Consider the following 57,671-nt stretch of genomic DNA (forward strand, 5'->3'; position numbering starts at 1 on the left):
CTGAACTTCAAGGGGGCACGAGGGCGCAAAGAAAAATCCCCTGACAGGCAGGGGATTTATCCAGTTAAGGCGCGGCGTTGGCCGTTAGGCCGCTGCCTTTTTTTTGAGATTGACGCAGACCTTGCGGTCCACTTCACGAATTTTTTTCAGAATCTGCTTGGCGATGCGCTTGAATTCGCTGAGATCCTTGGGCTCGTACTCGAACTTCGCCTTGGTCAGCCCTGCCAGATCAATGGATTCGTTGAACAGGTAGGGCATGTAGAGCGGGTCCTGCTTGATGAAGAGGGCCAGCTTGTCCATGGCTTCGTGGATTTTCTGCTGGTTTCCTTTCACGTCTTTGAAGAGCTTGCCCAGATATTTTTCGGCATTGCGCATGGACGTGGTCCACATGGGCGAGCGTGGTTCCAGAAGGATGGGGGCGACATTGCCGCGACAGGCCAACAGGTCGGTCATGAATCTGTCCACGCTGCCGGGAGCCGACGCCAGGATACCCTGGTTGTATGCGGTCTTGATATCCACGGGCTTGGTGCCTTCAATGGGGACACCGCCGCCGTAGAGGTTGTATACCGGGAAGGCCGCGTCCTTGAGATCCTGTTCCAGTTCGCGTTTGGCGGTCATGTATTGGACCGTGGTCAGAATTTCCTCACCGTCCATGTTCCTGGTGGTCTGGTGGAAGGAGCGGCGCTTCATGCTGGTGGAGTGGTGATGGTGGCCGCCCGCATGGGACTGGCCGTTCAGCCATGCGTAATCCTGACCGGCCAGCAGCAGATGATTTACACCGCAGCGGCGCAGGAAGCGCGACAGGGTGACGGAGACGTTACCGCCCGCATCAATGACCATATCCCGTTCCTTGAACACGAAGGTACCGATACCGCCGATGGTCCATAGTGGCAGAGTGGGGCCGGGGTATCGCTTGAGCACCATGGGGTCTATTTTGGTGGAATAGATGAGCGGGACATCCTTGATGAAATCGGGGTCGAGCTGATCAAAAATCTTGAGCATGGACCCGTCATAGTCGATAGCCGCGCACAGGTGCGGCTTGAGACCGACTTTCTGGAGCGAGGGCACTGTCTGGAGGGCGCATGTATAAAGGACATGCCCCTGATTTTCCTTGAGCTTGGGGGCCATCTCTTCAAGGCTTGGCCCGGCGCCGAGGATAACCGCGCCCACGCCGCGGCCTTTGCCCTCCATGGGCAACAGACTGCCGTCACTCATGGCGTGTTTGAAATTGTTGATCTCGTTGGAGACCATGACATCCTGACGGAAGCGCAGGGTGGACAGCTCCAGAGAGAAGTTTTCAAGCTTGTTCCTGATGTGCGTGGCCCACTGTGCATACTCCGGTCCCAACTGGCGGCTGGGGATATCGCTCTTCAGGTGGATCTGTCCGTAGATGAACTGGAGGTCGAGGTTGCGGATGACCTCGGCAACAAACCGTTCGTCCGGGACCAGAATGTGAAATTTCTTGGCTTCGAACCAGGGGCGGTAGTCGGTCTGTCCCAGACAGGCGAGGACCATCTCGGGCCGGGGTTCCATGAGCATGACCTTGTGCGTGTCCGGGGTGTTGGACAGCAGGTGATTGACGCCGTAGCCGAGGTTTGCGCCGACAATGAAGGTGGCCGAGGTCTTGGCTTTTTCTTCGTGCAGCCAGTTGGCATACAGCCCCTCGGGCGGCAGGGATTCAAGCATGCCCTTGCCGGTCTCCATGCGCCAGTCAAGGATGCCGAAGTTGTTGACGAAGAGGTTCTCCATCAGTTTTTCTTCTTGGAAATCACGTTCGGAGAGCCACTGAAAAATTGGGTTTCCAGTGCGTTGCAGGTACTCGATGTTGTCTTTCAAAAACGGGTATGGGGTCATGGTGGTCCTCGTAGTGCTCAAAAAATGGACGGTCCTGCGAAAGAATTGCATGTTGTATGCCAGTTGCGCACAAATCTGTTTTGCCATACGGTGCGATCACAATCAAATAACTCTCATTCCTGCTATCATGGTGAAATAATGAATAAAGATTTGCTCGCGCTTATCGGCAACACGCCGCTGGTGGAGATCAGGCACATGAATCCGAACCCGAACGTCACGATTCTGGCGAAGATCGAGTGCCAGAATCCCGGCGGTTCCATCAAGGATCGTGTGGCCGCCGCCATGATTCAGGCTGCCGAAGACTCGGGCGAACTGACCAAAGACAAAATCATTATTGAGGCCACATCCGGCAATACCGGCGTGGGACTGGCCATGGTCGCCGCCATCAAGGGCTACCGCATCAAGCTGCTCATGCCGGAGACGGCATCCGAAGAGCGCAAGATGATCATGGCCGCATACGGTGCCGAGCTGGAGCTGACCCCCGGCCATTTGTCCACGGACGGAGCCATCGAGCAGGCCTACCGCTATGCCCGCGAAGAGCCGGGCACATATGTCCTCATGGATCAGTTTAACAATCCTGCTTCCATCGACGCCCATTATAATGGAACCGGCCTCGAAATCTGGAATCAGACCAATGGCTCCGTGACCCACTGCGTCATGACGCTGGGCACCTCGGGCACGGCCATGGGCATTGCCAAGCGGCTGCATGAAATGGGCGATGTGCATGTGGCGGCCGTGGAGCCATACGCGGGTCACAAGATTCAGGGTCTCAAGAATATGCTTGAATCCTATCCTCCCGGTATTTATGACAAGAATAATCTCGATGAGATTCTGCATATCGATGACGACGCCGCTTTCGAGAATTGCCGCAGGCTGGCCCGTGAAGAGGGTATCTTTGCCGGGATGAGTTCCGGCGCGGCCATTGGTGGAGCACTGCAACTGGCCGAGCGGCTGGATTCCGGCCTGATTGTTACCGTGTTCCCGGATTCGGGCGAGCGGTATCTGTCCACCCATTTGTACCGGCCGCAGCCAGGGTCGGGCATGACTATTTTTGACATGGCCTCCAATCAGGACAAAATGCTCAGCACCGGGGCCGGATTCGGGCTCTACTGCATGGGGCCGAACCTGGATAATCTGGACGGTCTTGATTCATGGCGGCGCGTGGTGCTGCTCGATGTCCTGACCCGTCATCTGGCGTCACGCGGCACCGCTCTCGATGCTGCCGTGGGGCTGACCGACATGGACGACCGCACTTTGGCTGCAGCCCGCGAGGGCAATGTCAGCCGCGAGGCCTTTGCGGAAGAAATGCGTGACAACGTGCTGCAACGCGCCAGGGAGATGGGCATTGCGGACACGATTGCGTTTCCACTTTCCTCGGCCAGCAACGAGGGCTCGCTGGAGCTGTGCCGTAAGCTTATGGGCAAAGGGCTGGCCTATGAAAAACTCCGGAGCGTCTATTTCGACGTGTTCCGCGACAAGCGATACGGCGAGATCGGTACCGTGGACATGGACAAGGTCTCCGGTGGCCGTACCGTGGACCTCAACGCCTATGTCAAAGACAACCCGCTTGATTTCACTCTGTTGAAACGGGCCACGCTCCTTGATCTGAAACGGGGCGAGGTGCTGGAAACCCAGTGGGGCAACGTGCGCCCGAGCTGGTTTCTGCAACATGCGGCCACGGCGCTCGATGCCCTGCCGCGCATTGATGTGATGATCGGTTCGGACAAGCACCGCTTCCCGCATTTGGAAAATCTCCGCGCCATCTGGAGCACGGCCGGCCGCGAACTTCAGGTCTGGATGGTGGCCCAACAGGCCACGGACACGGAAGAGGGCAACCTGACCACCGTGGCCGAAAGCCTCGGCGGCTACCGCGCCGCGCGTCTCTGGCTCCTGTCCGTTGCCAGCCGCAAACCGTTGTGCGCCTCTGCCGAAACCCTGTCCATGTGGGCCAGAAACTGGCGCAAGGTACAGGAAGGCGCGGCCACTCTGACTCTCGCTCTGGACGCCAAGGGCGATATCATTTCTCCTGACGTGGAGCAGGCTGTCTTCGACCTCAAGGCAGGCTTCAAAACCGCCATGGACGACGGCCTCAAATTCCACCATTTCTGGCCGGTCCTCTTCAGATTTACCAAACAAGTCAACGGCTGGGCCGCAGACGGCTCCCTCACCGGAGCCGCCGCCAAATCCTGCCATGAAGAACTGACGGCCATAGACACGGTCCTCGGTATCCTCGACCCAACCCAGATGCCCATCCCCCTGAGCGACCTCCCAGACGAAGTCCAAGGCATGGTCGCCGACCGCCAAAAGGCTCGGGAAGCAAAAGACTTCGCCATGTCGGACGAGCTGCGGGACCAAATAGCCGAAGCCGGATTCAGAGTAGAAGACACCGGTGGAGTACCAAGAGTATTTAATGCGTAGATTGAATTGAGATATTGAAAGCAAAAGGCCGCCCGTGAGGGCGGCCTTTCTGTTTAGTAGAGGAGGATTTTATTCATAGAAGCTTGGAATAACTCGAAGCCGATCAGCATAATTATAAATATCGTTGAGACTTTGAAGAGGGACTCTTTCTTCATTTTTATTTTTGTCGGTAATAATCCCAAGGTAGTATTGAGATGTATTGAAATGAAGACGACATAAGGGTTTCCGGTTGTTGTCGTCCAAAAGGATACCACAGTAGCTAAGTGTATCCCTCATAATAACTCGTTCAGGGTCGACAATTTTTCTCATTATTGCTTTTATAATAAAATAACCATCACGTTCGTCATCCGTCGTTTTAATTTTGGGTTTATTGTCTGCGCTAATATCTACTGTTTTTTCTATCTCATCAGTTGGTTCTTCAATCATTGCATTTTTTAAACGGTCGTTAATTGCATCATTGATATAGAGCTTCATCGCTTTTCTGACGAGTTCTGCAAACTTCTCTTTAACTGCTGGCATAAGTTTCCCAGAGTATACTTGGGAAGCAAAATGTCGAATAAATTCATCTGATGGAATTTGGCTTTCTTTGACAAGAATCTTTTTGATTGCACGTGTATATTTGAGTTCACTAGCAGCAGAGAGTGTTTGTTCTATGTTGAAATGAGGTTTACTTATTTTTTTAAGTTCAGGGACTAGGCTTTCTTCAAGTGATTTAAAATTAAAAACCATGAATGGTTTTTCATCCATGAGATTTGCCCGGTCTAAATCAGTGAAGAACTGATATTGAATACCATCTGTAAGTATTCCGATTCTGGCAGATGGTGTCACTTGAAAATATCTTTGTAATTGGGCGGCATTGCATTGAGTTAAGTTTGAATTACACGTTTTACACTCTATCAACATAATAGGATTGCCGTCTTTCATTACGGCGAAATCTACCTTTTCGCCCTTTTTAGCTCCTATATCTGCGGTATATTCAGGGAAAACTTCTTGAGGGTTGAAAGGATCATATCCCAAAGTCTGCAAGAAAGGGAGCACAAGCGCATTTTTTGTCATTTCTTCGTTTTTCAAAATGCCAGAATTTTGTTGAACACGGTCTGCTAGTGCTTGAATTTTTTCAGTGAAGTCCACGGTACATCTCCTTTGTTAATCAATTAGATATATTAAATATTCTATCGATGCAATCCCATCGTGTTTGTTTTAGGTTAAAAAAAGGGAGCCGCCCTTGCGGACAGCTCCCGATCACAGTCGGCTACTTATCAAGCGCCTATTCAAATATCTTCAGATATTCGCCGTAGCCTTCCTTTTCCAGGTCCTCCTTGGGGATGAACCGCAGGGAGGCGGAGTTGATGCAATACCGCAAACCAGTGGGTTGGGGACCATCGTTAAACACATGGCCAAGGTGCGAGTCTGCGTTCTTGCTGCGGACCTCTGTGCGGGTGCTGAACAGACTGCTGTCTTCCTTTTCCACGATATTCCCCGGCGTCAGTGGCCGTACGAAACTCGGCCAGCCTGTGCCGGACTTGAACTTGTCCTTGGAGGAAAAAAGCGGCTCGCCAGACACGATATCCACATAGATTCCTTCACGCTTGTTGTCCCAGAACTCGTTGTTGAACGGCGGCTCGGTGCCTTCCTCCTGGGTTACATCATACTGCATGGGCGTGAGCAGCGCCTTGAGTTCCTCGTCCGTAGGCTTCACGAAATGACCGCCGGGGGTCAGGTCTGCCGAACCCTTGGAGAGAATCTTGAAGGCACCGATTTCAGCGTCGTCACCCCAGGTCTTGTCCACATACTTGTCGCGGCCCGAGAAGTAGCGGTAGGTCTTGTAGCGCACGGGATTGTGCTTGTAGTAATCCTGATGATACGTCTCTGCCGGATAAAACGTCGTGAACTTGATGATCGGCGTGACCACCGGGTTTTCAAGGCGACCGGATGCATCCAACGCCTGCTTGGAGGCTTCGGCGATCTCTAACTGAGCTTCATTATGGTAGAAGATGGCCGAGGTATACTGGAACCCGCGATCGCCAAAGGAACCACCGGCGTCCGTTGGGTCGAAATGCTTCCAATAATGATCCAGCACCTGTGCATAGGTGACCTTGGTCGGATCAAAGTGGACCTGAACAGCCTCGCGATAGCCCGTACTACCGCTGGATACCTGCTCGTAGGTCGGGTCCGGTTCTTCACCACCGGCATAGCCGGACACAACTTCGATCACGCCGGGGAGCTTCTCCAGATCAGACTCCACGCACCAGAAACAGCCGCCAGCCAATGTGGCGATTTCAACGTTACTGTTTTCAGCCATGGCCTTTCCTCCGAGCATGTTGGTCGTTGAAATGAACAGTCCGCCTATGAGAAGCAGTACTCCAATTGTAAGTGACAAGGTGAACGAGCGGGTCATAGTGACCACCTCCGTTAATGAAAATGATTTTCTTTTTCATCATAGAATAAAATAGGTACCAAACGCATTGGTGTCAATGGGCGTAATCAGAATGTGTAAAAAGCAGTTTTTGGAAGCAGTTGGGTAGACACAGCCCGATATTTTTGCAAAAAAAGAGTGGATTTTTGAAAATTTTTAATGCAGATGGCAGCTTCGGTCCTGCAGACGGGATAAAAATCTGCTATCTAATCCTGACCGAGTATACATTTCGTACACACTAAGAAGGAGTTATCATGCCCAACCAGAATTTCACACTTTTCAGCGGTGGCGCTCAGGGCGCAGAAAACCAGTTCGGCAAACTGGCCGAGTACTACGGAATGTCCGAGGTGAACTATACGTTTGATGGTCATAAAATCGAACGCACTCGCGGCGTCCGTGTACTGACAGACGAAGAACTGACCCAGAAAGATGTCAGCCTGACATATGTCGCCAAGCTCCTGGGCCGCAAATTTACCAACGCTGAAAAGATGCGCAAGGTCTTGCAGACCATCATGTGGCAGGTTGAATCCAGCCATCAGATTTTTGTTGTCGGTACCATTCAGGAAGATGGAACCGTCAAGGGCGGTACCGGTTGGGGCGCAGAGTTCGCCAAGATCTGCAACAAGGAACTCTACGTTTTCGGTCAGGTGAAAAACGGCTGGTTCAAATGGGAAAAGGGCGAATGGATCACCGTGGAAGCTCCGGTCATCACCAATGCGCATTTCACCGGCACCGGCACCCGCTTCCTTGAAGACAACGGCAAGAAGGCGCTCGAAGAGTTGTTTTCCCGTTCCTTCAAATAGGGGCGGCTTCACGCATTAAAAAAGGGCGACCTCAAAGAGGCCGCCCTTTTTTAATGCGTGAAGCACACGGCTTGTGATAGCGGCGCATCTGCACATTTTTCCGGCACCGTCCGATCCTCACGTCGTCGGGGAGCGAGAGCCGCTGTTGGGTGCCTTTGGCACCCAAGTCGCTCCAATTATTGGAGAGTATGAAAAGGTAGCCAGTGCATATAGTCTTTGAGCCTGTTGCCTCTTCGGCAAACCACACTCTCGCCGACAGGCGCGACAAAAAGTTTTGGAGAGTCCAGAGAACCTTTTTCAAAAGGTTCTCTGGTCCCGCTGAAGGCGACTCCCGATAGGGCCGCCGGAGGCACAAAAAAAAGCGACCTGATGTTTCAGGTCGCTTTTGGATTAGCCTTCCAGCTTGTTTTTCATTCTCTTTTTTGACTGCGAGTATTTTTTCACGTCGATGTTGTACTTCTTCACCTTGTAGTTGACGATTCGGTACGAGACGCGTAGATCGCGGGCGCTTTGCAGCATGTTGCCGCCGGTCTTCTTGAGCGAGTCAATGAGCAGCTCCTGCTCGAACTTGGCAACGGCCTCGCCAAAGGAGAGGTTGGTGCCGGTGGCGGAGCTTTCCGCCGACTGGAGTGTGGGCGGCAGGTGGTAGGTGCGGATAACCTTTTCTTCGCAGAGCAGGACCGCGCGCTCCAGGCAGTTTTTGAGTTCACGCACGTTTCCGGGCCAGTGATACATGCTCAGCAGCTCGATGGCGGGCGTGGATATGCGTTTGACTTCCTTGCCGTATTCATCGGTGAAATCACTCAGGAAATGTTCTGCCAGGGGCAGGATGTCCTCACGGCGTTCCTTGAGTGGCGGGATGAAGATGGGGAAGACGTTGATTCGATAGTAGAGATCCTCGCGGAACAACCCTTTTTCGAGCAGCTCTTCGAGCGGCTGATGGGTGGCGCAGATGAGGCGCACGTCAACCGTGATGGTCTGCTCGGAGCCGACTCGCTGGATTTCCTTTTCCTGAATGGCCCGCAGCACCTTGGCCTGGGCATCCATGGACAGCTCGCCGATTTCATCCAGGAACAGGGTGCCCTGGTCGGCCACCTCGAACAGTCCGCGTTTGGTCTGAAAGGCGCCGGTAAAGGCTCCCTTCTGGTGACCGAACAGTTCGGACTCGATGAGTTCGGACGGCAGGGCCGCGCAGTTGAGCTTGATGAGCGGTTTGTCGGCTCTGGGGCTGGAGGAATGAATAGCCTCGGCCAGTAGCTCCTTGCCTGTGCCGGATTCGCCGCGCAACAGGGCGGTTGCCCGGCTGGGCGCCACCTGACCGGACTGCCTGAGCACCAGACGCATGGCCTTGGATGCGGCCACAAAGTCCTTGGGGGTGGGCGTTTCGGTTCCACCGGACATCAGGCCCTGTGAAAGCAGGTGGTTCTGGGTGGCCATTTCCTCCTGCAACTGGGCAACGTGGCCTGCGATGATGCCCGCGACCACTTCCAGGAACTGGCGGTGGGCGGCCATGTCGTCGGCAGGGATGAGCGGAACGTCAACAGAGAGCGCGCCAATGACTTCAATATCGTCAGTGCGCAGGTTGATGACGGGCACGCATATGAATCCAAGCTTCTTGAGTTCGTCTTCGGACCGACCGAACGCCTTGTTCAGGAACTCGGGATCATCGGAGAGTCGCGTAATGGTGATGGATTCACCGGAGTCGAACACGCGGCCGATGATACCCCGGCCAGGTGAGTAGGTGACATCATCTGTCTGGGCAGGAGAATAGGTGAGCGAGAGTTTGAGGTTCTCGGTCTTGGGGTCCATGATGACCATGAACGCCCGGACATATCCCATGTCCCTGGCCAGCAGTTTCAGCAGTTCATTCAAAGACTCCTCAAAGGGGGTGTCCTGAGTCAGTGTGTCCTGAACCAGCTTGAGCGTGTTCAGGTAACTGAGGTCAGAGGTGTCTTGTGTTGTGGTAGACATATAGCTTTCTCTAGGTGTTAAGGGCGTTAACACCAAGCTCCAGGGCTTTGAGGTTTACGGCCTGAATCTTTGCGGGAAGGTTTACCTTGATGGCTTCTTCCAATGCTTCAGGGCCAAAGGGCAGTTCGCCAGCGGCACAAAGCGCGCCGAGAATGGCGATGTTACCGGCCTGTACGGCACCGGCTTCGAGGCCGATGGCCTGACTGGCCATGAAATAGACCTTGTCGGTACATCCGGCCACGGCAGCCTTGATATCTTCGATGGTCGGGCACTCTTCCTTGCCCATGGCCACGGAGAGCGGGGGCATGAACTCGGTTGAGGAGATGATCAAACCGCCCTTTTTCAAATACGGCAATGCGCGCATGGTCTCCATTGGCTCGAAACCGACCAGAATGTCAGCTTCGCCATGGCCGAGTTTGGGGGACTTGCAGCCGATAAGCACGGTGGATTCCACCACGCCGCCACGCTGGGCCATGCCATGAATCTCACCGGAAGTGACATCAAGCCCCTGAGCGAGCACGGTCTTGGCAAGCAGGGTCGTGGCGGTCAGGGTTCCCTGTCCACCGACACCTGTCAGGAATATACGGATTTTCGGGTTGGCACTCATGATTAGCTGCCTCTCTTCTTGGCTTTGATGTGCCCGCATACCTGCAGGCAGAGCATGCAGCCGTTACACAGGATGGGGTTGACTGCTGCCTTGCCGCCTTCCTTGTACATGGCGGGACAGGCGAGACGGTCCAGACATTCAAACCGGCCGTCGCAGGTTTCGGAAACGTAGGCGACCTGCGGGGCGACTTTCTTGTACACCCTGCGGGTGTAGAGCGGGCAGGGCTCCTTGGCAATGAGGACGCGCACGCCGCTCATGTCCTTGAGTTCTTCAAAGGCGGCCAGGGTCTTCTTCTGGTTGAAGGGATTGACCGTGCGTATTTCGGTGACGCCGAGCCCTCGGACAGCGGTTTCGATGTCCAGCGGGTGGTCATTCTCTCCGATGACAGTTTTGTCCACGCCCGGGTTCGGCTGGTGGCCGGTCATGGCAGTGGTGCGATTGTCGAGGACAACCAGCAGAATGTTATGCGAGTTGAAGACCGCGTTGGCCACACCGGACAGGCCGGAGTGGAAAAAGGTGGAGTCACCGATGAAGGCGACCACGGTCTGGCCGGATGCCTGGGCGACGCCGCCACCGGCAGAGATGGACGACCCCATGCAGATGAGGAAATCCGCTGCCTGAAGCGGGGGCAGAATGCCGAGCGTGTAGCAACCGATGTCGGACGAGTAGACCGCATCGTCGCCAAAGACTTTCTTGGCGGCAAAGTATGTTCCGCGATGGGGGCAGCCCGCGCACAGGTTCGGCGGACGCATGGGCAGGGTCGGCAGAGTGCAGTCGCACTCCACAACCGGCGGCTCGCCCAGCGTTGCGCGGATGGCGTTTTCCACCAAGGTGACGGAAAACTCGCCGTGTTGCGGCAGGGTGCCCTTGCCGAGAATCTCGATGGAGAGTTCGTTCTTTTGGGCCAGGACGCGCAGATCGTTTTCGACCACGGGTTCCAGTTCCTCGACCACCAGCACCTTGGAAACGGACTTGAGGAAATCAAGACATTTGTTTTCAGGCAGAGGGTAGGGGAAACCGAGCTCCAGCACGGTGACCTTGTCGGTCAGGCCGGAATTTTCCAGTGCGTCGTTCACATAGGCGCGGGAGATGCCCGAGCAGACTATGCCGAGATCGCCGGAACCGGAGAGCGTGTTGTATTCGGATTTCTCGGCTTCAGCCTTCAGCGCTTCCATGCGCTCCATCAGAGCCAGATGCATGGGGCGGGCGAATGCCGGGATGGGCACGAATTTCGAGGGATTGCGTTTGAACCCTTCGGCCTTGCCCGGATCGGATGCTGGGCCGAATTCCACCGGTCCACGCAGATGGTTGACGCGGGTGGTGGTGCGAAGCAGGAGCGGCGCGCCGTGTTTTTTGGACAGCCGCAGACCGTCCCGGGCCATGTCCTTGGCTTCCTGTGCCGTGGCAGGCTCCAGGATAGGCATTCCGGCGAGACGTGCGTAAATACGGTTGTCCTGCTCGTTCTGGCTGGAGTGACAGCCGGGATCATCGGCGGAGAGCAGAACCAGACCACCGGGAGCGCCCACATAACAGAGGGTCATCAACGGATCGGCGGCCACGTTCACACCAACGTGTTTCATGGTGCACATGGACATGGCCCCGGCCAGGGTGGCGCCGGAAGCGACTTCCAGGGCGACCTTCTCGTTGACGGAATACTCGAAGTAGTATTTGCCTTCGGGAGAAATGCGATAAAACGTGTCGGGCACCTCGGATGAGGGTGTTCCCGGATAGCAGGATACAACCTGAATGCCTGCCTCAATTGCACCGCGCACAATGGCTTCGTTGCCGAGAAGTAGGTGAGTGTCGCCGGACTTTTCAGTCAGAAGCGGATTCGCCATAGTAGAACTCCATAAATAATGATTGGCGGTTACTTGGATTCCAGCTGGGAGATCTTGTAGTCGACAAAGGGCTTGTCGTTGGTGTTCTTCTCGGCCAGTACTTTATATGCAGCCAGAGCCTGGGCATTGTCGCCTGCGGCTTCAGCGGCCAGCGCGAGCTGGCGATTGATCGGGATGGTGTATGCTTCGGAGGCACCATCGGCCAATGCCTTGAATTCGGCCATGGCGTCAGCAGCCTTGCCGTCAAGGAGCAGGGACTTGCCTTTGCCCATGCGCGCGATGAAATTCATGTCGCTGGATTCGTTGGCGAGCATTTCCCAGTAGGTGACAGCCTTGTCGTAGGCACCATCAGTCATGTTGGCCTGTGCCAGCTCTAGGACAACAGCGGGTTTCATTGATCCGGGGACAGAGGTCAGGAGCGTCTCCAGCTTGGCTGTGCGTTCCGGCCCGGGGTTGTCCACGAGTATGGCGCCGAGTTCTGCCTGTGCCGAGCTGATGACACTGTTGTTGTAGCCGGTGTATACGGCATAGATGGCAGCGAAACCGATAATGATGCAGACCGCAATAATGAGTTGTTTACTGTATTTGAATGCGGCTTCGATGATAGGGTGCAGGCTCGCAGGAGCGTGTGACTCGATATCTGTGAGTACATCCTGGTTGGGAGTTTGATTTTCAGCCATTGTTTTTTTGTGCCTCCATGAAGGTATTTCGGTGGTGCGAAGGCCGGGAAGCAAGGCCCGCCAACGCAAATGGGGTGATAAGCAAAATTGTAAAAAAGGTCAAAGCCTATTTTGTAAAACGGCTGCAGAATAGGGTAAAAAGGGTCATTTTTCAGGGGCTCTCCATAGAGTGTGACAAAAAACGTAAATCGAATCAAATGCGCTCACGTAAAGTGTATAAGGAGCCCGGACACAAGTATTTGACTTTATCCCCTGGTGAGGGTTAGCAAAATGGTTCCCTGCGAAACAAAATTTTATTCGGTCCCGGTGCCGATGTTTTTATAAGGAGTCGAAATGGACATTCGTGAACAAATGGTGGAGATGGGGCAACGCGCCAAGGCTGCTGGACGTGGGCTGGCAAAGGCCTCCGGCAAGGCCAAACAGGACGCATTGCTTCTTCTGTCCGATCTGCTGGAATCCGAAGCAGACACCATTGCCAAAGCCAACCAGTTGGATTTGGATGCCGCGGCCGAACGCGGTCTGGACAAAGCGCGCGTACAGCGGTTGACCATCAGCGAGAAGGTCCTTGGATCAATGATTCAGGGCTGTCGGGAAGTGGCGGCCATGGCTGACCCCGTTGGAGAGATCGAATCCATGATCAAACGCCCCAACGGCATGCTGGTCGGGCGTATGCGTGTGCCTCTCGGCGTGGTGGCCATGATTTATGAATCCCGTCCGAATGCCACGGTTGACGCCGGTATCCTTTGTCTCAAGGCAGGGAACGCGGTCATCCTGCGCGGCGGGTCGGAGGCCTTCCACTCGAACAAATGTCTTGCAGGGCTCATGCACCAGGCTCTTGAGAAGGCCGGTCTGCCCCGTGATGCCGTGCAGGTGCCTCCCACAACAGATCGCGAAGCCGTTGCTGAAATGCTCAAGCTGGACGAATACATCGACGTGGTTATTCCGCGGGGTGGCGAAGGGCTCATTCGCGCCGTGACCAGTCAGGCCACCATGCCTGTGCTCAAGCATTACAAAGGCGTGTGCCAGATTTTTGCGGATGCTTCCTGTGATATCGACAAGGCCGTGTCCATCATCGAGAATTCCAAAATGCAGTACCCCAGCGGATGTAACGCACTGGAGTGCCTGCTTGTTCACAAAGATGTCGCCGATACGCTGCTTCCCCGGGTTGCTCAGTCCATCGGTCCCAAGGGAGTTCGTTTCAAGGCGTGCGAAAAGTCGCTGCCGCTTATGGACGAGTATGCCGAGGCCGCTACTGATGAGGATTGGGGATATGAATTTCTTGATCTGATTCTGGCTGTCAAAGTCGTGGACGACATGGATGAGGCCATTGACTATATTGCCCGGTATGGCTCCAACCATACGGAATCCATTCTGTCCGAAGAATACGAACATTGCATGCGGTTCATTCGTGAAGTGGATGCGTCCCTTGTGGTGGCCAACGCTTCCACCCGGTTCAACGACGGCGGGCAACTGGGATTGGGCGCCGAGATCGGTATCTCCACTTCCAAACTGCACGCCTACGGTCCCATGGGGATCAAGGAGCTGACCAGCGCCAAGTTCGTGCTCATGGGCGAAGGCCAGATTCGGGACTAGCCCGGTGCGTTTCCAGCAAGGCGTCTGGAGGAGACGGAATGCCGGTTTTGTAATAGCAGTGTCTCCTGTTGATAGAATGTAAGAGAAGGTCGTCCCTGGGGGCGGCCTTTTTTGCTTGGGTGAGGGAAATCGGATAGGGGGTAAAGAAAGGGGCGGCGCATGCTGAAAAAAATGATCATGATGATGAGTGTGCTTGCGATTACTGCAACGGCTTTTGCCGGAGACGGGCGTATCTTCGGTACGGTGGCCGGAGCCGACGGGCAGCCAATGTCGGGAGCAAAGGTCGAACTCCTGCGCGACATCTCTCCGTATCGGTTGGTGGCGTTCACCACAGGGACCGGCGAATATGCTTTCAATGATGTGACGCCCGGCATGTTCCTGGTGCGGGCGCTGGCCCAGGGGGAGCTGGTCGGCGAGCTACGGGTTCCTTTCATGCGCTCGGGCAACAAGCAGGTCGACATCAAGGCAGAGGCCCAACGGTAGTGCTTGCACAGGTGGTGCAAGCTGTTTATCATGCAGGCAATCAAGGAGATTCCCAGTGAAGATCGGCATTCTCGGCGGCAGTTTCAATCCGGTGCACACCGGACACGTGCGCATGGCGCTGGAGGTTTTGGAGCGGTGCTCGCTTGACCGGGTGGAGCTGATGCCCGCCAAAGTGCCGCCGCACAAGGTGAATAGCGATATATTGCCTTTCGAATTTCGTCTGGAGATGGTCGAACGGGCCATCGAGTCCATCCCCGGATTACAGCCCAACGCTGTTGAGGGCGAGCGCGCAGGGCCTTCTTTTACCTGTGATACTCTGACCTGCTATCGTACTGAACAGCCGGAGATCGAGACCTATTTTATCATGGGGGCATCCACGTTCCTTGAGTTGCCCAAATGGCGGCGTGGCGTGGATATTCCGGACCTGACCAATCTTGTTGTGGTGCACCGCTGGGAGGCGGCCGCCTCTGTTGCCGAATTTGTGGGCAGGAACTGGCCCCAGGCTCTGCAGGACGCAAATCTCTGGCGTCTGCCCGGTGGCACCACCATTGAGCTGGTCGATACGCCTCGGCTTGATATCAAGGGGAGATACCTCCGTCGTCGGTGGCGTGAGAGAAAGAGTCTGGCTCTGCTGGTGCCGCCCGGTGTCGAAGCGATGCTGGAGGAGCGGGCAGATGAGATCGAAACGCATTGGGGAAAACGGATTTAAACAGCTGACAGCACCAGGCGAGGGAGAGGGAGACTGTTTAGTTGGAGTCTCCCTGAGCTTGTGTTGAGCCGACCTGCCGCAAGGCGGGAGAGCTTTTCTATACCAATCCCATCTCGGAAACGAGAATACCTGTTGCCACCCGCATCATTTTTTCCGGCGTGATCGACGTCATGCATTCGAATCCCTTGTCGCACGCTTTGGCTCCATGCAGGGAGCAGGGACGGCAGGCAAGCTGCTGGTCAATGACCTGATCCTTGGGACCGGCCGGATAGAATCCCCAGGATTTGACCGTGGGGCCGAACAGGGCTGCCACAGGGGTTCCTACTCCACAGGCCAGATGCATGGGGCCGGAGTCGCCGGTGATCAACAGATCCGCACCGTCAAGCAGAGCGCAGGTTTCGCGCAGGTTGGTGGCATTGGTCAGGTCTCGCTGATCAAGCCCGTTCAGTGGGATTTTGCTTCTGCCTATCACGAACCAGCCAATGCCAGTCTCGTCCAGTAATTCGATGAGTTCGTGCCAATGCTCTTTGGGCCACTCCTTGGCCTGATGCGTGGCATAGGGATGCAGGGCGACGCGGGGGTGAGCCGTGGCAATGGATGCCAGTTGGGCCGCGGCCGCTGTCTTTTCCTTGGAATTCAGATAAATCTGTGGCACCAGTTCGTCGGCCGGAGGCGGTGAGTCGTCCAGGGCCTGGGCATACCGCTGGGGAACGGTGGTGGCTTCCAGCTTTGCGCGGAACAGATTCCAGCGGGTGCGGTCGTAGAGCCTGCGGGTCAGGCCGAACTTCGGGTATCGTCTGACCGGTCCTTTCCAGCGCAGGGCGAGGATTCGCGAGCGCAGGGAGCCGTGCAGGTCGAGGAGTGCATGGTTTGAATAGGTGTCGGCCAGTTTGCCGGCCTTGACATACCACGCCTTGTTCTTGAGCTCGGCATCCGACAATCCGATAACTTCGGAAACTGCCGGGTGATTGTCGAACAGGGGAGCGTTGCCCGCCTTGGTGACAATGGTGAAGGTGGTACCGCGTGTGTTGTGCCAATGGGTAAGCACGCCTGTGGTCAGCGCCACGTCTCCCATGTGACCGAGACGGATGGCGACACAATGACTGAATGTATCCAAAGTGCTCATGTCCGTTCAGTTCGCCTCAATCCGGTAGGAAGTCAAGTGCGATGCATATTGCGTGGGTGAGTTCCATCTGATACATTCCATGCAGAATAAACCGTTTGGAATGGACTAGTTGAGGAAGTAAATAAAACTCATGATTGAACTCATTCTTGCTGTAGGTGTTGCCGTCTTTGTTTCAATGTTCTGCTCAGTGGCCGAAGCGGCCTTGTACTCGATGACATGGGCGGATATTGAAAAACTTAAGGATTCCGGTCGGAAATCTGCGTCTGTTCTGCATAAGCTGCGTTCCAATATTGATGAGCCCATCACCGCCATTCTGACGCTCAATACCTGTGCGCACACGGCGGGCGCTGCTGTGGCTGGCTGGGCGTGGGCAAATTTATACGGTAAAGAGACCCTCTGGCTCTTTACAATGTGCTTTACAGTAATTATTCTCATTTTCACTGAAATTCTTCCAAAGACCGTTGGCGTGCTCTATTCCGATAGCATCGCGCCCCCTTTGGCCCGTCCGCTCAAAGGGATGGTCTGGCTGTTCAGGCCGGTCATTGCGGTTATGGGTGTGCTTTCCCGTGCCGTGAATCGGAAGGATGGCAAGCCGGATCATACGGAGGATGACATCAGGGCCATTGTCAGCCTGACCCGGAGGTCGGGTGTGATCAAACCGTATGAGGAGCAGTCCATACGCAACATCCTCTCCCTCGATTTGAAGACGGCGGAGGAGATCATGACGCCGAGGACCGTGGTGTTCTCCATGTCGTCCGAGATGACCGTTGCCGAGGCTCGGGAAAAGCATCCTGATTGGCCGCACAGCCGGATTCCGGTGTTTGACGAGGACCCTGAAGACATCGTGGGAGTGATTTATCGGCGGCAGGTGCTCGAAGCCCTGGCAGACGATCGTGATGAGCTGAGGCTGTCCGATCTCATGTTGCCGGTGCAGTTTGTCCTTGAGACCATTACGCTGGACAAGCTTTTGGTGAAATTCCTGGGCAGCCGATTGCATCTCTGCGTGGTGCTTGACGAGTATGGTGGGGTGGCCGGGGTTGTCACATTGGAAGATGTGCTTGAAGAAATTTTAGGCAGTGAAATAGTTGACGAGACCGACCAAGTGGTTGATATGCGGGAACTCGCTCGATTGCAGCGGGATGAATTGACCGGCATGCGAAAGAAAGACACCGACTCGAAAGAGTAGCAAACGCGCTCTCATGCGCAGGGAAGCAGAATGGCGAAAAGCTCCAGTAAATTCGTATATATCGTGGCGTTAACCCTTTTTCTTGGTGGCCTCGGTTATCTCATTTTTTCCGGCCTTTCCGAAGACTCCGTGTACTTCATGAATGTGTCCGAGGCCCTGGCCGAGGATCGCGGACAGGTTGGTCAGGCCCGCTTGTTCGGCAAAGTCTCACCGCAGAATCTGGAGATAGTGGATGGCAAGCTCGGAGCCAGCTTCGATCTTATAGATAAATTGGAACACGACAAGTCGTTGCGTGTTCAATACAAGGGTGCGCTGCCTGACACCTTCAAAGAGGACGTCGAGGTCATCGTCGAAGGCACGTTTACCCCGGACGGCGAAGTGTTTGTGGCCAGAACTCTGGTGACCAAATGTCCGTCCAAGTATGAAGAGCAGAGCAAGCAGATGGAGCAGAACAAGGGGTAGGTGTCATGGTGAAATCTTTTTCACATGATTGCCTCAGTCCATCTTCCACATTACCGCCTTGTAACTTTTCTCATGGATCAGCGATTTCCGGGTATGCTATGCCCGGAGAATCGAATGCACATCTTTTAAGGAGCTTCGAATGCATCTGACCGGGTATGTCGGTTTACTCTTTTCCCTGCTCGCTTTTCTCTTTCTTGCTTGTTGGGCCGGTTTTTCGGCCTGGAGTAAAAAGGAAAACGTACTGATTTTCATCGAGCGCGGCCAGATGGTGGCGGCGGGCGGTGTCCTTTTTTCCTCGTTTGTTCTTCTGGTCGGTCTGACCACTCGGGACTACTCTTTCCAGTATGTTTATGAGAACGTGGATAATGCGCTTTCCTTTGTCTACACGCTCACGGCATTATGGGGCGGACGCGAAGGGTCGCTCCTTTTCTGGGAGTTGATCATCGCTATTTCCGGCATGATCTTCGTGGTGACGCCGGGGTACAAGTCGCTCTCTACCGAGACCAAGCTGTTCTTCTGGATGTTCTTCCTGACCATTCAGGGATTTTTCCTGCTCCTGCTTACCGGCTGGTCCAATCCGTTCATCGAGATTATTCCGGCGCCCAGAGATGGTCGCGGCTTGAATCCCCTGTTGCGCAACCCCGGCATGATTTTCCATCCGCCGTTGCTCTTCCTTGGTTTCGCCCTGTATTCCATCCCGGCTGCCGCAGCTTTGGCTTCGTCCATTGCCGGTGAGGAGAAATCGTGGATTACCATTACCCGCAACTGGAATATCCTTTCCTGGGTTTTTCTGACCGGTGGCATCGTGCTTGGCGGATGGTGGTCCTATATGGAGCTGGGATGGGGCGGTTACTGGGCCTGGGATCCGGTTGAAAACGCTTCCCTGATTCCCTGGTTTGCAGGCACTGCCGTGCTGCATACGTCCATCATCGAGGCCCGGCGCAACGCGCTGCAGCGCACCAACGTCTTTCTCATGTCCCTGACCTTTCTGCTGTGTATCTTCTCTACCTATCTGACCCGTTCCGGCGTCATTGATTCCCTGCACAGCTTCGGCAAGTCACCGGTGGCCCAACCGCTGTTCTGGAGCATGATTCTCATGCTGGTCATTACGCTCATGGTTACGTTCCTTTCCAAGAGGACGGTCCACCGTACATTGTCGGACTTCCTCAGCCGTCAGGGCATGCTGGTCATTGCCGCATGGTTTTTGCTGGCGCTCGGTCTGGTCGTTTCCATGGGAACCCTCTGGCCGGTCATCAGCCAGATCTGGACGAACAAGCCGCTTGGCCTTGACGCCAACTTCTATAATCGTGTCTGTCTGCCGTTCATGTCCTTCCTTGTGCTGATTTTCTGCTACTGTCCGTGGCTCGGCTGGAAGGGCGGCGTCCGCAACATGAAGGGCCTGCTCATTGTCACCGGCGTGCTCGTGGTTTCCTTTGTGGGCTTGTATCTCAGCGGCATGACCAATGTGCTGGCCGCACTCACCGCCGCCGCATCCGTGGCCGCCATCGTGGGGATCGTGCTGTTGTTCGTTTTCTACCCGGCCATGCGCTCCATGCGTCAATCATGGGGGGCATACGGTATCCATCTTGGTCTCGTGCTCATGGCGCTCGGCATAGCCTTCTCCGGTCCCTACAAGGTCGAAGAGGAATTCGTACTCGCCAAGGGTGAGTCCGCCATGGTCGACACCTATCGCATCACGTTCACTGACCTGGTGCAGGATGGCAATGTCGGTGATATCAAGGTGCGCGCCACAGCCACGCTGGAAGTGCACGAAGGCGACAAGCTCATAGGCATCATGGTGCCGGACAAACGCATTTATCAAAACTTCGAGCGGCAGCAGTTTGCGGAAGTCTCCACAGTGCCGGGACTGGGCGATGAAATCTATTCGACTCTGCTCGGACTGACCGACGATAACAAAGCGAGCTTCAAGGTCAGCGTCAACCCGCTGATCAACTGGATCTGGATCGGTGGCACGCTCATGTGCGTCGTCGCCTTCCTGCTGTTGCGCCGGATGCCCAAACCGGGTGAGGACCGCTAGATGAGCGTGTCCGATGCGGTTCTGTCCGTGAAGCGGGCGGCCAAATTTTTTGGCAACAAGCTCGTCTTCAAAGAGGTCTCCTGTGAACTCGGCCCCGGCGAAATCATGCTGGTGGCCGGTCCCAATGGTGCAGGCAAGTCGACGCTCATGCGCATCATGGCCGGCCTGAGCATACCCTCGGCCGGGGATGTCTCACTGAATCTCGACCCCGAAGACGTGGCCTATCTCGGCCACGCCACGTTCATCTATCCGGGATTGACCGCTTTGGAGAATCTCAAATTTTGGGGGGCCATGTACGGCCTCTTTCCCTCTCGCGATGAACTCATGACGTTGCTCAAGCGCGTCGGACTGGAGCGAGCTGCCGAGGAAAAGGCCGGATCATTTTCTCGCGGCATGGCCCAGCGGCTCAACCTTGCCCGCATCTATCAGGTGGAGCCAAAGCTCATCTTCCTCGATGAACCGGGAACCGGACTGGACCCCAAGTCTCTGGCTACACTCCGTGGTGAGATTACCGGGTTCCGGGACAAGGGTATTTCCGTCATCTGGATCAGCCACCATGTGGTGGAGGATACGGCGCTGGCCGACAAGGTCCTGGCTCTCGGCGGCAAGAAGGTCGCCTACTTCGGTCCCGCATCCGAGTTTACCCCGGAGGCCGCATGCTGAAGCGCTCCATTGTCATGGCTCGCAAGGACCTCAAGCTCTCCGTCTCCGGCGGTCAGGGGTTGGTGCAGGCTGTCCTGCTCGGGCTGTTGCTGATCTTTCTGTTTTCCCTGTCCAAACCGCTGGGCGGAACCATTTCCGCGCAGGCGGCAGGGGCCATTTTCTGGCTGGCGTCCGCATTCGGCCTGGTCTTGGTCTTTAACGATCTCTTCTCCATTGAAGAGGCTAACGGAGCGCGCATCGGCATATTGTCCTCACCAGCGCCTGTCCACTCGGTCTGGATCGGCAAGGGCGTGGCAGGGTTTACGCTGTTGTTGATTTCGCAGCTCGTGTTTCTTCCGGCAACCGCCGCATTTCTGGGGCAGACGATTAATGGTCCACTGTGGCTGCTTGGCGTCACGCTGATCGGCGCGGATATCGGGCTTGTGGTCATCGGCGCACTGCTAGGCGCACTTTCGCAGGGGCAGGCCGCTCGTGAATCCCTGTTGTCGGTCATTGTCTTTCCCCTGCTCCTGCCTGTGTTGCTGGCGGGTATCACCCTGTTCGGGTTTTGTTTTTCGTCAGAAGAGATTGAGGCCTATGACAAGTGGCTCGGTCTGATTTTCGCTTTTGACTGCCTGTTTGCCGGGGCGGGATTGTTCCTGTTCCCGTTTGTGTATAGCGGAGAAGAATAGATATGAAAGTGAAGATTCTCGCTGCCTTGGCAGGCATTGGCCTGCTGATTCATCAGTACATGATCTGGTTTTACGCACCCATTGCCCAGTCCGGGCCGGTGCAGAAGATTTTTTATTTGCACCTGCCGTGTTCCTGGTGGGCGCTCATAAGCTTTTTCGTGGTCTTTGTCTCATCCATTCTGTTCCTTTTCGGGCGCAAGGATGTCTTTGACCGTGTGGCCGGTGCCGCTGCCGAACTCGGTATGCTGTTTGCCACGCTGGCACTTGTGACCGGCTCTGTTTGGGCCAGGGCCGAGTGGGGCCACTGGTGGCTGTGGGACCCGAAGCTGACTACCGCGCTCATTATGTGGTATGTGTACGCCGGATATCTGGTGCTACGTTCCACGCCCATGGGTCGTGACCGGAAGGCGCTGGTCTGTGCCGTGCTGGGAATCGTGGCCTTCCTCGATGTGCCGTTGGTGTTCTTTTCGGCCAAACTGTGGGGTAGCGCACATCCGGACGGATTGGCCCGCAAGGGATCCGGCATGGAGCTCTCCATGTGGAAGACCGTGTTTGCCGGATTGATTGCCTTTGGGTTCGTCTGGGGGGCCATGCTGCTCACCCGTGTCAAACAGCTCGGCCTGCTGGCCAGGCTCGAAGCCATGCTCGTCTGGGATGATCAGGAATAAGAATACCGCAACCAATAAGGATATATAATATGTCAGTAACCACGTATATTTTCATTGCCAATATCGCTGTCTGGCTGGGTGTGGCCGGGTATCTGGTCTTTTTGGCTTCCAAGTCCGCCGGGCTGGAAAAGCGCGTTCAGCAGCTTGAACTTCTGGGAGACGCCAATGACGGCTAGTACGGTATCGTTTGGAAGAAAGGCTGTCATACTGGTTGTGATCGGTACGGTGGCAGTCATGTTTGTAACCAGTTTCCTCTATCGCATGAATCATCCGAATCTGTTTGTGAAAGGACAGGTGAGCAGCCAGCCGCAGGTTGAGGACCACGATCATGATGGCGACGGTACACAGGATCACGGTCCTGACAATCAAGCCATGGGAGAGGGCGGGGCCGCCATGGGGGGCGCCATGTCCCGCGTCAGAGAGTTCATGACTCGGGTTGAAACGAATCCCAATGACGTTGAAGCGCTCATTGGGCTGGGCAACTCCTTTCTCATGATGAAAGCCTGGGAGAGGGCGATTGAACCGTTGGAAAAGGCCCACGCATTGGAGCCGCAGAATGTCAATGTCCTCAAAGGGACAGGCATCGCGTATTTTAATACAGAAAAATATGAACAGGCCGCAGAGGCCTACGAAGCGATCCTGAAAATTGACGGTAACGATACTCTGGCTCTTTTCAATTTAGGCGTAATTAACAAACATTATTTCAAAAAATCAGCTGTTGCCAAAACTTATTTCGAGAAGGTCCTGGCTTTGGAAAAACAAGATGCGGAAATGATAAAGCTGGCACGTCAAGAGCTCGAAAAATAAATTACATGGAAATACAGTTGGTTAATCCGTCAGAAGAACAGGCGGATATAATTGACAAGAAGAGTAAAATAAATACAATGGCTCATTCCGCAATGAAATCGTCAGGGAAGCGGTCTTTTGCGGGAGTGTCTGCTTTTTTTGCATACTCAAGTGTTAGTGAACCTTATACATTTTTAGGAGAGATAGTATGAGAATCAAATTGACCCTGATCGCTCTGTGTTTTGCCATGGTGGCCATGCTGGCCGGTTGTGGCGAACCCCAGGAAAAGAAACTTGTTCTTGGTGTTGCTGGCGCTCATTCCGGCGACCTGGCTTCGTATGGACTGCCCAGCGTCAACGCCGCCAAACTTGTGGCCGCCAAGATCAACGCTGCCGGCGGTGTCAATGGCATGATGGTCGAAGTTGTTGCACAGGACGACCAGTGCAAGCCCGAGCTGGCCACTAACGCTGCTACCAAGATGGTTTCCGACGACGTGAAGATTGTTCTCGGTCATATTTGTTCCGGTGCTACCAAATCCGCTCTGCCCATCTATCTGGATGGCAAGATCGTTGTCATGTCTCCTTCCGCCACCAACCCGCCGCTGACACAGTCCGGCGAGTACCCGAACTTCTTCCGTACCATCGCTCCTGACGACGCTCAGGCTCTGCTGGAAGTAGAGTTCGCCAAAAAACTCGGCCTGACCAAGATCGCCGTCATTCACGACAAGGGCGACTATGGTAAGGGCTTTGCCTCTTTTTGCAAGCAGTTCATTGAAGCTGATCCCGCAGTCGAAGTCGTCTTGTTCGAAGGCGTGACTCCCGGCGCAGTGGATTACTCCGCTGTTGTCCAGAAAATCAAAGGTTCCGGCGCTGACGGCGTGATCTTCGGTGGATACCACCCCGAAGCTTCCAAGATCGTTACCGGCATGCGCAAGAAGGATCTCGTTATTCCTTTCCTGTCTGATGACGGCGTGAAGGACGATACGTTCATCAAGGTCGCAGGCAAGTACGCCGAAGGCGTCTACGCAACCGGTCCCAAGGATCTGTCCTCCCTGCCCATGAATCAGGAAGCTGTTAAGGCTCACAAGGACGAGTACGGCGAAGACCCGGGTCCGTTCTTCTCCCAGGCGTATGCTGCTGCCCAGGCTCTGCTGGCCGCAGTCGAAGCTGCCGATTCCACCGATTACGACAAGGTTGTTGACGCACTGCATAACAACTACGTTGAAACCGCTGTTGGCAAGATCAAGTTCGACTCCAAGGGCGATGCCGAAGGCGTTGGCTTCTCAGTTTATCAGGTCAAAGACGGCAAGTACACGGAAGTTAAGTAGTTATTGACTCTTAACCGCATTTAACCAGGGGACGGGCGTTTGCCCGTCCCCTGGATTTATTTAATGAACAGGATTTCATCATAATGGAATATTTCCTCGAGCTGTTTTTGGGAGGCCTGACCCGCGGGAGCATCTATGCTCTCATCGCCCTTGGCTATACCATGGTCTACGGCATTATCGAGCTCATCAACTTCGCCCACGGCGAGATTTACATGATCGGTGCCTTTACCGGGTTGATTGTTGCTGGTTTGTTGACCATGTACGGTTTTCCCGGAATTTCCATTCTGGCCATAGCGCTTATCTGTGCCATCATCTGGTCTGCTGCATATGGTTTCACCATAGAAAAAGTCGCCTATAAGCCCCTGCGTGGTGCTCCGCGGCTTTCCCCGCTTATTTCCGCCATCGGCATGTCCATTTTTCTTCAGAACTACGTCATGCTCGCACAGACTTCTGACTTTCTGCCTTTCCCGGAACTTGTTCCCGAGTTCGAGTTCATGAAAGGGGCTGGCAGCATTATGAGTTCGTCGGAGCTGGTAATCATCGCGATGACCGTCCTGTCCTGTATCGGGCTGACGCTGTTCATCAAGTTCACCAAGCTCGGCAAGGCCATGCGTGCCACTGCACAGAATCGCAAGATGGCCATGCTCGTCGGCATCAATGTCGATATGGTTATTTCGGCGACGTTCGTTATCGGTTCATCTCTGGCTGCCGTGGGTGGCGTGCTCATCGCTTCGCACATCGGTCAGATCAATTATTACATCGGCTTCATTGCAGGTATCAAGGCATTCACTGCTGCTGTTCTGGGTGGTATCGGCTCCATCCCGGGCGCCATGCTCGGTGCGCTTGTTCTTGGTCTGACCGAGGCATTCGCCACCGGCTATGTCTCTTCCGACTATGAAGACGTGTTCGCGTTCTGCTTGTTGGTGCTTATCCTGATTTTCAGGCCGTCGGGCATCATGGGCAAGGAAAAGACCCAAAAGGTCTAGCCCCGAATTTACCTATACAAGCATAAGGCTATGTAAGGAATGTATTGTGAGTGAAACAACAAAAAGTGAAAATCAGAGCTTCCTGAATTTCTTCCTGACCGCTGGGTGCGACAGTTTCGCCCATGCGATCAAGAAGTCATTCCTGGCTGCTGTCTGGTTCGCTTTCCTGACCTTTCCGATCCTGGTAATCAAGGTCAACACCATTCAGAACACCGTGGTGTGGCATTGGCAGAAGATCGGCTATATGGCTCTGGCAATCTTTTTCGGTTCATTTGTCTGGCGTTGGCTCCTGGCTCGCAAGGAACTCAAGGAAGATGCAACCAAGAAGGAATCCAGAGGCGAAGCGTTGCTGACCAAGATACAGTCCAACAACACGCTGAAGTTCGGCGCTTTGGCTGTTCTCGGATTGATCGCCGTTCTTTTCCCGCAGGTTTCAAGCCTGTATCAGACAAATATCATGATCTCCTGTCTGGTCTATGTGGTGCTTGGACTGGGACTGAACATCGTTGTCGGCCTAGCCGGTCTGCTCGACCTGGGCTATGTGGCCTTCTACGCCATTGGAGCCTATGCCTACGCCTTGTGCAACATGCATTGGGGCATCGGTTTCTGGTTCATGCTGCCTGTTGGGGCATTGTTCGGCGCGCTCCTTGGTCTCCTGCTCGGTTTTCCTGTCCTGCGACTTCGTGGCGACTATCTGGCCATCGTCACATTGGGCTTTGGTGAGATAATCCGACTGGTGCTTGAAAACTGGGGCGACGTCACCATGGGCCCCTCCGGCATCTCTTCCATCGCTCGTCCCGATTTTTTTGGCATCAAGTTCAGCATTAGCGGTTCCACTACGTATATGTACTATATAATGGTCGGCCTTATGGTTTTTACCATCTTCTGCGTCAACCGCCTGCAGAACTCCCGGATCGGACGAGCCTGGCTGGCTCTGCGTGAGGACGAAATAGCCTGTCAGGCCATGGGCATCGACAAGGTGAAGACCAAGCTCATGGCTTTTGCTCTGGGTGCCACATGGGCCGGTATGGCCGGTGTGATCTTTGCCGCCAAGACGACCTTCGTCAATCCGGCTTCTTTTACGTTCTGGGAATCGGCCATCATCCTGTCCATCGTCGTCATCGGCGGCATGGGCTCCATTCGCGGGGTTATCGCGGGAGCGGTCATCCTCATCCTGGTGCCTGAATACCTGCGTGACTTTGCCCAATTCAGGATGCTCCTGTTTGGTGCGATCATGGTTCTGGTCATGGTTTTCAGGCCGCAGGGGCTGATCAGCGCCAAGCGCAAGATCTATGAATATACAGCATCAAAAACTGCGAGTGCAGCCAATGAATAACCCAGTCTTGAACGTCAACTCCGTCTCCAAGGACTTCGGCGGCATCCGTGCTCTTGATGAAGTCAATCTGGTTGTGGGCGACAAGGAGATCGTGGCGCTTATCGGTCCCAACGGAGCCGGAAAGACCACCTTTTTCAACTGCATTACCGGTATCTATACTCCCACGTCAGGGGACGTCTCCATCGACCCCAAGGCCGAGGGAAAAACTGTGCGTATCAACGGCAGAAAGCCCAACATCGTTACTGAGCTGGGCATGGCCCGCACCTTTCAGAATATCCGTCTTTTCCACTCCATGACCGCCCTGGAAAATGTCATGATCGGTACGCATTGCCGTACCAAGTCATCCATTTGGGGAGCCATTTCCCGCAACAAGGCAACGCGGCAGGAAGAGCAAGCCGTTATTCAACGCGCCTATGAATTGCTGAAGTTGGTGGATCTGGAAGAGTACGTCAATGAGTTGGCGTCCAATATTCCCTATGGCAAGCAGCGGCGGCTTGAGATCGCCCGCGCCCTGGCCACCGACCCCTTCCTGCTGTTGCTTGACGAACCCGCAGCAGGCATGAACCCGCAGGAAACATTGGAACTGGAACAGCTCATCACGGATATTCGTCAGCAATTCAACATTTCCATCATGCTTATCGAGCACGACATGAAAATGGTCATGAGTATGTCAGACCGCATTTACGTTCTTGATTACGGGCGTATGATCGCAGATGGCACGCCTCAGGAAATCGCCGAGAACCCGGCTGTTATCAAAGCATATCTCGGGGAGGACGACGATGACTAGGATGCTCGAACTCAAGAACGTCAACAGCTTTTACGGGAATATCCAAGCCCTCTACGACGTCAATCTGCACATTGATCAGGGTGAAATCATTACCCTGATCGGTGCCAACGGCGCGGGTAAATCCACCACGCTGATGACTGTCTGCGGAATTGTTCAGGCTCGTGAAGGTCAGGTCCTGTACCAAGGGGATGACATCACCAAGTCGGCCCCTAACCAGATCGTGGGGCAGGGAATTTGCCAAGTGCCTGAAGGGCGCCTTATTTTTCCGGAGTTGACGGTTCAGGAGAACCTGGACATGGGCGCGTTCATGCGCAACGACAAGGCCGGTATCAAACGGGATATCGACTATAGTTTTGATCTTTTCCCCATTCTGGCGCAGCGGCGCAAGCAACAGGGAGGCACCCTGTCCGGCGGTGAACAGCAGATGCTGGCCATTGCCCGGGCGCTCATGGCCAAGCCACGGCTTCTGCTGCTGGACGAACCGTCCATGGGGCTCGCGCCATTGGTGGTCAAACAGATCTTCGAAATCATCAAGAAGGTCAATGCGGAAAACAACACGACGATCTTCCTCGTGGAGCAGAACGCCAACCTTGCGCTCAAAATAGGCCACCGAGGGTACGTCATGGAAAACGGGCGGGTGGTCCTTTCGGACACCTGCGACAAGCTCTTGGCTGACGAGTCGGTCAAGAAGGCTTACTTAGGTCTTTAACGACGCTAACAAGGCCGGGCCATGAGCCCGGCCTTTTATATATAACGTATAAGCTCTGGAGGAATGACATGAGCAAAATTCTTGAAAAAGCCCTGACCTTTGACGATGTTCTGTTGGTACCGGGATACTCCAACGTCCTGCCACACGCGGTAGATGTTTCCACCTACCTGACCCCGACACTGAAGCTGAACATTCCCCTTATATCCGCTGCCATGGACACGGTCACCGAGTCGCGTATGGCTATCTCCATGGCCCGCCATGGTGGTGCTGGTGTTATTCACAAGAATATGTCCGTTCGTGAACAGGCCCGTGAGATCGACCGGGTCAAGAAGTCTGAGTCCGGTATGATCTCCGACCCCATTACCGTGCATCCTGACGATGATCTGGGCAAGGTCAAGGCGATCATGTCCGAATACCGTATTTCCGGTCTGCCTGTTGTAAAAGGCGACCACCTGGTGGGCATCATCACCAACCGTGACATCCGTTTCGTCAAAGATGACAGTGCTCTGGTTTCCGAATTGATGACTTCGCGTGATCTGGTCACCGTCCCCGAAGGCATTGACAATGACGAAGCCAAGCGCAAGCTGCATCAGCATCGTATTGAAAAGCTGCTGGTCGTGGACGCTGAAAATCGTCTGCGCGGCCTGATCACCATCAAGGATATCAACAAGCACAAGAAATACCCTGACGCAGTCAAGGATTCCAAAGGCCGTCTGCTGGTTGGTGCTGCAATTGGTGTCGGCAACGACTGCCTGAGCCGCTCCGAGGCTCTGCTTCACGCTGGAGCGGACTTCCTGGTTCTGGATTCCGCGCACGGACATTCCGAGAATATTTTGAAATCCGTTCGTGATTTGCGTGCAGCCTATCCGCAACTGCAACTGGTCGGCGGCAACATCGCTACCTATGAAGGTGCCAAGGCGCTGATCGAAGCCGGTGTGGACACCGTCAAGGTCGGTATCGGCCCCGGTTCCATCTGCACCACCCGCGTTGTCGCCGGTGTCGGTGTCCCGCAGATCACCGCCATCATGGAGGCCAACCGTGCCGCCCGCGAAGCCGACAAGTGCATCATCGCCGATGGTGGCATCAAGTTCTCCGGAGACGTGGTCAAGGCTCTGGCCGTAGGTGCCAACACCTGCATGATGGGTTCCGCGCTCGCCGGTACTGATGAGTCTCCGGGTGAAACCATTTTGTACCAAGGCCGTACTTACAAGCAGTATCGCGGAATGGGTTCCATCGACGCCATGAAGAAAGGCAGCTCCGACCGGTACTTCCAGGAGAAGTCCAAGAAGCTGGTGCCGGAAGGTATCGTCGGGCGTGTCGCCTATCGCGGCAAAGTGGGCGAATCCCTGTATCAGATGATCGGCGGCCTTCGTTCCGGCATGGGCTACACCGGCTCTGCCAGCCTTGATGACTTGTACGAGAACTCCCATTTGGTGCAGATTTCTCCGGCTGGCCTGCGTGAATCTCACGTCCATGACGTGACGATTACCAAGGAATCTCCCAACTACCGCGGTGACGGCTAACCATCTCGGTGCGGCACTGAGGGAAGTTAATTCATCTTTTCATTTCTTCCATTGTGAATTAGAGAGAAATACATGCACGACAATAGAATTCTTATATTAGATTTTGGCAGTCAGTTCACCCAGCTTATTGCGCGCCGAGTGCGCGAGGCTGGCGTGTACTCCGAGATTCATCCCTGTAACGTCGATCCCGAACGAGTGAAGGCATTCAAGCCGTCCGCGCTGATTTTGTCAGGCGGGCCGTCTTCCGTACTGGAAGGCGGATGCCCGGCGCTGAACATGGATTACCTTGAAATGGGTATCCCTGTCCTCGGCATCTGCTACGGCATGCAGCTGCTGGCACACAATATGGGCGGCAAGGTCGTGGCTTCCACGGACCGCGAATATGGCCGAGCCCAGTTCACTCCTCAAAACGACTGCGTTCTGTTCGAAGGCATCGAAGAGAAGGACAACCTCACGGTCTGGATGTCGCATGGTGATCGTGTTGAAGGACTGCCGGAAGGCTTTGTCCCCATGGGCAAGACCGATTCCATCGAGTTCGGGGCCATGGGCAATGTCGACAAGAAAATTTATGCCCTCCAGTTTCACCCCGAAGTGGCGCACACCACTGGCGGCGCGACCATTATCCAGAACTTCCTGTTCAAGGTCGCCAACCTGGAGCCTTCCTGGTCCATGGAGTCTTTTGTCGAGACCTCCATCGAGGACCTCAAGAAGCAGGTGGGCGATGCCAAGGTCGTTCTTGGTCTGTCCGGTGGCATCGACTCCACCGTGGCGGCCGTGATGCTGCACCGGGCCATCGGTGCAAATCTGCACTGCATTTTTGTGGATAACGGCCTGCTTCGGATGGGCGAGAAGGAAGAGGTCATCGGGTTCCTTGCCGAACACTTCGACCTGAACGTCAAACTGGTGGATGCCGCTGATGAATTCCTGAACGACCTGAAGGGCGTTGAGGACCCGGAGAAGAAGCGCAAGATCATCGGCTACAAGTTCATCGAGGTCTTTGATCGTGAAGCCAAGGCCATTGAAGGCGTTGAGTTCCTTGGTCAGGGCACCCTGTACCCGGATGTCATCGAGTCCGAATCCTTCAAGGGGCCCTCGGCGGTGATCAAATCCCACCACAACGTGGGTGGATTGCCGGAGAAGATGAACCTCAAGCTGGTCGAACCCCTGCGTGAACTGTTCAAGGACGAAGTACGCCGCGCCGCCTACGAGCTGGGGCTGCCCGAGCATATCATCTGGCGTCAGCCGTTCCCCGGCCCGGGCCTGTCCATCCGTATCATCGGAGAGGTCACCGAAGAGCGTCTGGAAATTCTGCGTCTGGCTGATCGCATCGTGCAGAACGAGATGGTCGCCTCTGATTGGTATCGTAAGGTGTGGCAGGGTTTTGCCGTGCTGCTGCCGCTCAAGACCGTGGGTGTCATGGGTGATGATCGCACCTATGAGAACGTCATTGCCCTGCGCATTGTCGATTCTCTGGATGCCATGACCGCTGACTGGTCCAGACTGCCGAGCGATATACTCGCACGCATGTCCAACCGGATCATCAACGAGGTCAAGGGTGTTAACCGCGTAGTTTTGGATATATCCTCCAAGCCGCCGAGCACCATTGAGTGGGAATAGAGATTAAACTGCCTTTGAAGAGGACGCATACATGTTTGGAATTGGCGGACCTGAATTACTGATTATCTGCCTTGTGGCACTTGTTGTCATCGGCCCCAAAAAATTGCCCGAGATGCTCAGATCCCTGGGTAAGGGGGTGGCAGAGTTTAAGCGCGTGGGCAATGATGTGAAGTCTACCCTGGACGACGAGGTTACCAAGGCTGAAGCGGAAGCGCGCAAGCGAGAAGTGGAAGAAGAATTGGCCCGTCGCAAGGCGGAAAAAGCCGAAGCTGAAGCTGGGACCGCCACGGCGGAGACTGAAACGGCCGAAGCCGAGCCGGTCGAGACCCCGGTCGATGCAGCCGCTCAACCCGCGAATGGTGATTCAGACGAGCAAAAGGCTTAAGATCGCATGAGTTCCGAAAAAGACGATGTGAAAGTGACCCCGGATGAGGAACAGACCGTTGATTCCTCGTCCGCGTCACAGATAGATCCTGACGACGATCCCTCTCTCATGGATGCGGATATTCCCGTTGTTTCTGAGGAGGAGTTGGCGCAGGCTGAAGAGAACATGGCCGAAGCCGGTTCCGGTGGCGGCGGTGGTGACACGCCTGTGGACGGGAGCGTACCCGTGCTCGACGATGACGATCCCCAAGAGGACGACGGAAGTAATGACGACGAAGAGGAGTCGGAAGATGAAGGCGAGGGCGCACAGATGTCCCTGCTTGATCATCTCGGCGAACTTCGGTCGCGTTTGATGCGCAGTTTCTTCGCCGTGGTTGTCGGTATGCTTGCTTGTTACAGTTACGCCGAGCAGATGTTTGACATCCTCATGGCGCCCATGATCGAGGTTTTCAAGGAACAGGCTGCTAACAATCCGTTGTTGACGCAGGCCTTTTATGATGATTTCGGTCGTGTCCTGACCGAGATGCTTGCCGATAAGGGGTTCCAGCACACGGAGCAGATCCAGGTGTTCATGGACGCTTTGCAGCAGGCGCTCATGCAGGTCGCGCAGTCGGGGCATTTTCAGTATACCTATCCGGCAGAAGCGTTCTTTTCGCATATCAAGATTGCGATCGTGGCAGGTATCTTCCTTGTCAGTCCGTATATATTCGCTCAGATATGGGGTTTCATCGCACCGGGACTGTATGCCCATGAGCGCAAATGGATGGTCCCCATGGCCATCATTTCCGCCGTGTTCTTTACGTCTGGTGCCCTGTTCGGCTATTTTGTCGTTTTCCCCTTTGGGTTCGAGTTCTTTGCAGGCTTTTCTACAGCCGGTATCGCATTTACACCCAAGTTGAATGAATATCTGAGTTTTTGTCTGAAATTGCTGTTCGCGTTCGGGTTCGTCTTTGAACTTCCGTTATTCATATTCTTCCTGGCTCGCTTGGGCATAGTCTCCTCCAAGGGGCTCAGAAGGAAGCGCAAGTATGCCATCCTCACCGGGTTCATACTGGCTGCCATCCTGACACCGCCTGATCCCTTTACCCAGTGTCTCATGGCTGGACCGCTTATTCTCCTGTACGAGCTTGGAATCTGGCTGGCTTTCTTCTTCGGTAAAAAGGAGAAACGTCACCTCAAGAAGCAGGAAGAGGAAGAGGCCCGACTTCAAGCTGAAAGGGATGCCGTGGCTGAAGAAGCTGAGACGGATGACCAAGCGGAAAGCGAAAAAGAAAAAGCCTAAGAGTAGTACCGGGCAGATGAGCCAAGTTGGCGACATCTGCCCGGTTTATTTTTCTAGAGAATTCCTATAGAGAAATGGGTGAAGGAATTTTACAGGTTGAAAGGAGTGCGTCATGCGCCAGGCCAAGGTGGTTCGTACCACCAATGAAACGGATATTAGTTTGACCCTGACCCTGGAAGGCGAGGGCAAGGTGAATGTGGATACCGGCATCGGTTTTGCCGACCACATGCTCACCCTGTGCGCGTTCTGGGCCGGATTTGATCTCGACCTGACCTGCAAGGGCGATCTTGAGATCGATACTCACCATACTCTTGAAGATATCGGGCTGTGCCTGGGGCAGGCCCTGAGCGAAGCGCTTGGGGACAAGGCGGGTATCAATCGTGTAGCTTCGGCAAAGGTCCCCATGGATGAGGCTTTGTGTGAAGTTGTCATTGATATTTCCGGTCGTCCCTATATAGTGTATGACGATGCGCTTCTGCCGGATATCATTGCCGGAGACGAGAAAGACGTCTGGCGCGAATTCCTCAAATCTTTCGCATTCAAGACGGGCATGAACCTGCACGTCAAATATGAGCATGGTCAAAACGGCCATCACCTTCTGGAAGGCGCTTTCAAAGCCTTGGGTCTGGCCTTGGCAAAGGCCGTGACCGTCGGCAGAAAGGGTGTTTCCAGCACCAAAGGGAGTCTCGACTAATGAAACGTGGACCACTGTATTTCGGACTGATCGTTTTTTGTCTGGCACTTCTGTCTCTGGCCGGTTGCGGCAAGAGTACGCGGAATGCAGCCGTGCCGCGGCCTGAAGGCAAACTTGCAGTGGCCGGATTCACCAATCCGACCCGCAATTGGGAGCTGCTGGCAGGCTATCTCGATGAAGAGGGCAAGCCCGCTCCCGAAGGAACCGTTGAAACTCTGGACATGATTCTGGCAGATACACTGCGGAAACATCAGGTCTTTGATTACATCACGCCTCCGGCAGTGGAGCATTGTGAAGACGTGGTGGTCTTTGAAGACGGTGGCTTGCCCAAGCTGTCGGCCTGGAAATATTGGCTCGGTGTGGCCAAGTGCATGGATGTCGACTATCTGTTGGTGCCGCAGCTCACCACCTGGCGCGAGCGGGTGGGCAGTGCTGGCGGCGTTGAATCCCCTGCGTCCGTGGCCATTGATTTCTATCTCATCAGCGTGAAGGAAGAGCGGATGATTCGCTCCCGCTATGAGGAGACTCAGCAGGCGCTGCTGGACAACCTGTTTGAAGCAGGTAAATTCGCTGATCGTGGCGGTAAATGGGTGACTGCAACCCGACTCGCTTCCGATGGCATTGAAGAAAAACTCATGGAACTTGGATTATGATTCTTTTCCCCGCTGTTGATATCAAGAACGGTGAATGCGTTCGTCTTGCCCAGGGCAAGGAAGACCAGGTCACCGTCTTTGCCGCCGACCCTGTTGCCCAGGCCCGGAACTGGGCAGAGCTCGGCTCTCGTTTTCTCCATGTCGTTGATCTGGATGGCGCTTTCTCCGGGCTGCCGAAGAATTTTGACCTGATCAAATCCATCTGTTCCGAGATTGCGATTCCGGTGCAGCTTGGCGGTGGTATCCGTGATATCGCCACAGCCGAGAAATATATTGAAGCCGGTGTGAACAGGCTGATCATAGGTACCATGGCGCTGGAAGATCCCGATCTTTTTTCCGATCTGTGCAAGGCTTTGCCGGGCCGGATCGGTGTTTCTCTGGATGCCGTTGACGGCAAGCTCAAAACCAAGGGTTGGGTTGAGGACGCCGGGCTGACCATGGATGACGTATTGCCTCGTCTGGAGGCTGACGGTATCGCCTTTATCGTATACACGGATATTTCCCGTGACGGTATGCAGACCGGCGTCAACGTGGACGGACTGGCCTCCTTGTGTGCCAAAACGTCTGTGCCTGTCATCGCTGCCGGTGGTGTGCACACCTTGGATGACATCAAGAATCTCTACCCTCTGTCTAAAAATGGGTTGGAGGGCGCAATCTCGGGTCGGGCCATCTATGTCGGCACATTGGATGTCAAAGAGGCCAACGATTGGATTGACGCACAGTAGCGTGAACTAATTTAGGATGCTCCGGTATACGGGGTGGACTTGGAATACAGCAAGTCCCCGGCAGTCGCTGACTGCCGGGGACTTTTTTTAGGCACCGATTTTCGTGGGCATGCAGACACTGGTGAATGGCTGAATCAGGCCGTCTGTTCCTCAGGAACGTCTTTGGCTCTGGATGCCATGTTCATATTGAAATAGGTTGATGAGGCCTGCCGATTTCCGTGTCCCTTTATTGAGCTCGTGTGATCTCAGGGGGCCAATTAAAAGGGGAGCCATGTGGCTCCCCTTGTGTTGTTATTGCTTTTTCTCTTCGTACATGTGGACGTCCTGCTGCGGGTAGGGGATGGATATGCCTTCCGCATCAAAGGTCAGCTTGACCTGTTCTGTCACATCGAAAAAGACGCGCCAGTAGTCGCCTGTCTTACACCAGGGGCGGACCACGAAATTGACCGATGAGTCGGCCAGCTCGGAAAGTTCGACCTGAGGAGCGGGGTCTTTCAGGACCAGCGGATGCTCGTTGACGATCTTGACCAGCAATGCCTTGGCCTTTTTGAGATCATCATCGTAGCCGATACCCATGACCAGATCCACGCGGCGAGTCGGTTCGGCCGAGAAGTTGGTGATGGCCCCGCCCAGAATAGCGGAGTTCGGGATGGAAATGAGTTTGTTGTCCGGGGTATTCAGATCGGTGTTGAATATTTTCACAGCCTTGACCGTGCCCATGACCCCGCCAGCTTCGATGAAGTCGCCCTTCTTGAAGAAGCGCATCATGATAAGCATGACGCCGCAGGCAAAGTTTGACAGGGAGTCCTTTAACGCCAGGCCGACGGCCAGACCGGCGGCACCGAGTACGGCCATGAACGAGGTTACATTGACACCGGCCTGATCAAGGGCGGCGATGACCACTGCAGCCAGCAGACCGAAGTAGGTGATATTGCCGATGAAGGTGCACAGCGTCTCTTCGGCATTGCTCTTGAGCATGATGCGTTTGAGACCGTTGGAGAGTTTCCTGGCAATCCATTTACCGACAATGAATACAAGAATGGCTACCAGAAGCTGGATGCCATAGGTGGTCAAATAAAACATCAATTGGTCCAGTAACGCCTGAGAGTCAAAACTGCTGAAATCCATAAAGCCTCCAGAAAATTGGTTTCGATTGTTTAAAGGAATGTTTATCACAAAGAGTGAGAGTACGGAATAGGATTATCGAATAATGTAAGTCGTGAATGGATAGTTGAACGCACTAGAGGGAAGATGTTCATAAATACGGTATATGGCGTTGAAGTCGTTCTCCATGCCGGGAAAAAACGTGGTCGTTGCAAAGATGCGGGCGTTCAGCAAAAGCGAAGGCCATATACTGACGTATTCGGAGCCTCATGAATGCCGCTGCGTCAGTGGGGTTACTGTGATTCGTGCCTGTCATGACTCCGAATATGCAGCCGACTACCTGCCACCCCATTTGCCTTTTTCTTCTACACGAATGTATTTTTGGAAGGTGTAGTACATTCCGGCTATGGCATTGTAGAACCCTGCCTTGCCATCCAGAAAGCCGAGCTTGAGCAGATAGAGTTTGATAAAGCGCATGACCGCATGGAGGAGACCTCGCGTCACGCCGCCCTTGCGGCCTTTTTCGCGCAGGGATTTGGCTCCCTCTTCGGCGTAGTAGTTGATCTTTTCCATATGCTGTTCAAATGATTCATATGGATAATGCAGGATATCGCCTTGCAGCTTGGTCGTATTGCCCTTGGGTTTGAAATGATAGTGTGCACCGGACGCGGAGACCTCCATCTTTCCGGCGCGAAAGACGCGGAACAGGTAGTCTGGATACCAGCCGGAGTGCTTCATGAATCGATTGAAATAGAAGGAGCTGCGCGGAGTAAAGTAGCCAGCCACATCTTCGCGCTTCTCCAGTTTGTCGATGATGCTGGCGCGTAATTCATCGGTCAGGAATTCATCCTGATCCAGCGAAACCACCCAGTCCGTGGTGATCTCGTTCAGGGCGAACTTGAACTGATCCACCGGGCCGGGCCATGGCCGGACAATGACCTTGGCTCCGCATTTCTCTGCAATCTCGCAGGTGGTGTCTGTAGACGCGGAGTCCACCACCAGCAGTTGGTCGCAGAAATCGAGCGACTGCAGACATTTTTCGAGCAAACGCTCGCCATTATATGTCAGGACCAATCCGGTCACTGTTTCACGCATGCATGTATCTCCTTGAAAGATTCGCGTATCCTACCCATTTCTCCATTTTGGGTCCATGCGAAAGATGGGGCGGACGTGAAAAGGCCCCGATCATGTTCGTAATCGGGGCCTTGTATGGGTACGGGATGAGTTTACAGGATTTCGCTGGTTTCGTCGTTGCAATCCTTGCAGGGCAGAATGAGGTTCAGGACAACACCCACGATACCGGCCAGGCCGATGCCGCCGAGTTTGACGATGACGAGGTCAAAGGACATGCCGCCGATGCCGAATACGAGGATGATCGCGACGATGGCAAGGTTGCGCGGCAGCATGAGGTCGTTGCCTGCGCGGACCAGCGTATTGATGCCGATGACGGTGATGGCACCGAACAGCAGGATCATGATGCCGCCCATGACAGGAACCGGAATGGTGGCGAGGACGGCACCGAGTTTGCCCACAAAGGCGAGCAGAACGGCTGTGATGGCGGCCCAGGTCATGATGCCCGGATTGAAGGAGCGTGTCAGTGCAACCGCGCCGGAAACCTCGGAGTAGGTCGTGTTCGGAGGTCCGCCCAGAGCAGCGGCCAGAGAAGTGGCAAGGCCATCACCCAGAAGGGTGTTCTGGATGCCGGGGTCTTTGACGTAATCCTTGCCGGAGATGCCGCCGATGGCAAGGACGTCACCGAAGTGTTCGATGGCAGGAGCGATGGCGACAGGGACGATGAACAGGACAGCTTCAAGGTTCCAGGTTGGGAACACGAAGTTGGGGATCGCCAGGAGCGGTGCTTCCGCTATTTTGCCGAAGTTGATCAGCGCGGGGGCGGTCCAGTTCTGGAGAGTACCCGGATCGAACGCAGTCTGCTGTGCAGCGGAAAAGCCTGTGACATCAAGTATCAGTGAGGCCACATAACCGGCCAGAATGCCGAGCAGGATGGGGATCAGTTTGATCCAGCCCTTGCCGAGCAGAGAAGCGAAGACGGTGGTCAGCAACGAGATTCCGGCAATGATCATTGCCGTGGTGTTGGGCACCAGCCAGGCGCTACCGTCTCCGGTACGGCCCATGGCCATGTGTACGGCTACCGGAGCCAGGATCAGGCCGATGACCATGATGACCGGGCCGGTAACCACCGGGGGCAGGATGCGGTGCAGCATCTCGGAGCCGTAGATACGGACGAGAAAGCTGATGATTACATACATCAGACCGGCACCGAACAGGCCGCACATGGTGGCCGGAATGCCCCAGGTCTGGACGCCGTAGATGATGGGAGCGATGAACGCAAAGGAGGAAGCCAGGAACACGGGAACCTTGCCTCGGGTGACCACCTGGAAGAGCAGGGTACCTGCGCCCGCGGTGAACAGCGCCACGTTGGGATCAAGTCCTGTCAGCAGCGGGACCAGAACCAACGCGCCGAAGGCCACGAAAAGCATTTGCGCGCCCAGGAGCGCGTCTTTGGGTTTGAAACTATACTCTGTCGAATGCATGTCACTCATCTTTATTTCCTCTCCTCTGTTACGGAGCCGCCCAAGGCTCCAAATTCAAATGCCCCCAAAAACACTTCAAAAAAAGACACGCTGTGAAGCGTGTCTCCTAACCTATTTGGTGCCGAATATCTTGTCCCCTGCGTCACCAAGACCGGGTATGATATAGCCGATGTCGTTGAGTTTTTCATCGACGGCAGCGGTATATATGTCCACATCGGGGTGCGCGTCAAGAATACGTTTGATGCCTTCTGGAGCGGCACACAGGAACAAACCGCGGATGGATTTGCAACCGGCGTCCTTGAGCAGTTTTATGGTGGCTTCCAACGTGCCGCCGGTGGCCAGCATGGGATCGAGAATGAGCGCGGTGCGTTCTTCGATGTTGTTTGCGAGTTTTACATAGTATTGGACGGGCTTCAGGGTTTCTTCATCGCGGTAGAAACCGACAACGGAAGCCTTGGCGCCGGGGATCATGTCGAAGACGCCGTCCATCATGCCCAGACCTGCGCGCAGGATGGGCACCACGGTGACCATTTTGCCTCGGATACATTCGACTTCCACTTCACCGGCCCAGCCTTGAATGGTTTTTGTCTCTGTGGCGAAGTCCTTGGTGGCCTCGTAAGTCAGGAGGCGAGTGATTTCGTTGGCCAGGGTGCGGAAGCGGCTGGTGGAGATGCCGTCTTCACGGAGCAGGCCGACTTTGTGTTGAATAAGTGGATGGTCTACCATGTGTAAAGCCATAAAATACCCCTCGTTATGTACTGGGTTTTAAGATTATCTAAAGAAAGTTCACTTGCGCAAATTTCCTTTTTTTATGCTGATAGGATGCGCATGGTCAAGGTTGATTTTACCGTGTTGGAATATACGCAAACAATTTGAATTTTACTTTCCAATGATTCTGCGTATATCCCTAAATCATGGACGACAAAAAAAATAATGATGTGTGGGAGAGGACCGCTTCAGTCTCTGATGGAGGACTGCGCCTGGATAAATTCTGGGGGCGCGAACTCAGTGATGCCGGAGTGTCTCGGGGGCGGGTCAAATCGTGGATCGAGTCCGGGCTGGCGACTGTGGACGGCAAGGTGGTCACCAAGGGAAAGCACAAACTCATGGGACATGAGACGCTGCGTATAGGGGCCGCGGAAAATGAAGCCGGAGATGAAGCCCCGCAGCCCATGGCCGGTGATCTGACCGCGCTGTTCGAGGATGAGCATATGCTGGTGGTCTCCAAGCCTGCCGGGCTGACAACCCATCCTGCCCCCAGTGAGCAGGGGCCTACGCTCGTCAATTATCTGCTCAATCAGTGGCCGGACATTGCCACGGATATTTCAGGGATGGATGAGCAGCGCCCCGGCATCGTGCACCGGTTGGACAAGGATACTTCCGGGATCATGGCAGTGGCCCGAACCGAAGCGGCCCGACTGAAACTGGCCGCGGATTTTTCCGAGCGGCGTGTACACAAGGTCTATCTGGCCATCGTCCACGGGTGCCCGGCGCAGAAACAGGGGCTCATTGATGCCCCCATGGGCAGGCATCAGACGCAGAAGACCAAGATGGACGTTCTGGAAAAGGGCGGTCGCGAGGCGCGCAGCGAGTACCGTGTCCTGTGGACCGGCCCAGGCGGGCTGGCCAGTCTGGTGGCGGTGCGTATTCATACGGGGCGGACACATCAGATTCGTGTCCACATGGCCCATATCGGTCACCCGCTGGTAGGAGACGGTGTTTATGGTGCGCACGAAAACACGCTCTGGCAGCGGCGGCCAGACTCATTGGCAACCCTTGCCCCACGGCAGATGCTGCATGCCTGGTATCTCTCCATTGCCCATCCGGCAACCGGCGAACAGATCACACTCACCGAGAATCCGCCTGACGATTTTTGCATGCTCCTGGCCGGGCTGACGCGGGAGTGCCTGCGCGTAGGGATCGTTGGCATGCCCGGGTGCGGCAAGTCCGCTTTGCTTTCCCTGTTGCGCGGCCTTGATCAGCCCTGTTTCAGCGCGGATGAATCCGTGGCCCGACTGTATGGTCCTGACGGCGATGGCGCGGCCATGATTCGACAACGGTTCGGTGGCGCCTATTCAAGAGAAGACGGTTCGGTGGACAAGTCCGCTTTGTTTACGGCCATGTGTGAGTCAGAGATACTTCGCCGGGAGGTCATGGATATGGTGCATCCCATGGTGCGCCATGAGTGTGAGGAGTTTTTCAGCGCCCACCGGGACGCGGTGGTTGCCTATGCCGAGATTCCGCTTCTGCTGGAGGGGGGCTGGCACACGAAAGGGGATGTGGATTGCGTGGTCGGCGTGCAGTGTCCCGCGGACAAGCGTACCGGTGAATTACGCGAAAAGCGCGGGCTGGATATGGAGACGCTGGCCATATTCGACTCCTGGCAGTGGGCCGAAAAGGATAAACTTGAGGTCTGTGATCTGGTTTTGGACAACGACGGAGGGCTTGACGACCTGAAAGGGCAGGCCGAGAAATTGATGGACTGGGTCCAGAACCGGTTCGATGCCCGGAATACTGAATTTGATGATTGGCTGAACGGAGTCTGGGCTGATCTGGCAGACCGGATCGACCGGGAAAGGACAGGGGCATGATTCCCCTTCGGGACAATGTGCCGCGAGTGAACCGCCCCATAGCGGTGGTGTGCATCATCGCGGTCAATGTCCTGGTCTTTCTCTATCTTCGGACTGTGCCGCAATATGACCTGTTGCAGTTCTACCATCTGCATGGCGTGGTGCCGGCCCGTTTTTTCGAGCCGGACTGGGCAAAATGGGTCGGCTATCCGGTGACCTTTGGTGGACCGCTCATAACCTATATGTTCCTTCACGGCGGGTGGCTGCATATCGTGTTCAATATGTGGATGCTCTGGATCTTCGGCGACAATATCGAGGATGTCACCGGCCACGGCTGGTTCGTGGTCTTTTATGTTTTGTGCGGGCTGATGGCCGTCGCCGTGCACATGGTCTTTGAGCAGGCATCCAACGCGCCTGTGGTGGGTGCGTCCGGGGCGGTGGCCGGGGTCATGGGCGCGTATATCGTTCTCTATCCTCATGGGCGGGTGCTGACACTGGTGCCTATCGCTTTTGTCCCGCTGATTGTGCGTATCCCTTCGTCTTTGTTTTTGGGCCTGTGGTTTCTGATTCAGATCGTGTCAGGCATGACCTCTGCGGGAGAGGGAACCGGTCAGGTAGCCTGGTGGTCGCATGTCGGTGGCTTTATAGCCGGTGTTGTACTGATACAGATATTCAGGCGGCGTGGGCATTGTCGCTACTGCTATAACCGGGACACGCGGGACTACGACCCGGAATCGGATACTTCCCTGAATCGTTTCTGAAGATCCAGTTCCTCGACAATCTGGGCCACGGCGGGTGGCACCAGTGTCTGCCAAGGGCCGTTTTCGAGGATACTTTGGCGCACATCCGTGCCGGAGATCCCCTTGTCTTTCTGTTGCCGCTCCCACATGACATGGGTTGTCAGACCGAGGGACTCCAGCCGCTGCTTTTTTTCCCGTCCCCATTCATCGTAGATTGTCAGATAGTAGACCGCATCTTCGGGGGCGGCTTGCAGGATCATGTCCGGTTTGCAGATGGGGAAGGGGACCACGGAAAAGTCCTTCCGGGGTATGCCGGTTTCCACAAGCGCGGCTTCGATCATGCGTTTGCGTTCCATGTATGTAAGAGGATTGTTTGCCAGACTGGAGCGATCCGGATTGACGGGCTCGTGCGCAGTCAGATCGGTGTCGGGGTTGGTTATGCCGACGATCAGGTGTTCGCATAGTTTTTTGCCAGCCAGCAAATATTTCATGTGGTCGTTATGCAGCACCTGAAATCTGCCGTGAATGAAGCCGAGGGGGTGAAGCATCATCATCTCCCGCTATTCAAGTGTGAAGGGTTCATGGTCGCCGGGCCAGAATTCCTGAGGCAGGGGCGAATCATGAATGCCGCCGAGTCGGGCGCGATCCAGATAGTTGAGGATGAGGTGCATCAACTCATCGCCGCGCGCCATACCGAGCGCGCCGCCAGCCACCTGTATTTCATCAAATTGACGGACGGTATCGCGGCGTACTCCATTGCCGATGAACATGAGGGGCACCGGTTCGCCTGAATGGATGAGGGTGCCGCAACTGGGGGTCGAGTGATCCGCGGTCACACAGATGAGCACGTCCTCGTTGGCGAGTAATGGTTCGATGGAGTCCGCCAGCCCCTGGTCCAGAGCTTCGATGACCTTGACCTTGTTTTCCGGGTTCTTGCTGTGGCCTGCCTGGTCCGGTGTTTTGGTGTGCACATGAATGAAATCATGGGTCTCCAGCATGCTGGAGGCAAAGGCCACACGGTGCGCATAATCCTTGCCGGGGGCATCGCTGTTGTCGACCTTGTGAAAATCCATGCCCAGGTATTTCGCCAGCCCTTTGTACATGGTCCCGCTGGCAACGGACAGACCGCGTAGGCCGTATCTGTCGCGCATGGACATGTGGGGGCGGAGCCGTCCGGCGCGTTGGGTTACCAGACCATTGATGGGAGGCTGACCGTTTTCGATCCTTGTTGCATTCAGGGGGGCTGCGTTCAATATGTGGTACGCCCGGCGCAGATACGCCGTCAGCACCTGTGCGGTGCGTATGGCGGCAGGGTCTGTTGCGTGGGTGTGCAGTGGCCTGACAGCCGAAAGAAACCGTCCATCCACCATGGGGTTGGAGTCCGTGATGTGGGGGGAGACATCGCCGCGCAGGGTGAGGACGCCGAACATTCCGGCGGTCTGCGTCACGGTGATGGTAATTCCGTCCTGCTCAAAATGGCGAATGGCATTGAAGAGCGAAGCCACCGCTTCAGGCGTCCCGCTGACGCGGTCCTGTGCGAGCCTGAGTGCGCCGGTTTCGGTTGCCCTGACATGGGCGAAATGAGTGAGAACGGCCACATCGTTTTCGTCGAGAGGGATATCCGCACCAAGAGCCTCCAGCGCGCCCCGTCCCGGAAACTCATCCCTGGGGCTGCCGAACATGGCGAAGTGGGCGTCCTCGCTGGGCAGGGGCTGGCCGAGCTTGCCCGCATGGTACAACCCCGTGGCACCTCGTTGCGCCAGTCTGTCCAGACACGGCGTGTGGGCCACCTGGAGTGGGGTGCGGTTGCCCAGCTGTTCATGGGCGCGGTCTCCTAGACCATCAAGCAGAATGAGTACACATGTGTGAGGCACGAAAACTCCAAGTGGTGTGACAGACCGGTAAGGCACTTTGTATAGATTGTGTCTATTGGTGCCAAAGAGAGTACAAGTATAATCACATTGTCATGGGGGCCGGAATGAAGCAAAATGAACGTATGTTAATCGATCTGCATGTCCATTCAAGCGTATCCCGTTGCAGTGCTCTTGCGCCGATTGAAATCATTGAGCTGAGCGTGGAGCAAGGGCTGGACGGGGTCTGTATTACAGACCATGACACTGTAGATATTCTGGCACATATCAAAGAAGGTTTCCAGCCCAATGGCCTCCTTGTGCTGGTGGGGATGGAGTACACGACGCCGCAGGGGGATTTCCTGGTGCATGGCCCTGTGGAATCCCTGCGAAAGGGTATGGACGCCAGTGAGCTGCTTCTTGAAGTCGAGCGTATTGGCGGAGCCGTAATCTCGGCCCACCCGTTCAGGGGATGGCGTCCCTGCGAGGTCGGGCTTCTGGATGCGCTGCCGTGTACGGCCATCGAAGTTCTCAATGGGCGGAACAGCGAGCATGAAAATTCCCTTGCCGGAGCACTTGCCAAAAAGCTTCAACTGCCTGGCGTGGCCGGTTCCGATGCCCACAATGTTGCCGAATTGGGGCGTTTCCCCACCCGGTTTGACGTACCCGTCAATAATCGGATGGATTTGGTCAATGCCTTGAAAGCAGGGCAGTGCACTCCAGCGGCATCGCCTTCATTCCTTTCCGCGGTCGGTTGATCATTCGCGGCTATGTCTGGCCGCATCCCGCCTTTCTCTTCTCCCTTTGTTCCGTTTCAGGGCCGCTGAATTTTGTAAAGAAAAGCGGTCAAGACGTTTGCATTGCTGATTCTACTGCTTGACACGCGAGATAGACAGATTACTTTAGAATCTCGAACCAATAAAAGCTGTTTCGGTATTCAAAGGAACGATTGATCAATGGAATATAGAGATTATTACAAGCTACTCGGGGTATCCCGCACAGCCTCGAAGGATGAGATCAGCAAGGCCTTCAAAAAGTTGGCCCGCAAATATCATCCCGACCTCAATCCCAACAATCCTGAGGCCGAGGCAAAGTTCAAGGAAATTAACGAGGCGTACGAAGTCCTCAAGGATCAGAAGAAGCGCAAGCTGTATGACCAGTTCGGGTCGAACTGGGAACACGGTCAGAACTTCCAGCCTCCGCCGGGTTATGAAAACATGAACTTCGGTGGCGGCGGTGGCGGTTTCGGCGGTGGAGCCGGTGGTTTCTCCGATTTCTTCGAGACCATCTTCGGCGGAGCAGGTGGCCCTGGCGGCCAGTTCCGTAGCGGTTTTTCTCAGGGCGGCTTTCAGCAGGGCGGTTTCGGCGGCGGTGGGTTCCAACAGCGCCCCCGGCGCGGCTCTGACTCCGAGGCATCCTATGAGCTGACTTTGGACGAAGCCTATCGCGGCGGCAAGAAATCCGTCACCCTGCAGGAACAAACCTCCGGCCCTGACGGCATCCCCCGCATGACCACCAAGACCTTGGAGATCAACGTGCCGGCCGGTGTCAAGGATGGGCAGAAAATCCGTCTGGCCGGTCAGGGCAACCCTGGCATGGGCGGCGGAAGCAAGGGCGATCTGTACCTCAAGATCAGGCTGATGCCCCACCATCTGTTCAAGGTGAAGGACGCGGATGTCGTGCTGGACCTGCCCCTGTCTCCATGGGAGGCGGCACTTGGTGCGACGGTGCGTATTCCGACCCTGGACGGGGCCGTGGAAATGCGGATTCCTCCGGGAATCGGCTCGGGCAAGAAGCTCAGGCTCAAGGGCAAGGGACTTGGCCCCGCATCCAAGAAGGGCGATCAGTTCGTGCGCATCATGATTCAGGTGCCGGAAATCCTGACTGATGAAGAACGCGACCTGCTGGAAAAATTGCAAGAAGCATCCGATTTCAAGCCAAGGACATTTTAGGGAATAGCTATGACCACGAGAAAACTTCAGGAAATGTTGTTGCAGCTCCCCGGCCTCAATCTGCCGGAGCGGAGTGAATTCGTTGCGTGGGCAGAGCTGGTGGAATTGACCTCCATTGCCCCTGGCGAATTTGCCGAACTTGTCGAACTCGGATGGATCAATCCGACTCGGACCAGTGCGGAAGAATACCTGTTCCGACTGCGTGACGTGTATCGCATTCATAAGCTCATGCGTCTGGTCAAAGACCTGGACGTCTCGTTCAACTCCGGTTCCATCATCGTGGATCTGCTCGAAAGAGTAGAGGAACTGGAGACAGAGGTGGAGGAACTCAAACGACTCATATAACCACGTTCCATTCCATATCAAGGAGGTTCATTTAATGGATCCCAATACCTTTACTCGTAAAACTCAGGACGCTGTTTCCGAGGCCCAGAATCTGGCCATTCGAAATGGCCATCAGCAGATAGACTGCGAACACCTCATGCATGCCCTGGTCGCCCAGGAGCAGGGGCTTGTTCCGCAGATTCTGCGCAAACTCGGCGTGGCCCCGGATGTATATCTGGGAGCTGTTGACGCCGAGATATCCAAGATGCCCCGTGTCACCGGTTCCGGTGCGCGCCCCGATCAGATCGTGGTCACCCAGCGCATGCAGAAGGTGCTGGTGGCGGCTGACGACATGAAGAAGTCCATGAAGGACGAGTTCGTGTCTGTCGAGCACGTCTTTGTGGCGCTCATGGACGAAGCCCCGTCCACAGGCATCGGTCGGGTGAACAAGCAGTTTGCTCTGAACAAGAACAAGGTGCTCGGCGCGCTTGAGGAAGTGCGCGGCAAACAGCGCGTGACCTCTGACAATCCCGAAGCAACCTATGAATCCTTGCAGAAATATGGCCGTGACCTTGTTGAAGAGGCCCGGTCCGGCAAGCTTGATCCGGTCATTGGCCGTGACGGTGAAATTCGTCGCGTCATCCGTATCCTGTCCCGTCGCACCAAGAATAACCCGGTGCTTATCGGTGAGGCCGGTGTGGGCAAGACCGCCATTGCCGAGGGCCTTGCCCAGCGCATTGTCAAAGGCGATGTGCCTGAAGGCCTCAAGGACAAGACCGTGTTTTCTCTGGATATGTCGGCACTCGTTGCCGGAGCCAAGTATCGTGGTGAGTTTGAGGAACGGCTCAAGGCCGTGCTCAAGGAAGTGCAGGAATCTGCTGGACAGATCATCATGTTCATCGATGAACTGCACACCATTGTGGGCGCGGGCAAGACCGACGGCGCCATGGACGCGGGCAACATACTCAAACCGTTGCTGGCGCGCGGCGAACTGCATTGTATTGGTGCCACCACAACGGATGAATACCGTAAATATATTGAAAAGGACCCGGCCCTGGAGCGCAGGTTTCAAACCATCGTCGTGGACGAACCCAGTGTCGAGGACACCATCTCCATTTTGCGTGGCCTCAAGGAGCGGTTCGAAGTGCATCATGGCGTGCGCATCGCCGACGGTGCCATTGTCGAGGCTGCCGTACTTTCCAGTCGGTATATCTCCGACCGTCAACTCCCGGATAAGGCCATTGACCTCATTGATGAGGCCGCGGCGCTGATCCGCACGGAGATCGACTCCCAGCCATATGAGTTGGACAAGGCGAATCGTCAGATCATGCAGCTTGAAATCGAGCGCGAAGCCTTGAAACGGGAGTCTGACAAGGCGTCTCGCGAACGGCTCGTTGAGCTTGAACGCAAGCTGGCCGAACTCAAGGAATTCCAAGCCACTCTCCAGACCCAGTGGGAGAACGAGAAGGGCGGCATCGAGCGGTTGCGGTCTCTCAAGGAAGAGATCGAAACCACTCGTCACCAGGTCGAAGAAGCAAAGCGTGTACACGATTACAACCGTGCCGCCGAGCTGGAATACGGCCGTCTTGGTTCGCTTGAAAAAGAGCTGGCTGATCGTAACGAGGCGCTGGAGTCCGGCGACGTGCCCCGCATGGTCAAGGAAGAGGTCGGCCCGGACGATGTCGCGCAGGTTATCGCCAAGTGGACCGGCATTCCTGTTTCCCGTCTGCTGGAAGGGGAGCGGGAGAAGCTGCTCAAGCTGGCGGACGTGCTTCACGAAAGAGTCATCGGACAGGATGGCGCGGTTCAGGCCGTGGCTGACGCGGTCTTGCGCGCCCGTGCCGGACTGAAGGATCCGTCCAAGCCCATCGGTTCGTTCATCTTCCTCGGCCCCACCGGCGTGGGCAAGACCGAGTTGTGCAAGACTCTGGCAGCCGCGCTGTTTGATTCCGAGTCGAACATGATTCGTATCGACATGTCCGAGTACATGGAGAAACATACCGTGGCCCGACTTATTGGAGCGCCTCCGGGCTACATCGGCTATGATGAAGGCGGACAGCTCACCGAGGCCGTGCGGCGCAAACCGTATTCGGTCATCCTCTTCGACGAGATTGAGAAGGCGCATCATGACGTGTTCAACGTGCTCCTTCAGATCCTTGACGACGGGCGGTTGACTGATTCTCATGGCCGCACCGTGGACTTCAAGAACACCATTGTCATCATGACAAGCAATCTCGGCGCCGAGTACATGCTCGACGGCATTGATGCGACAGGTGAGTTCAAGGAGGGCGTGCAGGAACAGGTCATGGAAGTGCTGCGGAGGCATTTCAGACCGGAATTCCTGAACCGGGTGGATGAAAGCGTGCTGTTCAGGCCGCTGACGCCGCAACAGCTTGTGGGTATCATCGACCTGCTGATAGCCGGACTCAGGATGCGCCTGGAAGATCGCAAGATCGGGTTGGACCTGACCGACAAGGCCAAAGCCTTTATTGCCCAGGCAGCCTATGATCCCAACTTCGGCGCCAGGCCGTTGCACCGGTATCTCCAGACTCATCTGGAAACTCCGTTGGCCAGGAAGCTTATCGGGGGAGAGCTGGGTGAGGGCACGACTGTCACCGTAGATGAAAAAGATGGTGGTCTGGTCTTCGAATAACCCGTTGTACGACTATTGATTCAAAGAGGCGGTCACTGCTGTGGCCGCCTCTTTTGGTATTGCTGCTCATACCTTTTTCGCTCTGTATGCTTTGTTGACTTTAGGGCTGTATTCATAAAACATCGCTGATTCATCTTTAACACTGACAACGCTGTCTTGATTCATGCCCACTTTAATCCTGCTGTCATTGCTTGCCGCGTTTCCCCCCTTGTCAACTGACATGTATCTGCCAGCGCTCCCGCGTATTGTGGAGGCCTGGGGGATTACCCATGCCCAAGGCAATCTGTCGTTGGTCATTTTTTTTGTCGCCTTCAGTGTGTTTCTGCTCATTCACGGCCCATTATCAGACCGTGTCGGACGGAAGCCTGTGCTGGTTTTCGGACTTCTCCTTTTCATTCTAGGCAGCGGGCTGTGCGCTCTGGCCGCCAACATAACCATGTTGGTTCTTGCCCGTGCTATCCAGGGGGCTGGGGCTGCGGCTGCTGCAGCACTGTCTTTGGCGTTGACCAAGGATCTTTATGACGGATTAGAGCGTCAGAAAATTCTCGCTTCAATCGGCGTGATTATGGCGTTTTGTCCCATGCTCGCTCCAACTTTGGGTGGGTTGTTGCTCAAATTCGCTTCCTGGCAGTGGATCTTTGTCAGTCAGGTCGTGGTCGCATTTGTGGCACTGTACGGCGTGTCTCAGCTCAAGGAACCGCTGACAGAGTTTACTTCGGGTGGTGTGTTGTCTGTGGCAGGCCGGTATATTGCTGTTTTCAAAAACAGGCAATTCACGGTCATGGCTCTGTCGTTTGCACTTATGATACTGCCTCATTTCGGGTTTATCGGTGGTTCACCAGCTATTTACATTTCCGGTTTTGGCATGTCTGAGCAGGTCTTCGGTCTCTATTTCGGTGCCAATGCCCTAGGGTTCATGCTTGGTTCCATGGTCTGCACCCGTCTGGGCGGAGTGCTCTCCCAATTACGCATTCTCTATATCTCCCTGATTGCAATCATTGGCGCGGGAGGGCTCATGCTCCTCCTTGGTGGTACCAGTCCGCTGACGGTGGCCATTCCCATGTTCTGCATCACATTCTCGGTTGGTCTCTCAAGGCCAGTCAGTAACTCTCTCATACTCGATCAGGTGGACAAGGATATTGGTGCGGCATCAGGTGTCATGACCTTTGAGATGTTCATGGTCGGTGCGGTCTCCATGGAGCTCATTGCCCTGGATTGGCCCAGCAAAACCATGCTCCTTGGTGTGTTTGCCTTTTTTGGGGGGGGGATTCCTTTGACAACCTTGCTGGTCATGCGATTATTGAAGAACAAAAGTAGATAATACCCATATTGCTTTTTTATTTTCAGTCCCGTAACGATCAGAGCATGTGTAAAGAATGTCTGAATCGAAAACTGAAGCATTGTTTCTTCTCAGCGTATTGGATAGCGCTGTTCGCCGGTCTATTGTGTTTGCCGTTCAATGCATTGTCTCAGGATGACCTCATTGCCAGGTATCGGATAGGTGGCATTGTTGTTGCCCATGAAGCTGATATGCCCCCCATGTCGTTTGTCGGCCATAGTGGCATGCCCAAGGGATATCTCATTGATATGTGGCAAAAGTGGTCTGCCGAAACCGGGATTCCTGTGCGATTTCATCTGGTAGACTGGGCTGATACCATTAAAGAGGTGCAGGCGGGGAGGGCGGATGTCCATGGTGGACTGATATTAAATCAGGAACGGGACGCCATTCTCAGTTTTTCGAAACCACTCTTTCCCTCCCGGGGAGTATTCCTCGCTCGTAAGGGGTCCGGGGTGAATGATGCTGAGGATCTGAATGGGCATCTTGTGGGTGTTGTTGAAAACAGTTTTTATGACAATTACATTCGCTTGCATTATCCTGAAATGCGTCCATATCCCTTTGCTTCCGTCGTTAAACTGGCGGAGGCCGTTTCCAATGGCAAGGTCAATGCCGTGTTGGCCAATTACCCCACGCTTATGTTTCAGCTGGGCGCCAAGGGGATAGGCAAGCAGTTTGAGGTCGTTCAGTTTTACCCGCCTCAGATGCTTCGGGCTGCTGTGCTCAAAGGCAATGACGAACTTCTTGCCGTGGTTCAGGAAGGACTGGAGCGGATTGATCAGAGGGAACTGGATTCATTATACAATCGATGGGTTGTGGGCGAAGACGGGCGGTCGCAGAGTTGGCTGGTTCCGGCTGTCAGTATCTGTGTCATCAGTCTGATCCTGGCCCTGATCATCCCCCCGATTATGGTCAAGATTCGCCCTTAGGGAATATCTCGGGCAAGGAATGCCTGAGCCCGTTTTTCCGACCAGTATACATTCTCTTTTCCCCCATCGACAAATCCGACGTGCCCGCCATAGTCCGGTGTCTCCAAGAAGAGATTCGGATTGTCTGTTGCGTGCTGCACCGGGTAGCATTCATCTGACAGAAACGGGTCATCCATGGCGTTGACCAGCAGTGTGGGCACGGAGATGGCCGGGAGAAACTGCAGGCTGCTCGATCTGGTGTAATAGTCGTCGGCATTGTTGAATCCACTGAACGGCGCCGTATACCTGTCGTCAAACTCATGCAGGCTTCTGATGCCTTTCAGGTGTGATGAATCCACGGTGCCGGGAAAGAGTTTCTCCTTTTTCCGAATCTTTTTTCGCAACCCTTTCATGAAATATTCAAAATAGATGCGTCGAGAAGGTAAGGCGATAATCCGGCTGCAGGCAGCCAGGTCGCATGGCACGGAAAAAGCGACTGCATGTGTGACCTGTGCAGGCACCTTGTCAGGGGCTTCTCCCAGATACTTGAGCGTTTGGTTGCCCCCCATGGAGAATCCGATAAGGGCTATCTCGTCATATCGGCCCGTGGACAGGCAGTGCGTGATTACCGCGTGGATATCGCCGGTCTCGCCGGAGTGGTAGGTGCGGGGCAGTCGGTTCATTTCGCCGCTGCATCCCCGTTGGGCCCAGCAGACCGCGTCATAGCCGTTTTCGGTTGCCATCCTGGCCATCCCCAGCACGTACTTTTTGCGTGCATGTCCTTCCAGACCGTGCGTGACGATGACCAGCTTGCGACTCTCGCCGGAACGACAGCGGTGCCAGTCGAAGTCGAGGAAATCACCATCTTCCAGCTCAATGCGTTCAGGCTCTGGAGCGGTTATGGGGGTGAGTCGGAACAGGGGCGGATAGAGGGTCGCTATGTTGCCGAAGCGAAAGGGGAGCGACGGCGTGTAGTCTGGAGGGGGCAGTATTGGCATGCATCAGGTGTACGACTCCATGATTTGGTTGTCAAAACAATGTGATGGTTGAAAACGGTTGCCTCTCCCTCCCTCCATTCTGTACGCTTTGTGTCCGCACTTGAGCGGATCAACCAAGGAGAGAATGTGTCGCTGTTTACGTCCGTTGATATCGAGAATTATGCCGAGGTCCTGCTCTGGGCCTTGAATGAATCAAGGGAAAAGCCCCTCAGGAACAAGGACATCGTTCTTATTCGTTACGACACTCCGGGGCTGGCCCTGGTGGAGGCCGTCTATTCTCGACTCATGGACATGCACCTCAACCCTGTCTCTATGGCCATGCCCACTCCGTATATGGAGATGGAGCGGTACCTCAATTCAAGCTTCGGTCAACTGGTGTTCCAACAGCCCGGCCTGCCCGAGCTGTATTCCCAGGTCGCTGGCGTCATCAACATACTTGCCCCGGAAGACCTGACCCATCTCCAGGCTGTCGATCCGCGAACCATTGGCGAGGCGCGCCGTGCGGACGCGCCCACCCGACGGATTCTGCAACGGCGCAGGCAGTCCGGCACGCTTGGCTGGACCACCTGCCTGTACCCGACCGAAGCTCTGGCCGAGGCTTCGGGCATGACACTGGAAGAGTATACCTATGCACTGCAACGGGCCTGTTGGCTGAACATGCCCGCTCCGGTCAAGGAGTGGCGACGACTCAAAAAGGAAGTGGGTGAAGTGTGCCAGTGGCTTGATGCCATGGATATCAAGTCGCTGCGGGTGGAGTCGGAGGATGTGAATCTCAAGGTGCCTGTGGGGGAGAATCGGCGGTTTGTGGGCGTGAACGGAGCCAACATACCCGGATACGAAATCTATTTCGCCCCTGATGCCAGAGGGGTGGAGGGAACGTATTATGCGGACCAGCCATCCTTGCGATACGGTCACCTCGTCGCTGGCGTGTCCCTTGATTTTTCCGATGGCATCGCTTCACGGGTGGAGTCGGAGCGGGGACAGCTCTTTTTGCAGAACCAAATGTATTTGGACGCTGGCGCGCGTCGGGTGGGGGAGTTCTCGCTCACGGATAAACGGTTCTCCAGAGTGGATCGGTTCATGGCTCACACCTTGCTCGACGAGAATTTTGGCGGCGAAAACGGCAACTGTCATATCGCGCTCGGCGGGTCGACCCTGGAGAGTTTTTCCGGTCCGACGGAAATGCTGTCCGCTCAATTGGAATATGAGTTTGGGTTCAATTCTTCTGATATGCACTGGGATCTGGTCAACACGCAGCCCAAGCGGGTTACGGCCTGGCTCAGGACCGGTGAACCGAAATTGATCTATGAGAACGGCGGGTTCAAGATATAATCCGATGCCTTCGACCGTGTGGATCAACGACGTTGCTTTGTTTCGCTTCATGAAAATCAAGCTGCATTTTCTTCACTTTTTCCCCATTGACAACCCTTTGGGCATGCTTATTTGTCCAACATACCTCGCTTTCGTCGAGGCTTTATCTTGATCAACCACGTTTTCAAGGATTGATATTTCATGGCGAAAAACAAGAACACTGACGTTCCCATCAACGGTCTGTACGACGAAGAAGGGAAGATTTTCACTGAAGATGCCGAAGGGACCCCGGAAGGAACCGAGGCGGAAGTTGTGGAAGAAGAGACCGAAGTCTCACTGAGCCAGGAAGAACTCTACGCCCTGTGCCGCGAATCGGTTTGCCCCGAATGTGATGTGCACAAGGAAGCGGAAGGGATTCGTCTTCGCGCTCTGGCTGATGCCGAAAACCTCAAGAAACGCCTGTTGCGTGAGAATGAGGAGATGAAGAAGTACGCCGGAGAGTCCGTGCTCGCCGACCTGCTGCCCGTGCTGGACAATCTTGATCTCGCTTTGGCGCATACCGGCGGTCTGGACGATGCCTGCAAAAATTTCGTCATCGGTGTGGACATGACCCGCAAGATTTTCCTTGATGCCGTCAAGGGGCACGGGCTGGAGGCCGTACAGGCCGCTGTTGGTGCCGAATTCGACCCGGAAGTGCATGAAGCGGTCGGCACGGTTGATCAGAGTGAATTGGGTGACAACCAGATCGCTCAGGTCGTGCAGGGGGGCTATATCCTCAAGGGACGTCTGTTGCGGCCCGCAAAGGTCATGGTCAACAAGGCGTAAACGATTTTTTTTGATGCCACAGCCCTTTACAAGGGTGAACGCATGCTTATTGAACAAAGTAACGAATACTGAACGTCCATTGTGACATATTTCAATAGAAGAGTATTAGGAGGACATACACATGGGTAAGATCATAGGGATCGATCTCGGAACCACCAACTCCTGCGTCTACGTCATGGAGGGTAAAGACCCGAAATGCGTCACCAACCCCGAAGGCGGCCGTACTACGCCGTCCGTGGTTGCTTTTACCGACAAGGAACGCTTGGTGGGTGACATTGCTAAACGGCAGTCTGTCACCAACCCTGAAAAGACTGTTTTCGCTATCAAGCGTATGATGGGCCGTGCTGCCAACGCGCCCGAGGTCAAGAAATGGCAGGCACACTGTCCTTACGACATCGTGGCCGGCAACGGTAACGACGCCTGGGTACAGATCGACGGCAAGAAATACTCGCCGCCAGAAGTCTCCGCCATGATTCTGCAGAAGCTGAAAAAGGACGCTGAGACCTACCTGGGCGAAACTGTAACCGAAGCAGTCATCACTGTTCCGGCATATTTCAACGACTCCCAGCGTCAGGCCACCAAGGACGCAGGCAAGATTGCCGGTCTTGAGGTCAAGCGCATCATCAACGAGCCGACCGCAGCCTCGCTGGCTTACGGCTTTGACAAGAAGGCCAACGAAAAGATCGCGGTTTTTGACCTCGGTGGCGGTACCTTTGATATCTCCATCCTCGAAGTCGGCGACAACGTTGTGGAAGTTCGTGCCACCAACGGTGACACGTTCCTCGGCGGTGAAGATTTCGACCATCGTATCATTGAATACCTGGCCGATGAGTTCAAAAAGGAAAACGGCATCGATCTGTCCAAGGATCGTATGGCCCTGCAGCGTCTGAAAGAAGCTGCTGAAAAGGCCAAGCACGAGCTGTCCAGCTCCGTTGAGACCGAGGTCAATCTGCCGTTTATCACCGCAGATCAGAATGGTCCCAAGCACATGATGGTCAAGATCAGCCGCAGCAAGCTGGAGAAGCTTGTCGAGGATCTGGTTGAGCGTACCGTTGCCCCGTGCAAGAAGGCGCTGAAAGACGCAGGTCTGTCCGCTTCCGACATCGACGAAGTCATCCTCGTTGGTGGTATGACCCGTATGCCGATGGTTCAGGAGAAGGTGAAGTCCTTCTTCGGCAAGGAGCCCAACCGCTCCGTGAACCCGGACGAAGTGGTCGCCATGGGTGCTGCCATTCAGGGTGGTATCCTGGCCGGTGACGTCAAGGACGTGCTCCTGCTGGATGTCACGCCTCTGTCTCTCGGTATCGAGACCATGGGCGGCGTGATGACGCACCTCATCGAGCGCAACACGACCATCCCCACAAAGAAGTCCCAGGTGTTCACCACCGCGGCTGACAATCAGCCCTCCGTGTCCATCCGTGTCTTCCAGGGGGAGCGTCCCATGTCTGCCGACAACAAATTGCTCGGCAACTTCGAACTGACCGGTATTCCGCCGGCACCGCGTGGCGTACCGCAGATCGAGGTCTCCTTTGACATCGATGCCAACGGTATCGTGCACGTCCACGCTAAGGATATGGGCACCGGTCATGAGCAGTCCATCCAGATCACCGCTTCCTCCGGTCTGTCCGATGAGGAAATCGATCAGATGGTCAAGGATGCCGAAGCCCACGCTGACGAGGATAAGGCCAAGCAGGAACTCATTGAGGTCCGCAACCAGGCCGACACCCTCGTCTACACATCCGAGAAGTCTATCCGTGACCTCGGCGATAAGGTGGACAGCGAGCTCAAGGCTGACATCGAAGGCAAGATGGAGGCCCTGAAAAAGGCTCTGGAGACCGACGATGTGGATGAGATCAAAGCCAAGACCGAAGAGCTGGCACAGAGCTCCCACAAGCTGGCCGAGCAGCTCTACGCACAGCAGAACGCTGAGCAGGGCGGCCCTGATATGGGTGCTGAAGGCGCAGCAGAAGCTGGCGCAGCTCCCAAGGATGACGATGATGTGGTCGACGCAGACTACACCGAAGTCAAATAGCCCAGCAGATAACGCAATGACAAAGGGTGCCGGAGAAATCCGGCACCCTTTTTTTATTGCGGCACTCAGTGTGGAGGCCGTCTTTGTACGAGGCGGTTGAAAGACCAAAGGCGTCATTGCGGGCAGGAAAAAGCCCGCCGTTGTCCCGCTTGCAATAGCTGACCAAGCGAAGTATAGCAGTACCGGTCTGCATTCTTGCGACCAGACTGATTCTCTGGTTGCTTAAACCACTCAAATGGAACACTTATGCGACGAATACATACAATGATGACTTTCACCCGCGCCGCACGGCTGCTGATTCTCTTGATTCTTCTGGCACTGCTTGGTTTTGGTTGTGGTCCCATGAAATATGGGCCGATCAAGAGCAGTGATACCCTGTCCACACCGAACCTGTTGGTCGAGGCCGATGCGGCCTGGCAGGCCAAACGGTACGAGGTGGCCGAACTCTATTATGCCGATGCGCTGGAACGCAGCGATCTGGTCCGCTCGGAGCTGCCCACCGTGTATTCACGGCTGGCCAAATCCGCCATTGAGAACGAGCACCCTCAACAGGCTCGTCTGGCGTTGGAAGCCTGGGGCAACATTGATACCAAGGTCCTGTACCGGCTCGATTGGGAGCTTCCCTATCTTGACGCCATGGCCGCGCTCGACAAGACCGAGCGGTTGCGCAACCACCTCAAGTGGGTGCTGGAGAGTGACGCCGTTCCCTGGGAAACCAAGTGGGAAGTGGGGCTGTGGTACAACAGCTACTTCATTGAGAAGCAGAATGCGGAGCGCGCACTGGATGTGCTGGACGGGTTTTATAAGCAAGCGCCTGACGATGTTGCCCGGGCCGGTTTTGAACATGAATTCCTGACACGGCTGCAAGCCATGAGCGATGACGACGTGGAAGCGTTGTCCGTTGCGGTCAATTCCGCCAATCAGTGGCGGTTCCCCTATGCAATGACCGCGTTTGAACGCGGCGTGCGTTCCGTGGATTCCGAGGAGGCATGGCCTGCCAACTGGCGCACTCTGCGTAATATTTCCGTGAATGCCGAACTGGTGGATATGGACCCTCTGCGTTCCCGGTTGGCTGATCTGGAATCCAGGTATGGTCTGCCCACGGTTGGGCTTGCATTGGCACTGCCCGTCACTGGCCCGTATGCCAAGGTGGGGATCAAAATCCTGCGTGGAACCGGATTGGCTCAATGGCGTCTGGCCCAGGATGGAGTGAACGTTGACATCAAGGTCATCAATACTCAGATACCTGGCTGGGAAGCGCGGCTTGACGCGTTGCCGGATCACTATTCCGTGGTGGGCGGCCCCTTGAGAGTCAATGCCTTCAAGCGGTTGTATGAGGCCGGTTCTCCAGGCAAGAATATTCTTAAGGAACGTGCTGTCTTCTCCTTCATGGGGTCCCTTGGCGACAAGATTGAAGGTGAGGATGCATGGCGGTTCTTTACCAGCCGTAATGATGAAGTGCGCAGCCTGGTTTCCCTGACCGTGGACCAGCTTGGCATCAGGGATCTGGCGGTGTTG

General features: G+C 55.1%; 52 protein-coding genes (1 of these 52 cut by a window edge). 37 read left to right on the top strand and 15 right to left on the bottom strand.

Going from position 1 to position 57,671, the window contains the following annotated elements:
* Positions 1-84: 84 nt before the first annotated feature.
* Entirely contained in the window at positions 85-1,854 is a 1,770-nt protein-coding gene (locus tag SRBAKS_RS16920) for a motility associated factor glycosyltransferase family protein (protein WP_229592068.1), read from the bottom strand.
* Between the two features lie 138 nt (positions 1,855-1,992).
* Between SRBAKS_RS16920 and SRBAKS_RS16925 the strand changes: the two genes are divergently transcribed.
* Entirely contained in the window at positions 1,993-4,272 is a 2,280-nt protein-coding gene (locus SRBAKS_RS16925) for a cysteine synthase (protein WP_229592069.1), read from the top strand.
* Positions 4,273-4,341: 69 nt separating this feature from the next.
* Here the strand turns inward: SRBAKS_RS16925 and SRBAKS_RS16930 are convergent, their stop codons facing one another.
* Both SRBAKS_RS16930 and msrB read right to left on the bottom strand, forming a co-directional pair.
* Positions 4,342-5,403, bottom strand: a complete 1,062-nt coding sequence (locus tag SRBAKS_RS16930) for a type I restriction endonuclease (RefSeq protein ID WP_229592070.1) — start codon at positions 5,401-5,403, stop codon at positions 4,342-4,344.
* Between the two features lie 136 nt (positions 5,404-5,539).
* Positions 5,540-6,574 (bottom strand): peptide-methionine (R)-S-oxide reductase MsrB, encoded by a 1,035-nt coding sequence (gene msrB / locus SRBAKS_RS16935; protein ID WP_347339438.1) that lies wholly within the window; start codon positions 6,572-6,574, stop codon positions 5,540-5,542.
* 368 nt (positions 6,575-6,942) lie between these two features.
* Between msrB and SRBAKS_RS16940 the strand changes: the two genes are divergently transcribed.
* Positions 6,943-7,491 (top strand): hypothetical protein, encoded by a 549-nt coding sequence (locus tag SRBAKS_RS16940; RefSeq protein ID WP_229592071.1) that lies wholly within the window; start codon positions 6,943-6,945, stop codon positions 7,489-7,491.
* Between the two features lie 390 nt (positions 7,492-7,881).
* Here the strand turns inward: SRBAKS_RS16940 and SRBAKS_RS16945 are convergent, their stop codons facing one another.
* Genes SRBAKS_RS16945 through SRBAKS_RS16960 form a run of 4 tightly spaced genes read right to left on the bottom strand, consistent with a single transcriptional unit; the run spans position 7,882 to position 12,587 of the window.
* Positions 7,882-9,462, bottom strand: coding sequence for a sigma-54-dependent Fis family transcriptional regulator (locus SRBAKS_RS16945; RefSeq protein ID WP_229592072.1), 1,581 nt, complete (start codon positions 9,460-9,462; stop codon positions 7,882-7,884).
* Between the two features lie 10 nt (positions 9,463-9,472).
* Entirely contained in the window at positions 9,473-10,069 is a 597-nt protein-coding gene (locus tag SRBAKS_RS16950; protein WP_229592073.1) for an indolepyruvate oxidoreductase subunit beta, read from the bottom strand.
* 2 nt (positions 10,070-10,071) lie between these two features.
* Positions 10,072-11,907, bottom strand: coding sequence for an indolepyruvate ferredoxin oxidoreductase subunit alpha (gene iorA / locus SRBAKS_RS16955; RefSeq protein WP_229592074.1), 1,836 nt, complete (start codon positions 11,905-11,907; stop codon positions 10,072-10,074).
* A gap of 29 nt (positions 11,908-11,936) precedes the next feature.
* On the bottom strand, positions 11,937-12,587 hold the full coding sequence (locus tag SRBAKS_RS16960; protein WP_229592075.1) for a YfgM family protein: 651 nt from the start codon (positions 12,585-12,587) through the stop codon (positions 11,937-11,939).
* Between the two features lie 333 nt (positions 12,588-12,920).
* On the opposite strand from SRBAKS_RS16960, the gene SRBAKS_RS16965 reads away from it, so the two are divergent.
* The 3 genes from SRBAKS_RS16965 (at position 12,921) to nadD (ending at position 15,372) form a co-directional block, all read left to right on the top strand.
* The gene (locus SRBAKS_RS16965) at positions 12,921-14,180 is read left to right on the top strand and encodes a glutamate-5-semialdehyde dehydrogenase (protein ID WP_229592076.1); all 1,260 of its coding nucleotides are present in this window, start codon (positions 12,921-12,923) and stop codon (positions 14,178-14,180) included.
* Positions 14,181-14,339: 159 nt separating this feature from the next.
* Positions 14,340-14,663, top strand: coding sequence for a carboxypeptidase-like regulatory domain-containing protein (locus SRBAKS_RS16970; RefSeq protein ID WP_229592077.1), 324 nt, complete (start codon positions 14,340-14,342; stop codon positions 14,661-14,663).
* Positions 14,664-14,718: 55 nt separating this feature from the next.
* Complete coding sequence (gene nadD, locus SRBAKS_RS16975) at positions 14,719-15,372, top strand: nicotinate (nicotinamide) nucleotide adenylyltransferase (RefSeq protein ID WP_229592078.1); 654 nt, start codon at positions 14,719-14,721, stop codon at positions 15,370-15,372.
* A gap of 97 nt (positions 15,373-15,469) precedes the next feature.
* Here the strand turns inward: nadD and SRBAKS_RS16980 are convergent, their stop codons facing one another.
* Complete coding sequence (locus SRBAKS_RS16980; RefSeq protein WP_229592079.1) at positions 15,470-16,498, bottom strand: glycosyltransferase family 9 protein; 1,029 nt, start codon at positions 16,496-16,498, stop codon at positions 15,470-15,472.
* 130 nt (positions 16,499-16,628) lie between these two features.
* On the opposite strand from SRBAKS_RS16980, the gene SRBAKS_RS16985 reads away from it, so the two are divergent.
* From SRBAKS_RS16985 to hisA, 20 genes are all read left to right on the top strand, one after another.
* Positions 16,629-17,684, top strand: coding sequence for a hemolysin family protein (locus tag SRBAKS_RS16985; RefSeq protein WP_229592080.1), 1,056 nt, complete (start codon positions 16,629-16,631; stop codon positions 17,682-17,684).
* Between the two features lie 30 nt (positions 17,685-17,714).
* A complete protein-coding gene (locus tag SRBAKS_RS16990) occupies positions 17,715-18,146 on the top strand; it encodes a cytochrome c maturation protein CcmE (RefSeq protein ID WP_229592081.1) in 432 nt (143 codons plus the stop codon).
* Positions 18,147-18,285: 139 nt separating this feature from the next.
* Positions 18,286-20,184 (top strand): heme lyase CcmF/NrfE family subunit, encoded by a 1,899-nt coding sequence (locus tag SRBAKS_RS16995; protein WP_229592082.1) that lies wholly within the window; start codon positions 18,286-18,288, stop codon positions 20,182-20,184.
* Positions 20,185-20,847 (top strand): ABC transporter ATP-binding protein, encoded by a 663-nt coding sequence (locus SRBAKS_RS17000; RefSeq protein ID WP_229592083.1) that lies wholly within the window; start codon positions 20,185-20,187, stop codon positions 20,845-20,847.
* Positions 20,841-21,518, top strand: coding sequence for a heme exporter protein CcmB (locus SRBAKS_RS17005; RefSeq protein ID WP_229592084.1), 678 nt, complete (start codon positions 20,841-20,843; stop codon positions 21,516-21,518). Before SRBAKS_RS17000 ends, SRBAKS_RS17005 begins: the two co-directional genes overlap by 7 nt.
* A 2-nt stretch (positions 21,519-21,520) precedes the next feature.
* Positions 21,521-22,186: a cytochrome c biogenesis protein CcsA gene (gene ccsA / locus SRBAKS_RS17010; protein WP_229592085.1), complete on the top strand. Its 666-nt coding sequence runs from the start codon at positions 21,521-21,523 to the stop codon at positions 22,184-22,186.
* Positions 22,187-22,215: 29 nt separating this feature from the next.
* The gene (locus tag SRBAKS_RS17015; protein WP_229592086.1) at positions 22,216-22,362 is read left to right on the top strand and encodes a CcmD family protein; all 147 of its coding nucleotides are present in this window, start codon (positions 22,216-22,218) and stop codon (positions 22,360-22,362) included.
* Positions 22,352-22,993, top strand: a complete 642-nt coding sequence (locus tag SRBAKS_RS17020; RefSeq protein ID WP_229592087.1) for a tetratricopeptide repeat protein — start codon at positions 22,352-22,354, stop codon at positions 22,991-22,993. The genes SRBAKS_RS17015 and SRBAKS_RS17020 overlap by 11 nt, the downstream gene beginning before the upstream one ends.
* A 187-nt stretch (positions 22,994-23,180) precedes the next feature.
* Positions 23,181-24,299 (top strand): branched-chain amino acid ABC transporter substrate-binding protein, encoded by a 1,119-nt coding sequence (locus SRBAKS_RS17025; protein ID WP_229592088.1) that lies wholly within the window; start codon positions 23,181-23,183, stop codon positions 24,297-24,299.
* An 83-nt stretch (positions 24,300-24,382) separates the two neighbouring features.
* Positions 24,383-25,285 (top strand): branched-chain amino acid ABC transporter permease, encoded by a 903-nt coding sequence (locus tag SRBAKS_RS17030; protein WP_229592089.1) that lies wholly within the window; start codon positions 24,383-24,385, stop codon positions 25,283-25,285.
* Between the two features lie 82 nt (positions 25,286-25,367).
* Positions 25,368-26,621: an ABC transporter permease subunit gene (locus tag SRBAKS_RS17035; RefSeq protein WP_430709136.1), complete on the top strand. Its 1,254-nt coding sequence runs from the start codon at positions 25,368-25,370 to the stop codon at positions 26,619-26,621.
* Positions 26,614-27,408, top strand: coding sequence for an ABC transporter ATP-binding protein (locus SRBAKS_RS17040; protein ID WP_229592090.1), 795 nt, complete (start codon positions 26,614-26,616; stop codon positions 27,406-27,408). The genes SRBAKS_RS17035 and SRBAKS_RS17040 overlap by 8 nt, the downstream gene beginning before the upstream one ends.
* A 1-nt stretch (position 27,409) precedes the next feature.
* Complete coding sequence (locus SRBAKS_RS17045) at positions 27,410-28,117, top strand: ABC transporter ATP-binding protein (protein ID WP_229597013.1); 708 nt, start codon at positions 27,410-27,412, stop codon at positions 28,115-28,117.
* Between the two features lie 68 nt (positions 28,118-28,185).
* On the top strand, positions 28,186-29,640 hold the full coding sequence (gene guaB / locus SRBAKS_RS17050; protein ID WP_229592091.1) for an IMP dehydrogenase: 1,455 nt from the start codon (positions 28,186-28,188) through the stop codon (positions 29,638-29,640).
* 72 nt (positions 29,641-29,712) lie between these two features.
* Complete coding sequence (guaA, locus tag SRBAKS_RS17055; RefSeq protein ID WP_229592092.1) at positions 29,713-31,257, top strand: glutamine-hydrolyzing GMP synthase; 1,545 nt, start codon at positions 29,713-29,715, stop codon at positions 31,255-31,257.
* A 31-nt stretch (positions 31,258-31,288) separates the two neighbouring features.
* Positions 31,289-31,642, top strand: a complete 354-nt coding sequence (gene tatB / locus SRBAKS_RS17060) for a Sec-independent protein translocase protein TatB (RefSeq protein WP_229592093.1) — start codon at positions 31,289-31,291, stop codon at positions 31,640-31,642.
* Between the two features lie 6 nt (positions 31,643-31,648).
* Positions 31,649-32,923, top strand: coding sequence for a twin-arginine translocase subunit TatC (tatC, locus tag SRBAKS_RS17065; RefSeq protein ID WP_229592094.1), 1,275 nt, complete (start codon positions 31,649-31,651; stop codon positions 32,921-32,923).
* Between the two features lie 112 nt (positions 32,924-33,035).
* Positions 33,036-33,617 (top strand): imidazoleglycerol-phosphate dehydratase HisB, encoded by a 582-nt coding sequence (gene hisB / locus SRBAKS_RS17070; RefSeq protein ID WP_229592095.1) that lies wholly within the window; start codon positions 33,036-33,038, stop codon positions 33,615-33,617.
* Positions 33,617-34,270, top strand: a complete 654-nt coding sequence (locus tag SRBAKS_RS17075) for a hypothetical protein (protein ID WP_229592096.1) — start codon at positions 33,617-33,619, stop codon at positions 34,268-34,270. Before hisB ends, SRBAKS_RS17075 begins: the two co-directional genes overlap by 1 nt.
* Positions 34,267-34,995, top strand: a complete 729-nt coding sequence (gene hisA / locus SRBAKS_RS17080) for a 1-(5-phosphoribosyl)-5-[(5-phosphoribosylamino)methylideneamino]imidazole-4-carboxamide isomerase (RefSeq protein ID WP_229592097.1) — start codon at positions 34,267-34,269, stop codon at positions 34,993-34,995. Before SRBAKS_RS17075 ends, hisA begins: the two co-directional genes overlap by 4 nt.
* Positions 34,996-35,286: 291 nt before the next feature.
* Here the strand turns inward: hisA and SRBAKS_RS17085 are convergent, their stop codons facing one another.
* The 4 genes from SRBAKS_RS17085 to upp form a co-directional block, all read right to left on the bottom strand.
* Positions 35,287-36,123, bottom strand: a complete 837-nt coding sequence (locus SRBAKS_RS17085; RefSeq protein ID WP_229592098.1) for a mechanosensitive ion channel family protein — start codon at positions 36,121-36,123, stop codon at positions 35,287-35,289.
* Between the two features lie 312 nt (positions 36,124-36,435).
* On the bottom strand, positions 36,436-37,194 hold the full coding sequence (locus SRBAKS_RS17090) for a glycosyltransferase family 2 protein (protein ID WP_229592099.1): 759 nt from the start codon (positions 37,192-37,194) through the stop codon (positions 36,436-36,438).
* 131 nt (positions 37,195-37,325) lie between these two features.
* Positions 37,326-38,663, bottom strand: coding sequence for a uracil-xanthine permease family protein (locus SRBAKS_RS17095; protein WP_229592100.1), 1,338 nt, complete (start codon positions 38,661-38,663; stop codon positions 37,326-37,328).
* Positions 38,664-38,765: 102 nt separating this feature from the next.
* Positions 38,766-39,392 (bottom strand): uracil phosphoribosyltransferase, encoded by a 627-nt coding sequence (gene upp, locus SRBAKS_RS17100; RefSeq protein WP_229592101.1) that lies wholly within the window; start codon positions 39,390-39,392, stop codon positions 38,766-38,768.
* A 176-nt stretch (positions 39,393-39,568) separates the two neighbouring features.
* On the opposite strand from upp, the gene SRBAKS_RS17105 reads away from it, so the two are divergent.
* Positions 39,569-41,245 carry a dephospho-CoA kinase gene (locus tag SRBAKS_RS17105; protein WP_229592102.1) on the top strand — a complete coding sequence of 559 codons (1,677 nt, stop codon included), beginning with the start codon at positions 39,569-39,571 and terminating at the stop codon, positions 41,243-41,245.
* Positions 41,242-41,985, top strand: a complete 744-nt coding sequence (locus SRBAKS_RS17110) for a rhomboid family intramembrane serine protease (RefSeq protein WP_229592103.1) — start codon at positions 41,242-41,244, stop codon at positions 41,983-41,985. The genes SRBAKS_RS17105 and SRBAKS_RS17110 overlap by 4 nt, the downstream gene beginning before the upstream one ends.
* On the opposite strand, the gene SRBAKS_RS17115 is transcribed toward SRBAKS_RS17110, so the two are convergent.
* A complete protein-coding gene (locus tag SRBAKS_RS17115; RefSeq protein WP_229592104.1) occupies positions 41,946-42,512 on the bottom strand; it encodes a nucleotidyl transferase family protein in 567 nt (188 codons plus the stop codon). The genes SRBAKS_RS17110 and SRBAKS_RS17115 overlap by 40 nt on opposite strands.
* A 12-nt stretch (positions 42,513-42,524) precedes the next feature.
* A complete protein-coding gene (locus tag SRBAKS_RS17120; RefSeq protein WP_229592105.1) occupies positions 42,525-43,838 on the bottom strand; it encodes a BPG-independent phosphoglycerate mutase family protein in 1,314 nt (437 codons plus the stop codon).
* A 122-nt stretch (positions 43,839-43,960) separates the two neighbouring features.
* Between SRBAKS_RS17120 and SRBAKS_RS17125 the strand changes: the two genes are divergently transcribed.
* The 6 genes from SRBAKS_RS17125 to SRBAKS_RS17150 all read left to right on the top strand — a co-directional run bounded on the left by SRBAKS_RS17125 (position 43,961) and on the right by SRBAKS_RS17150 (position 51,008).
* Positions 43,961-44,572, top strand: a complete 612-nt coding sequence (locus SRBAKS_RS17125; RefSeq protein WP_229592106.1) for a PHP-associated domain-containing protein — start codon at positions 43,961-43,963, stop codon at positions 44,570-44,572.
* Between the two features lie 198 nt (positions 44,573-44,770).
* A complete protein-coding gene (locus SRBAKS_RS17130; RefSeq protein WP_229592107.1) occupies positions 44,771-45,766 on the top strand; it encodes a DnaJ C-terminal domain-containing protein in 996 nt (331 codons plus the stop codon).
* A 9-nt stretch (positions 45,767-45,775) separates the two neighbouring features.
* Positions 45,776-46,111, top strand: coding sequence for a chaperone modulator CbpM (locus SRBAKS_RS17135; RefSeq protein ID WP_229592108.1), 336 nt, complete (start codon positions 45,776-45,778; stop codon positions 46,109-46,111).
* Positions 46,112-46,145: 34 nt separating this feature from the next.
* Positions 46,146-48,743 (top strand): ATP-dependent chaperone ClpB, encoded by a 2,598-nt coding sequence (gene clpB, locus SRBAKS_RS17140; RefSeq protein ID WP_229592109.1) that lies wholly within the window; start codon positions 46,146-46,148, stop codon positions 48,741-48,743.
* A gap of 163 nt (positions 48,744-48,906) precedes the next feature.
* Positions 48,907-50,064, top strand: coding sequence for a Bcr/CflA family efflux MFS transporter (locus tag SRBAKS_RS17145; RefSeq protein WP_229592110.1), 1,158 nt, complete (start codon positions 48,907-48,909; stop codon positions 50,062-50,064).
* 44 nt (positions 50,065-50,108) lie between these two features.
* The gene (locus tag SRBAKS_RS17150) at positions 50,109-51,008 is read left to right on the top strand and encodes a transporter substrate-binding domain-containing protein (RefSeq protein WP_229592111.1); all 900 of its coding nucleotides are present in this window, start codon (positions 50,109-50,111) and stop codon (positions 51,006-51,008) included.
* On the opposite strand, the gene SRBAKS_RS17155 is transcribed toward SRBAKS_RS17150, so the two are convergent.
* Entirely contained in the window at positions 51,005-51,985 is a 981-nt protein-coding gene (locus SRBAKS_RS17155) for a YheT family hydrolase (protein ID WP_229592112.1), read from the bottom strand. The genes SRBAKS_RS17150 and SRBAKS_RS17155 overlap by 4 nt on opposite strands.
* Before the next feature lie 126 nt (positions 51,986-52,111).
* Between SRBAKS_RS17155 and SRBAKS_RS17160 the strand changes: the two genes are divergently transcribed.
* The 4 genes from SRBAKS_RS17160 to SRBAKS_RS17175 all read left to right on the top strand — a co-directional run.
* Entirely contained in the window at positions 52,112-53,317 is a 1,206-nt protein-coding gene (locus SRBAKS_RS17160; protein WP_229592113.1) for an aminopeptidase, read from the top strand.
* A gap of 180 nt (positions 53,318-53,497) precedes the next feature.
* On the top strand, positions 53,498-54,121 hold the full coding sequence (locus tag SRBAKS_RS17165) for a nucleotide exchange factor GrpE (protein ID WP_229592114.1): 624 nt from the start codon (positions 53,498-53,500) through the stop codon (positions 54,119-54,121).
* Positions 54,122-54,242: 121 nt separating this feature from the next.
* Positions 54,243-56,153, top strand: coding sequence for a molecular chaperone DnaK (gene dnaK / locus SRBAKS_RS17170; RefSeq protein WP_229592115.1), 1,911 nt, complete (start codon positions 54,243-54,245; stop codon positions 56,151-56,153).
* Between the two features lie 246 nt (positions 56,154-56,399).
* Positions 56,400-57,671, top strand: partial view of a type 1 periplasmic-binding domain-containing protein gene (locus SRBAKS_RS17175; protein ID WP_229592116.1) — the 5' portion only. Its footprint extends 801 nt past the window's final position; only the first 1,272 of its 2,073 coding nucleotides appear in the window; the start codon lies at positions 56,400-56,402; its stop codon lies off the right edge, out of view.

The sequence above is a fragment of the Pseudodesulfovibrio sediminis genome, from assembly GCF_020886695.1.
GTDB classification, from domain to species: domain Bacteria; phylum Desulfobacterota; class Desulfovibrionia; order Desulfovibrionales; family Desulfovibrionaceae; genus Pseudodesulfovibrio; species Pseudodesulfovibrio sediminis.

What these genes read in the sequence shown, in the direction of transcription:
- SRBAKS_RS16920 (WP_229592068.1), bottom strand. Translation starts at nt 1,854, where the DNA reads ATGACCCCATACCCGTTTTTGAAAGACAACATCGAGTACCTGCAACGC.
- SRBAKS_RS16925 (WP_229592069.1), top strand. Translation starts at nt 1,993, where the DNA reads ATGAATAAAGATTTGCTCGCGCTTATCGGCAACACGCCGCTGGTGGAG.
- msrB (WP_347339438.1), bottom strand. Translation starts at nt 6,574, where the DNA reads ATGGCTGAAAACAGTAACGTTGAAATCGCCACATTGGCTGGCGGCTGT.
- SRBAKS_RS16940 (WP_229592071.1), top strand. Translation starts at nt 6,943, where the DNA reads ATGCCCAACCAGAATTTCACACTTTTCAGCGGTGGCGCTCAGGGCGCA.
- SRBAKS_RS16945 (WP_229592072.1), bottom strand. Translation starts at nt 9,462, where the DNA reads ATGTCTACCACAACACAAGACACCTCTGACCTCAGTTACCTGAACACG.
- SRBAKS_RS16950 (WP_229592073.1), bottom strand. Translation starts at nt 10,069, where the DNA reads ATGAGTGCCAACCCGAAAATCCGTATATTCCTGACAGGTGTCGGTGGA.
- iorA (WP_229592074.1), bottom strand. Translation starts at nt 11,907, where the DNA reads ATGGCGAATCCGCTTCTGACTGAAAAGTCCGGCGACACTCACCTACTT.
- SRBAKS_RS16960 (WP_229592075.1), bottom strand. Translation starts at nt 12,587, where the DNA reads ATGGCTGAAAATCAAACTCCCAACCAGGATGTACTCACAGATATCGAG.
- SRBAKS_RS16965 (WP_229592076.1), top strand. Translation starts at nt 12,921, where the DNA reads ATGGACATTCGTGAACAAATGGTGGAGATGGGGCAACGCGCCAAGGCT.
- SRBAKS_RS16970 (WP_229592077.1), top strand. Translation starts at nt 14,340, where the DNA reads ATGCTGAAAAAAATGATCATGATGATGAGTGTGCTTGCGATTACTGCA.
- SRBAKS_RS16980 (WP_229592079.1), bottom strand. Translation starts at nt 16,498, where the DNA reads ATGAGCACTTTGGATACATTCAGTCATTGTGTCGCCATCCGTCTCGGT.
- SRBAKS_RS16985 (WP_229592080.1), top strand. Translation starts at nt 16,629, where the DNA reads ATGATTGAACTCATTCTTGCTGTAGGTGTTGCCGTCTTTGTTTCAATG.
- SRBAKS_RS16990 (WP_229592081.1), top strand. Translation starts at nt 17,715, where the DNA reads ATGGCGAAAAGCTCCAGTAAATTCGTATATATCGTGGCGTTAACCCTT.
- SRBAKS_RS16995 (WP_229592082.1), top strand. Translation starts at nt 18,286, where the DNA reads ATGCATCTGACCGGGTATGTCGGTTTACTCTTTTCCCTGCTCGCTTTT.
- SRBAKS_RS17000 (WP_229592083.1), top strand. Translation starts at nt 20,185, where the DNA reads ATGAGCGTGTCCGATGCGGTTCTGTCCGTGAAGCGGGCGGCCAAATTT.
- SRBAKS_RS17005 (WP_229592084.1), top strand. Translation starts at nt 20,841, where the DNA reads ATGCTGAAGCGCTCCATTGTCATGGCTCGCAAGGACCTCAAGCTCTCC.
- ccsA (WP_229592085.1), top strand. Translation starts at nt 21,521, where the DNA reads ATGAAAGTGAAGATTCTCGCTGCCTTGGCAGGCATTGGCCTGCTGATT.
- SRBAKS_RS17015 (WP_229592086.1), top strand. Translation starts at nt 22,216, where the DNA reads ATGTCAGTAACCACGTATATTTTCATTGCCAATATCGCTGTCTGGCTG.
- SRBAKS_RS17020 (WP_229592087.1), top strand. Translation starts at nt 22,352, where the DNA reads ATGACGGCTAGTACGGTATCGTTTGGAAGAAAGGCTGTCATACTGGTT.
- SRBAKS_RS17025 (WP_229592088.1), top strand. Translation starts at nt 23,181, where the DNA reads ATGAGAATCAAATTGACCCTGATCGCTCTGTGTTTTGCCATGGTGGCC.
- SRBAKS_RS17030 (WP_229592089.1), top strand. Translation starts at nt 24,383, where the DNA reads ATGGAATATTTCCTCGAGCTGTTTTTGGGAGGCCTGACCCGCGGGAGC.
- SRBAKS_RS17040 (WP_229592090.1), top strand. Translation starts at nt 26,614, where the DNA reads ATGAATAACCCAGTCTTGAACGTCAACTCCGTCTCCAAGGACTTCGGC.
- SRBAKS_RS17045 (WP_229597013.1), top strand. Translation starts at nt 27,410, where the DNA reads ATGCTCGAACTCAAGAACGTCAACAGCTTTTACGGGAATATCCAAGCC.
- guaB (WP_229592091.1), top strand. Translation starts at nt 28,186, where the DNA reads ATGAGCAAAATTCTTGAAAAAGCCCTGACCTTTGACGATGTTCTGTTG.
- guaA (WP_229592092.1), top strand. Translation starts at nt 29,713, where the DNA reads ATGCACGACAATAGAATTCTTATATTAGATTTTGGCAGTCAGTTCACC.
- tatB (WP_229592093.1), top strand. Translation starts at nt 31,289, where the DNA reads ATGTTTGGAATTGGCGGACCTGAATTACTGATTATCTGCCTTGTGGCA.
- tatC (WP_229592094.1), top strand. Translation starts at nt 31,649, where the DNA reads ATGAGTTCCGAAAAAGACGATGTGAAAGTGACCCCGGATGAGGAACAG.
- hisB (WP_229592095.1), top strand. Translation starts at nt 33,036, where the DNA reads ATGCGCCAGGCCAAGGTGGTTCGTACCACCAATGAAACGGATATTAGT.
- SRBAKS_RS17075 (WP_229592096.1), top strand. Translation starts at nt 33,617, where the DNA reads ATGAAACGTGGACCACTGTATTTCGGACTGATCGTTTTTTGTCTGGCA.
- hisA (WP_229592097.1), top strand. Translation starts at nt 34,267, where the DNA reads ATGATTCTTTTCCCCGCTGTTGATATCAAGAACGGTGAATGCGTTCGT.
- SRBAKS_RS17085 (WP_229592098.1), bottom strand. Translation starts at nt 36,123, where the DNA reads ATGGATTTCAGCAGTTTTGACTCTCAGGCGTTACTGGACCAATTGATG.
- SRBAKS_RS17090 (WP_229592099.1), bottom strand. Translation starts at nt 37,194, where the DNA reads ATGCGTGAAACAGTGACCGGATTGGTCCTGACATATAATGGCGAGCGT.
- SRBAKS_RS17095 (WP_229592100.1), bottom strand. Translation starts at nt 38,663, where the DNA reads ATGAGTGACATGCATTCGACAGAGTATAGTTTCAAACCCAAAGACGCG.
- upp (WP_229592101.1), bottom strand. Translation starts at nt 39,392, where the DNA reads ATGGCTTTACACATGGTAGACCATCCACTTATTCAACACAAAGTCGGC.
- SRBAKS_RS17105 (WP_229592102.1), top strand. Translation starts at nt 39,569, where the DNA reads ATGGACGACAAAAAAAATAATGATGTGTGGGAGAGGACCGCTTCAGTC.
- SRBAKS_RS17110 (WP_229592103.1), top strand. Translation starts at nt 41,242, where the DNA reads ATGATTCCCCTTCGGGACAATGTGCCGCGAGTGAACCGCCCCATAGCG.
- SRBAKS_RS17115 (WP_229592104.1), bottom strand. Translation starts at nt 42,512, where the DNA reads ATGCTTCACCCCCTCGGCTTCATTCACGGCAGATTTCAGGTGCTGCAT.
- SRBAKS_RS17125 (WP_229592106.1), top strand. Translation starts at nt 43,961, where the DNA reads ATGTTAATCGATCTGCATGTCCATTCAAGCGTATCCCGTTGCAGTGCT.
- SRBAKS_RS17130 (WP_229592107.1), top strand. Translation starts at nt 44,771, where the DNA reads ATGGAATATAGAGATTATTACAAGCTACTCGGGGTATCCCGCACAGCC.
- SRBAKS_RS17135 (WP_229592108.1), top strand. Translation starts at nt 45,776, where the DNA reads ATGACCACGAGAAAACTTCAGGAAATGTTGTTGCAGCTCCCCGGCCTC.
- clpB (WP_229592109.1), top strand. Translation starts at nt 46,146, where the DNA reads ATGGATCCCAATACCTTTACTCGTAAAACTCAGGACGCTGTTTCCGAG.
- SRBAKS_RS17145 (WP_229592110.1), top strand. Translation starts at nt 48,907, where the DNA reads ATGCCCACTTTAATCCTGCTGTCATTGCTTGCCGCGTTTCCCCCCTTG.
- SRBAKS_RS17150 (WP_229592111.1), top strand. Translation starts at nt 50,109, where the DNA reads ATGTGTAAAGAATGTCTGAATCGAAAACTGAAGCATTGTTTCTTCTCA.
- SRBAKS_RS17155 (WP_229592112.1), bottom strand. Translation starts at nt 51,985, where the DNA reads ATGCCAATACTGCCCCCTCCAGACTACACGCCGTCGCTCCCCTTTCGC.
- SRBAKS_RS17165 (WP_229592114.1), top strand. Translation starts at nt 53,498, where the DNA reads ATGGCGAAAAACAAGAACACTGACGTTCCCATCAACGGTCTGTACGAC.
- dnaK (WP_229592115.1), top strand. Translation starts at nt 54,243, where the DNA reads ATGGGTAAGATCATAGGGATCGATCTCGGAACCACCAACTCCTGCGTC.